Genomic DNA, 55,846 nt, shown 5'->3' on the forward strand with positions numbered 1-55,846 from the left:
CTTCACCATCAAGACCGCGCCGGTGTCGAGCGTGCTGTCGCAGACCCCGACCTGCACCTCGGACGAGGCCAGCTGCGACTGGGACCTGTCGTTCTTCGGCACCGCGGGCAGCTGGTACTTCCCGGCCTACCCGACCGGTGAGTCGCTGTTCCAGACCGGTGGTTCGGCGAACTTCGGCAGCTACTCGAACAAGGAGGTCGACTCCCTGATCGACGCGACCACCACCTCGACCGACGCCACCGCCGTGCAGGACTACAGCGCCGCGGTCGCGAAGGACCTGCCGGTGATCTGGCTGCCGAGCCCCGACTACCAGATCTCGGTCGTCAAGAAGGGCCTGTCCGGGTTCGACCAGGACTCGCTCGCCAACTTCCACCCGGCCCAGTGGAAGTGGACCAAGTAGGTCGCTGACGCGACCACGGCCTGGAGGCGCGGTGCGGGCCCGACCCGCACCGCGCCTCCGCCCCGGCTCACGCAAGAACCGACCATCGGAACCCGCATGACCACAGCTCTCTACCTCACCAGGCGCGTCCTGCAGGCGCTCGCGGTGATCCTCATCGTCACCGTCGTGGTGTTCTGCCTGCTGCACGCGCTGCCCGGCGGCCCCGCCCGCGGCGTGCTCGGCGTCTCCGCGACCCCCACGCAGATCGCCCAGTTCAACCAGGCGCAGGGACTCGACCAGCCGCTGCCCGTGCAGTACCTGCGGTTCCTCGGTCGCCTGCTGACCGGCGACCTCGGCACCTCGTACACGCTCAACGAGCCGGTCTCGCAGCTCATCGCCGAGCGCCTGCCGAAGACCCTCGTGCTCACCGGCATCTCCGCGGTGCTCGGACTCGTCGTCGCGATCCCGGTCGGGATGCTCCAGGCGGCCCGCCGCAACGGTGCGGTCGACTACGCCGCCACCGCCCTGGCCTTCGTCTTCTACTCGACGCCCGCGTTCTTCCTGGGCCTCGTCCTGATCATCGTCTTCAGCCAGCAGCTGCCGTGGCTGCCGTCCCAGGCACCGAGCGGCACCACCCTGGCCGAGGTGTTCCAGGACCCCGCCGGACTCGTGCTGCCCGTGGTGACCGGAGCCCTCGCGATGATCGCGGTGTTCAGTCGGTACATGCGCGCCTCGACGCTCGAGAACCTGCAGGAGGACTACGTCCGCACCGCCCGTGCCGGCGGCGCCTCGACCGCGACGATCCTGCGGCGGCACGTGTTCCGCAACTCGCTGACCCCGGTCGTCGCGATGCTCGGGTACTACCTGCCGGTGCTGTTCGGCGGCGCCCTGGTGACCGAGCAGCTGTTCAACTACCCCGGCATGGGGCTGCTGTTCTGGAACGCCGCGCAGTCCTCCGACTACCCGACGCTGCTCGGCTGCGTGCTCGTCATCTCCATCGCGACCGTCATCGGTACCCTGCTCGCCGACGTCGCACAGTCCCTCATCGATCCCAGAGTGAAGGCGAGCCGCGCATGACCGCCGTCCAGATGGCCCCCGAAGCCCCGGGCGCCCCCGTCACCGTCGCGGCCACCGGGTTCCGGCTCGCCGCCCGCCGGTTCCGGAGCAACACCCTCGCCGTGATCGGCCTCGCCCTGATCGTCGTCATCGTGCTGTTCTGCTTCGTCGGCCCGTTCGTGTACCCGACCGACCAGACCCACACGCTGCTCGAGCAGGCCAACCAGGGCCCGAGCGCCGCGCACTGGCTCGGCACCGACGCCGTCGGCCACGACGTCCTCGGCCGCCTGATGTACGGCGGCAAGGTCTCCCTGATGGTGGGCATCGCCGCCGGGGTCCTGGCCACCGTCGTCGGCACCCTGTGGGGTTCCGTCGCCGGGTATGTCGGCGGCTGGGTCGACGCCCTGATGATGCGCGTCGTCGACGCCGGCATCGCGATCCCGGCCCTGTTCATCCTGCTCGTCATCTCGGCGATCACGAACCCCGGCGTCGGCGGCCTCATCGTCATCCTCGGCCTGGTGTCGTGGCTCGTGCCGTCCCGCCTGATCCGCGCCGAGACCCTGACGCTCAAGAACCGCGACTACGTCCTGACGCTGCGCGCGATCGGCGGCTCGCACGCCCGCGCCATCGGCAAGCACCTGCTGCCGAACTCGGTGTCGACGATCGTCGTCGCGGCGACGTTCCAGGTCGCCGACGCGATCCTGCTGGTCGCCTACGTCTCGTACCTCGGGCTCGGCGTGCAGCCGCCCGCGACGGACTGGGGTGGCATGCTCTCGGCGGGACTCACCGCCGCCTACTCCGGACGCTGGTGGCTCATCGTGCCGCCGGGTCTGGCCGTGATCCTGGTCGTCTGCGCGTTCAACGCGGTGGGCGACGGACTGCGGGACGCCTTCGACGTACGGGGCCGCTGATGACCAACGAACCGATCCTGCGGACGACCGACCTCGGCGTCTCCTTCAGCACCGAGTCCGGCACCGTCGACGCCGTGCGGGGGGTGTCCCTGTCGGTCGCCCCCGGCGAGACCCTCGCCCTGGTCGGCGAGTCGGGCTCCGGCAAGTCCACCGTCGCCCTCGCCGCGATGGGGCTGCTCTCCGGCAACGCGACGGCCTCGGGCAGCGCCGTCGTCGCCGGCCACGAGATCGTCGGCGCCCCCGAACCCGCGCTGCGGGCCCTGCGCGGCTCGACCGTCTCGATGGTCTTCCAGGAGCCCGCGACCGCGCTCGACCCGCTCACCCGCGTCGGTGCCCAGATCGCCGAGGTGATCCGGAACCACCGAGACGTCTCCGCGTCCGCCGCCGCGGCCGAGGCCGTCGACCTGCTCCGTCGCGTCGGCATCCCGGACCCCGAGTCCCGGACCCGTTCGTTCCCGTTCCAGCTGTCGGGTGGGCAGCGCCAGCGCGTGGTCATCGCGATGGCGATCGCGAACGCCCCGAAGCTGCTCATCGCGGACGAGCCGACCACCGCCCTCGACGTCACCGTGCAGGCCGAGATCCTCGAGCTGCTCCGCGCGCTCGCCGTCGAGACCGGCACCGGCGTGCTGCTCGTCACGCACAACATGGGGGTCGTCGCGGACTTCGCCGACCGGGTCGCGGTGATGCTCCAGGGCGAGATCGTCGAGACCGGCGGGGTCGAGGACGTCCTGCTCCGTCCCGAGCACGAGTACACCAGGCGGCTCCTCGCCGCGGTGCCGCGGCTCGACGTGGCGGGGGACCGTCCGTCGGCTCCCGTCACCGACGCGGAGACCGAGCCGGCCGGGAGGCCCGGTGCGGCCCCGGTGGTCGACCTGCGGGACGTCTCGGTGACGTTCGGGCGCGGGGCGCGCGCCGTCCACGCGCTCGCGGGCATCGACATCGCGGTGCACGCCGGTGAGACCGTCGGCCTGGTCGGCGAGTCCGGCTCCGGCAAGTCGACCGCGGCCCGGGTGGCGCTCGGGCTCATCAAGCCGACGTCCGGCACGGTGTCGCTGTTCGGGCAGGACCTGCGGACCGCGAAGGGCCGTGACCGTCGTGCACTCCGCTCCGGCATCGGCGTCGTGCTGCAGGACCCGGTGGCGTCCCTCGACGCCCGGATGTCGGTGGCCGAGTGCATCGCTGAGCCCCTCGCCGTGCACCGTCGCGGGATGTCGTCGGCCGATCGTCGTCGCCGCATCGACGAGGTGCTCGACGCCGTCCGGCTGCCGCGGACCCTGGCGTCCCGTGCCCCGCGCGAGCTCTCCGGCGGGCAGCGCCAGCGGGTCTCGCTCGCCCGGGCGCTGGTGCTCGAACCGCGGTTGCTCGTCGCCGACGAACCGACCTCGGCGCTCGATGTCAGCGTGCAGGAGACCGTGCTCGAGGTCCTCGGCGAGCTGCAGGACGACCTGGGCTTCGCGTGCCTGTTCGTCTCGCACGACCTGGCCGTCGTGCAGCACTTCGCCGAGCGCGTCGTGGTGATGCGCCAGGGCGTCGTCGAGGAGCAGGGCACCACCGGCACGACGCTGCTGCACCCCACCACCGACTACACCCGTCGCCTGCTCGCCGCGGTACCGGTGCCCGACCCCGTGCTGCAACGGCAGCGTCGGACGGAGCGCCTCGCCTCGCTCGCGGCGGTGACCGCGTGACCCGGGTCCTGGCCGGGGTCGACGTCGGCGGCACCAACACGAAGGTCGTCCTGACCACGCCCGACCTCGAGGTCATCGACCGCCTCGACCTGCCGACGCCCGCCCACGCGGGTGGGGCGGCGATCGTGACGGCGGCACTCGGGGCCGTGACGGGTCTGCTCGACACGCACCGGGCCTCCTTGGCGGGTGTCGGGGTGGGCGCGGCCGGCGTCGTCGACCGGACCACGGGGACCGTCCTGGTCACCGGCAACTCGTTCACCGGTTGGGCCGGGTACGGCGTGACCCGGGCGGTGACGGGCGCCCTCGGCGTCCCCGCGACCCTCGACAACGACGTGAACGCGTTCCTGCTCGGCGAGATCGCCACCGGCGCGGTCGTGGGGGAGTCCGACGTGCTCGGGATGACCCTCGGCACCGGCGTCGGCGGCGCGCTCGTGCTCGACGGACGGCTCTTCGCCGGCCCGCGCGGTGCCGCCGGTGAGATCGGCCACGTCCCCGGCTTCGGCGATGCCCGGTGCACCTGCGGGCAGACCGGACACCTGGAGACCATCGCGGGCGCGCGCGGCATCGCCGACCGCTACGCCGAACGCTCCGGGCGGATGCTCTCGGCACGGGACGTCGCCGTCGCCGCACGCGGCGGGGACGCCGACGCGGCCGCCGTCTTCGCCACCGCGGGGTGGGGCCTGGCGCGGGCCGCACTGCTGACCGCGGGGATCCTCGACGTCACCACCGTCCTGATCGGCGGCGGGATCGCACGGTCCTGGGACCTGCTCGAACCGGCCATCTCGGCGGCGATCGCCGCGGAACCACCCGTCAGCGGGGCGACGATCCGGCTCGCGCAGTCGACGCTCGGGTCCGACGCCGTGGCACTCGGCGCAGCGGCGCAGGTGCGAGCGCGCGTGCTGGAGCCGGAGACCGCGTAGCGGGGGAGCGCCCGGTCAGGGCACCCAGACGACGATGCCGCGCAGGTCGTGGAGCACGGCGGCGAGGCCGGCGCGCAGGCCACGGGCCGCGCGGTCCTCGGTGAAGGTCTCCGGGTCGTAGTGGCTCGACGGACCGAGGCCCTCGCCGCGGAACCCGCCGCCCGTCCAGTCCGCCGCCGTGACGTTCGACGTCGGCTCCGCGATCTCGGCGCCGACGACCAGGAACTGCTGGTGGAGCGCGGTCGGTGAGACCGCCGCGAGCGGGTCGACCATGTGGTTGCCGACGGTGATGACCAGGTCGGGCTCGGCGTCGACGGCGCGCAGGACCGCGGCGATCCGGTCGTCGGGGCCCTTCGCAGAGACGGGGGTGACGGTGACGTCCTCGTCTGCGGCCCACGACTCGACGGCGTCGAGCAGGGTCCGCGTCGGAGCGTCGGCGGCGTCACCCGCGTCGGAGAGCAGCACGACGTCGTAGCCGGCGGGGGCGTGCACCCCGGACCAGGAACCGGGCTCCGGGTGGATGGTGGCCTCGGGTGCCGGCGGCTGGTCGGGGTCGGAGAACCCGGTGCCCAGGACCCCGGCCGAGGCGTGCGCCGACGCGGTCGCCGTCGGGCCGGTGCCGCCGGTGGCGCCGTCCGACGTCCTGGAGCAGCCGGCCAGCAGAGCGGTGCCGGCCGCGGCGAGGGCGACGGCGGTACACAGGACGGTCGTCCGGGTGGCGGGGCGGATCACGGCACCATGCAAGCACGCCCGACGGCCGCGCCGGGCCGGTCTGGGGACCTGTCCGACCGCCGTCCCGTTGCTGGTCACCGGTTGTTCACCTGCAGGTCGTCTGCGGGCCGGATCGTCTGCGCGTGCCCTCCGGAACCACCGCCGCGCTCCTGCGCGCCCGCCCTGCCCGCTCCTTCCCCCTGTTCGCGCTCGTCGCACGCGTCGTCGCCGCGCTCGTGCTGCTCGGGGTGGTCGTGATCGGCGTGCTCGCGGGGGCGTCACCGGCGTCGGCGCACGGCTTCAGCTCGGTGGTCTACGCCGACGTCACGTCCACGAAGCCGACCGTCGTGCAGGCGAAGCTCGGGCTCGAGTACGACCTGATGCTCGTCTCGGTGGCCACGAGCGAGCACGACGACGCGCTGCACGAGCAGGGGCAGCGGGCCTGGGACGACGGGGACTTCCCGGGGATGGTGACGGCTGCCGAGGCGCACACCGACGCGATCGGGAAGTACGTGTTCGACCGGTTCCGGGTGACCGGAGCCGGCGGGCAGGCCTGCACGGGCACGCTCGACGACACCGTCACGGTCGACCTGCAGGACGAGGTGCCGTACGCCCACGTGACCGCGGACTTCGCCTGCCCGGAACCGTCGGAGACGCAGTCCGGGCACGTGGTGTCGTCGGAGCTCTTCCCCGACGACGAGACCTTCGTGCGTGACACCAAGACGATCGTCACCTACGACGTCGACGACCGGACGGGTTCGGCCACCCTCGACGCCTCGCAGCGCACGTTCTCGACCGAGCAGTCGGCGGGTGAGCGCTTCTGGGAGTTCTTCCGGCTCGGCGCCGAGCACCTGCTGACCGGGATCGACCACATCCTGTTCCTCGTGGCGCTCATCGCGGGGTCGCGTCGCCTGCGCGAGGTCGTCTACACGGCGTCCGCGTTCACGATCGCCCACTCGATCACGTTCATCCTCGCCGCCCTCGGTGTGGTCAGCCCGCCCGCGATCGTCGTCGAGCCGCTCATCGCCCTGTCCATCGCCGCCGTCGCCGGCTGGTACCTGTGGCGGCTCTGGCGTCGTCGATCGCGGGCCGACGAACTGGTGGTCGGCGAGCACGGACACTTCTCGCTCGACCGCGCCGGATGGACCCGCCTGGCCGTCGTCTTCGCCTTCGGGCTCATCCACGGGCTCGGGTTCGCCGGGGCCCTCGGCATCCACGAGGCGTTCTCGTGGCAGCTGCTCGTCTCGCTCCTCATCTTCAACGTCGGCATCGAAGCCGTGCAGCTCGCGATCATCGTCATCGTGTTCCCGCCGCTCTCGCTGCTGCGGCGGAAGGCGCACCGGGTGTCGCTCTGGGTGACGGGCGCCGTGACCGCCGGTGTGTTCGTGATGGGGATGATCTGGTTCGTCGAGCGGCTCGCGGCGGGCTGACGCTCGCCTCGGACCCGCTGACGAGTCGCGTTCGTTCCTGAACAGCGACGAACCGTCACTCAGCGTTTACCAAGACGTTTTGCAGTGCATGCAGAGTCTTCCGTGCTGCACCATCCCACGTCTGAGAAACGGACCAACATGAGTCTCCTGTCCGGCGCCACTACCCGGCGCAGAACCACCACCCTCCGCGTCTGCGGAGCCGTCCTCGGGGCCGCGCTCATCGCCGGTGCCTCGATGGTCGGCACGAACGCCGCCACCGCCGCGACGAACACCCCCACCACCAACATCTCGACCGGTGGCCCGATCCACATCCTGCTCGGTGTCGGCGCGACCGAGAGCCAGCGCATCGCCTCGTGGTACTTCCCCACGAACGTCGCGCAGTCGCTCGAGATCCAGAAGACCGCGTCCATGACGGACGGCGTCTTCACGGACGCCAAGCAGACGGTCGCCGCCTCGGAGGCCGCGAACACCGCAGCCGACTCGAGCGCGACCGACTCGAACACCAAGAGCATCCCGGGCATCGCCGCCGAGTCGGGCTACATCAACGCGCACGCGACGATCTCGGCCCTCGAGCCGAACACCTCGTACACGTACCACGTCGGTGCGGCGGACGGCTCGGCCTGGTCCGCGTCGTACACCTTCACCACGAAGAGCTTCTCCGGCGACTTCGACTTCCTGTTCTTCGGTGACCCGCAGATCGGTTCGTCCGGCTTCACGGACGACGACGGTGCCGGCTGGGCGGACACGCTCAAGTACGCCACGTCGACCGAGCCGGACGCCGAGCTCCTGGTCTCCGGTGGCGACCAGGTCGAGCACGCCAACAACGAGTACGAGTGGGGCGCGTTCGCGGACAGCAGCGACGTGCTGAAGCGCTACCCGTGGGCCTCGACCATCGGCAACCACGACGTGGGCGGCAAGGCCTACGAGCAGCACAACCAGGTGCCGAACTCCCTCAAGGTGCCGGACTTCTACCCGGGCGGCAACACGACCGCGAACTCGGGTGGCGACTACTGGTACATGTACAAGGGCGTCCTGTTCATCGACATCAACTCGAACGCCTACGCGGCCGGTTCGGACGCTGCCCACGTGAACTACGTGCGCGACGTCATCAACCGCTACGGCGACGACGCGAAGTGGACGACGCTGGTCTACCACCACTCGATCTACTCCCCGGCCGACCACGCGAACGACAAGGACAACCAGCAGCGCCGGTTCGACTTCACGCGGTCGTTCTCGGACATGGGTGTCGACCTGGTCCTGCAGGGCCACGACCACTCCTACTCGCGCAGCTACGCGATCAAGAACGGCAAGAAGGCCAACGTCAACGAGCAGCCCGCTGCTCCCGAGGTCTTCTCCGGCCCCGGCGGCGTCATCTACATGACGGCGAACTCGGCCTCCGGCTCGAAGTACTACGACCTCACCACCCCGGACGCCACGCAGAGCGGCTACGGCGCGGACCCGCTGGACCCCAAGGGTGAGCGTCACTGGGCCAACTCGGTCGAGAACCAGGAGCACGTCCGCACCTTCGTGAAGGTCTCGGTCACCGACGACAAGCTCGCCGTCGAGAACATCCGTGCCAGCGACTGCACCACGCTCAACTCGGCGGTGCAGCACGGCAAGGTCGACAGCTGCGGCGTGACGCTCCAGCCGACGGCCACGGCCGACCCGGCTGCGATCGGTTCGACGGTCGACAAGTTCAACCTGCACGCCACGCTGCCGACGACCACCACCACGCTCACCGCGTCGGCCGCCGAGCAGACCTACGGCACCGCCAAGCCGGCCACGGTCACCGCGACCATCGCCGGTGGCATCGGCACCCAGCAGGGCACCGTGACGTTCAAGGACGGCAGCAAGGTCCTCGGCACCGCCCCGGTCAAGGACGGCGCGGCCAGCATGACGCTGCCGAAGACGCTCGCCATCGGCAAGCACGCGGTCACGGCCTCGTTCGTCAACGCGGACCCGGTGTACTCGGGAACGGACTCGAAGACGGCGAAGGCCATGACGGTCACCGTCGAGAAGGCCCCGTCCCGCACCGCCATCAAGTACAGCGGCGGCAAGGCGACCGTCCAGGTGAAGGCCACCGGCTTCAGCGTCGACGGCACCGCCCGGATCTACCAGGGGTCGAAGCGCCTCGCCACCGTCACGGTGGAGAACGGCGTGGTCACCTCGAAGCTCCCGCTGAAGAAGGGCACGCACAACCTGCACGCCGTCTTCGCCGGGACCTCGGAGCTCACCACGAGCACCAGCCCGACCATCAAGGTCGTCATCAAGTAGCACCCGGCACCAGCAAGGGCCCCGCGATCTCGATCGCGGGGCCCTTCGCCGTGTGTCCGGGGGTGGGCGACCGGTCCTACCCGGGACCGGCGCCGCACCGGCTGACGGGAGACCCGAACTCCCAACCCGGCCGCTGGTGAGAGCGTCCGGTCAACCTGTGGTGATCATGCGCCAGCGTCCCCCGATCCAGCTGGGATCCAGGCCGATTGTCAGGCTTTGACCGGATGTGCAGACATTCCTAGGTCCTGGCTGTGCGGAAGCGCATACTTCGAGTCTCCGAGAATGCGCGCTCGTCGCCGACGACCCCTCGCCTCTCCTGCAGGCAGAGGCTGGCCGTGCACACTCACCAATCCCGACGAGGCTCGATCCTCGTCATCTCGGCGGCTGCCGTCGCCGCACTGATCACCCTCGGGACCGGGGGCGGAGCATCCGCCGCCACGGTCATCGACGGTCCGGTCAACCTCGGCACCGCATCGACCTACGGCGTCCTCGGCGCGAGCGCGGTCACGAACACCGGCCCCTCCGTGATCAACGGCGACCTCGGGTTGTCGCCGGGCACGTCCATCACCGGCTTCGGCGGCGCACCGAACGGCGTCGTCAACGGCACCACGCACCAGACCGACGCCGCGGCCGCACAGGCCCAGCGCGACACCACCACCGCCTACAACGTCGCCGCGTCGCTCTCCCCGACCCAGACCGGTCTCACCGAGCTGAACGGCCTCTCGCTCTCACCCGGCGTGTACTCCGGCGGCGCCCTCGCCCTGGCGAACAACGGTGCGCTGACCCTGGCCGGCAGCGCGAACTCCGTGTGGGTGTTCCAGGCCGCGTCGACCCTGACCATCGGGTCCGCCAGCCAGATCGTGATCACCGGCGGCGCCAGCTCGTGCAACGTGTTCTGGCAGGTCGGCAGCTCCGCCACCGTCGGCACCGGCGCCCAGTTCCAGGGCACCGTCCTGGCGCAGCAGTCCGTGACCGCCACCACCGGCGCGACCGTGCAGGGCCGCCTGCTGGCCCGCACCGGCGCCGTCACCCTCGACACCAACACGATCACGGCCTCCAACGGCTGCCCCGCACCGGGCACGCCGTCCGAGTCGCCGACCATCACCTCGGGCACCCCGTCCGACGGCACCGTGGATGTGCCCTACTCGTCCACCGTCACCGCGACCGGTACCCCGAACCCGACCTTCACCGCCACGGGCCTGCCCGACGGCCTGACGATCGACAGCACCACCGGCGTCATCTCCGGCACCCCGACCACCCCGGGCACCTCGACCGTGACGATCACCGCATCGAACGGCACCACCCCGGACGACACCCAGACGGTCACCATCACGGTCCGCGCCCCGGCACCGGTGCCCACCGCGACACCCACCCCGACGGCACCTGCAGTGGTGCCCACCGCAACCCCGAGCGGCCCAGCAGGCGCCGGCGGTAGCGGTGGCGGCGGAACCGACCAGCCCACCGGTGAGCTCGCGTTCACCGGCTCGGACCCGACCGTCCCGCTGAGCATCGCCGCCGCACTGCTCGCCGCGGGTGCAACCCTCATGGTCCTGCTGCGTCGTCGTCGCCGCACAGTCGGCCGAATCTGATCCACTCGCACCACAGATGGCCCCGCGACCTTGGTCGCGGGGCCATCTGCATGCCGTCACCGGCCTTGCGGTCGGTCCACGTGCCCGATTGCATGGGGGCATGCGGACCGACTGTGTCTTCGACGACGTGCCACGGGCCTCCCGGCTCGTTGAGGACGACCTGGTCGTCGCGCTGCTGGACGTGAACCCGGTCTCGCCCGGGCACAGCCTGGTCGTCCCGAAGCGCCACGTGGTGTCGTGGTTCGACGCCACCGCGGACGAGGTCGCCGCGATGACGCGGCTCGTCCGCGCACTCAAGCTGGTGCTCGACGACCGGTACCGACCCGACGGGTACAACGTCGGGTTCAACGACCGCGCGGCAGCCGGGCAGACGGTGTTCCACGCCCACCTGCACGTGATCCCGCGGTACGGCGGCGACGTGCCGGACCCGGCCGGCGGCATCCGGCACACGGTGCCGGGCCGGGGGTACTACTCGCCCGGCACCCGGCCGTCACTCCCGTGAGGACCCTCAGGGACTGAGCCGCCACCTCATCCTCCAGGACGATCCGCGGTGAGCAGCGCGCTCCCTACTGTTGGCGACGGAGCGTGCGGTGGCGCATGCCCGTCGCACCAGGGGAGATCCGACGTGAACCGTTCGCCGAGACGCCGTTCCACCATCGCGCTGCAGATCGCGTGTTCGACACTCATCGCCGGGGCGCTCGCCGTCTCCGGCACGATCGCGGCATTGCCGGCCACGGCCGCACCGGGCGACGGGTCCACCGCCGCGACGGGGACGACCACGATCACGACGCCGGGCACGCCAGTCGCGCAGGGTGACGACTGGACGGTCACGCCGACCGACGGCGGGTACACCGTCGTCCTGACCCTCGCCGTCCCCCTGCCGCTCCGGGCGGCGGCCCCCGTCCTGCTCGTGGACGGAACCGACATCGGCGTCGCGCAGACGAGCCTCGACCAGCGGCAGCTGACGGTCACCACGACCGATCCCGCGGTCGCCGATGCCCGCAGCGTCGAGCTCGGGTGGACGGGCGAGACCGACCTGCAGGGCAACCGGCAGGCCGCCACCGCGCCGCAGACGGTCGCGCCGAGCGAAGCCCCGGCACCCCTGACCGACGACCCGGCGTCCGCAGGCCAGTACGCGGTCACCCGGGCCGACTACGACCTGGGCAACGAAGCCGAGACGATCAAGGGCTTCGGGCGCAAGGGCGAGATGCGTGCCGCCGTCTTCGTGCCGAAGGACGCCCCGGGCAAGCGCCCGGTCGTGGTGTTCCTGCACGGCCGCCACGAGGCCTGCTACGGCGGCACGTACAACCCGAAGGCGTGGCCGTGCGGGAAGGGACAGACCGACATCCCGAGCTACCTCGGCTACAACGCGGCGGCGACCGCGCTGGCCAGCCACGGCAACGTCGTCGTGTCGATCTCCGCGAACGCGATCAACGCCCTCGACGGCAGCTACTCGGACGACGGCGGGGCGGTGGCCCGCGGGCAGCTCGTCCTCGACCACCTCAGCCTGCTGCAGCGGGCGGACGCCGGGCAGGAGCCCCGGCTCTCGCCGCTGCTCACCGGCAAGCTCGACCTGCAGGACGTCGGCCTCATGGGCCACTCACGCGGCGGTGACGGCGTGGTCCGCGCGGCCCTGCTCAACACGCAGCGCACGAACCCCTTCGGCATCCGTGCCGTCCTGCCCCTGGCACCGACCGACTTCGGGCGCATGACCCTGCCGGACACCAACACGGCGGTCGTCCTGCCGTACTGCGACGGCGACGTGTCCGACCTGCAGGGACAGCACTTCTACGACGACTCCCGCACTGCCTTCGGGGACGACGTGCTGCGCTCCTCGGTGCTGGTGATGGGTGCGAACCACAACTTCTTCAACACGACGTGGACGCCGGGCAAGTACGCGAAGGCGTCGTCGGACGACTGGTACGACGAGTCCGACGCGGTCTGCGGTGCGAAGGCGAAACACACCACGCGGCTGTCGTCCGACCGGCAGTACGCCATCGGCACGAGCCTGATCAGCGGCTTCTTCCGCCTGACGCTCGACGGTGAGCAGCAGTTCCTGCCGATGTTCGACGGCACCAACCGCCAGCCCGCCGCCCTGGGCACGGCCGACATCCGGGTGAGCGCTTCCCAGCCCGGCGCGAGCCGGCGCGACCTCGCCCTGTTCGACACCGCGAACCCGGCGATCACCACGACCGGTGCCCTGACGGCGAAGACCTGCGCGAGCACCGACAACCTGCCCGCGAAGCAGATCCTGCCGGCGTGCGTCTCGATTTCGTCCAACGCCCCGGACTACACCCCGGCCTACCTGGCGTCGTCGGTGCCGGCCACCCCCGCCCTGCACGTCTCGCCCACCAAGGCGGCGACCGGCGGCCAGGTGCACGTCCCGGTGGCTCCGGCGGCCGGTGACTTCACGGGGTTCCAGGCGCTGTCGCTCCGCCTGACCCCGGACGACACCGCGACGACGAACGCGAACGTCTCGATCACCCTCCGCGACGCGACCGGTGCCGTGGCGACCCGCCGCCTGTCCGACACCAGCCGTGCCGGACAGCTGCTCCCCGGTACCCGGATGGCCCCGCGCAAGACGATCCTGCAGCAGGCGCGCATCCCCCTCGACACGTTCACCGGCATCGACCTGACGTCGGTGCGCGAGGTGACGATCGACGTCCCGCAGAAGAACAGCGGGGTCCTGCTGAGCGACCTGTCGCTCGTGCCCGCTGCGACCCTCGGCACCCCGGCGGTCACGAAGCGTCCCGCCGCACGCATCGCGGACCGGTTCGTCGACGAGGGTCGCACCCGCACGGTGGTCCGGGCAGCGGTCGTGCTCTCCCGACCGGCCGAGCAGGCCACGACGGTGTCCTTCGACCTCGACCAGGCGTACGACGGGCGCATCCGCCCGGCGGTGCAGCCCGTCACGTTCCAACCCGGCGAGGTCTGCCGCACGGTCGCGGTCTCGGTGAACGGTGACCGTACCCCGTCGTTCTCGCGGACGTCGGACTACGCGATGACCCTCAGCAACACCCAGGGCGGTTCGGTGATCGGTGACTCGGTCGGCACGATGCGCATCCGCGAGGACGACGGCGTGCGCAGCGTGAACGGACGGCCGACCGCGTCCGCTCCGGCGGTCGGGACCCCGGGTGACGCGTGCGCCGAGGCGCAGGCGTCCAGCACGGCCATCGCCGTCACGCCGACGAGCAGCCGGAAGGGTGCCAAGGTCGCGATCTCGGCGACGGGGTTCCGTGCCGGGGAGTCGGTCACCGTCAGCATCGACGGCGGTCGGGCCACCCGCACGACGGCCAACGCCGACGGCAAGGTCCGCCTGAAGATCACGAAGGCCGTGGCGGCGCTGGCGCCGGGCACGCACGTGGTGCACGCCCGTGGCTACGGTTCGGACCAGCGGGCCCGGGGCACCTTCACGACGACGAAGTAGCCGTGCGCGGGCCGGAGCGTCCCGAGCGAACCCTCAGGACGCTCCGGCCCCGATCAGGTCAGCGAGCGGGACGTCGTCGCGCGCCACGGCGGCGGCGACCTGGCTCAGCGAGCGCTGGGTGGCACGTGCGTAGCGACGGATCATGCCGAAGGCCTCCTCGACGTCGACCCCGGCCGCACGTGCGAGGTACCCCTTGGCCTGCTCGATGGCCACGCGGCTGTCGAGCGCACGCTGGAGCTGCTCCGCGGTGAGGGTCGCGTGCTCGAGGGTCCGTTGCTGCAACAGGCTGATCGTTGCCACGTCGGCGAGGGCCTGCGCGGCTCGGGCATCGGCTCCGTTCAGCGCCCCCTCGGTCTCGCGGAACAGGTTCAGCGACCCGACCGTGGTGTCCCGCAGCCGGAGCGGGATGGCGTGGACCCCCGCGTAGCCGCGAGCCCGCGATGCCTCGGCGAACCGCGGCCAGTGCTGCCGCAGGTCGTCCGCGTTCTCCGAGGTCACCAACCGGCCGGTGGTCACGGCGGTGATGCAGGGCCCCTCGCCGGCGTTGAGCTGGAGCAGACCGATGAAGCTGCTGCGCTCGCTCGTCGAGGCGACGACCCGCAGCTCGTCGTGCTTGTCGAGCAGGTGGATGGCGCCCGCGGCGGCGTCGAACAGCTCGACGGCCCGGTCGACCAGCGTCTGCAGGACGTCGACCACGTCGTAGTCCGCCACCAGGCTGTCGGTGAGGGTCACGAACGTCTCGACCAGTCGTGCTTCGCGTACCTCGGTCATGTGGGGAGCGGTCCTTCCGTCGAGCAGGCGGGACAACCGTAGTCGAGCAGCAGACACGCGGACCTGTGGCTTGCACCGAGGAGCGCGGCGGCTCTAGCGTTGGACCAGCAGCCCCAGACCCCGGCCGCCGGAACGTTCCTCCATTCCGATGACGACCAGGGAATCCATGACCACGCAGCACGCCGGTACCAGCCCGCAGCGGGAGACCAGCTCGAAACCCCTCACCGGCGGCTACCGGAAGACCGGCTCCCCGGCCGGGCCGCGGACCGGCGGCACCTCGTCGTACTCCGCACTGCTGGCGCAGGTGAAGGAAGCCGGGCTGCTCGAGCGCCGTCGGGGGTTCTACTGGGCGCTGTTCTCCGCGCTCGTCGTGGCGACGGCCGCCTGCTGGGTCGCGTTCGCGTTCCTGGGGGACTCGTGGTTCCAGCTGATCGTGGCCGGTGCGCTGGGTGTGCTGTTCACGCAGTTCGCGTTCCTGTCGCACGAGGCCGCGCACCGTCAGGTGTTCGCGTCCCAGAAGTGGAACGACCGTGCTGGCCGCTGGGTCGGGACGTTCCTGGTGGGCCTGAGCTACTCGTGGTGGATGAACAAGCACACGCGTCACCACGGCAACCCGAACACCGTCGGCAAGGACCCGGACATCGCCCCGGACGTGATCCGGTTCCTGCCCGAGGACGCCGCCGCCGTCAAGAACGGGCCGCTCCGGGTGTTCGTGCAGTACCAGGGCTGGTTGTTCTTCCCGTTGCTCACGCTCGAGGGCATCAACCTGCACCGGGCCGCCGTCATGTCGGTGCTCCGCGGGACGGGTGGGCGCAGTGACGTCCGGGGGCGGATCCTCGAGGGCGTCCTGCTCGTTGCCCGTTTTGCGATCTACCTGACGGTGGTGTTCTGGTTCCTGCCGTTCGGGATGGCGTGTGCGTTCCTCGGCGTGCAGCTGGCCGTGTTCGGCGTGATGATGGGTGCCTCGTTCGCCCCGAACCACAAGGGCATGCCGACCATCGCGCACGACGCGAAGGTCGACTTCTTCTCCCGCCAGGTGCGCACCTCGCGCAACATCCGTGGCGGCTGGTGGGTCTCGTTCCTGATGGGCGGCCTGAACTACCAGGTCGAGCACCACCTGTTCCCGTCGATGCCGCGTCCGGCGCTGAAGCAGGCCCGCCTGCTGGTGCGTGACCACTGCGACACCCTCGACGTGCCCTACACCGAGACCACGCTGCTGCGCTCCTACGGCATCGTCGTCCGGTACCTCAACCGCGTCGGCCTCGCCGCCCGCGACCCCTTCGTCTGCCCGATGGTGACCGAGCTCCGGATCCACTGACACGCCCACCCCGCCCGACCCCACCCCGCAGGCACCACACCCCACCGAAGGAACCACCACCGTGAAGACCGTCATCGTCCTCGTCGTCCTCTGGGCAGTCCTGTCCATCGTCGGCTTCGCCCTGCAGGGCCTGCTCTGGCTCGGCATCATCGGCATCGTCCTGCTGCTCGGCACGATCGTCTTCGGCGCCGTCCGCCGCAGCGGCAACAAGGCCCGCAACGCCGGCCGGACCAACTAGTCCGCCACTGGCGAAGCGCACCACCAGCAGGAATCCCCACACCGACCGCATGCCGACGTCCCCGAACGAACCCGGCCCGCCGCGCGCCGCCGTGGTCGTGAACCCGACCAAGATCGACCAGGCCCGCCTCCGAGCGGTCCTCGGCGCCGAGGAGCGCGCGCACGGATGGGTCGAGTCGCTCTGGTTCGAGACGAGCGCTGACGACGACGGACGGGCGGCTGCCCGGGACGCGCGCGACGCCCACCCGAGCGTCGTCCTCGTCGCCGGTGGTGACGGCACGCTCCGGGTCGTCGCCGCGGAACTCCGCGGCACCGGGATCCCGGTGGCGCTCCTCCCCAGCGGCACCGGGAACCTGTTCGCGCGGAACCTCGGTCTGCCCCTCGGCGACCTGGTGCGATCGGTTCGAGCGGGCTTCAGCGGGACGGACCGCCCGATCGACGTCGGGCTGGCCGACCTGACCGACCCGGCGGGCACCACGACGTCGCACGCGTTCCTGGTGATGACCGGCATCGGGCTCGATGCGAGCATGGCCGCGGACACGAACGCGTGGGTGAAGAAGCGGTTCGGATGGGTCGCCTACTCGGATCCCATCGCCCGGTCCGTGATCGGCAACCGGCAGATCCCGGTGCACTACGGGATCGACGACGGCCCACTCCGCAGCATGAGCGCCCACACGATCATCGTCGGGAACTGCGGCACCCTGACCGCGGGCATCCTGCTGCTGCCCGCGGCCCGACCGGACGACGGCATCCTCGACGCCGTGGCGTTCCGGCCGGCCGGGTGGTTCGGCTGGACCAAGGTCGGGTACGCCCTGACGCTCAACCGCTTCTTCGCGCGCACCCGGTTCGGGCGACTCCTGGCGCGGGTGCTGCCGACCTCGCGTGCGCTCCGGTATACGCGGGCGAGGACGCTGCGGCTGACCGTCGACACCCCGGAGCGTGTGCAGCTCGACGGCGACGCGTTCGGCGAGGTGGTCGCGGTGACGCTCACCACCGACCACCACGGCCTGGTGCTGCGGACGGAGCCGGACGGGCCGCGGACCCGACGGGCCTAGCCGGTGCTGCCGAGGTCGGCGCCCCGGTGCACGACGTCCTCCGCCATGGCCCGGATCCCGCGGCCCGCACCGGCAGCAGCACGTCGCAGGATCTGGAACGCCTCGTCCATCCGGATGCCCCGTCGGTACGCGAGTGCACCCTTGGCCTGTTCGAGGAGTTCCCGGGCCTCGAGCGCGTCCTCGACCTGTTCCTCGATCGTGGTCGACACCCCGCGGTCACGCTGCCGGACGAGGGCAGCCGAAGCCGCGTCGGCGAGCAGCTGCATCAGCACGACGTCCTGGTCACTGTGCCCGCGGGTGTGGTCGGCGAAGACGCACAGCGAGCCGATGGTCCGGTCCCGCAGGCGGATCGGCTCGGCGAACGTGCCGTGCAGCCCGTTTTCGCGCATCGTCTCCGAGAACGCCGGCCACTCCGCATGATGGGTCGACACGTCGGGCACGTCGATGGTCTTCCCGGTCCGGTAGCAGTCGAGACACGAGCCCTCGTCCGTCCCGAGCTGCGCTTCCTCGGCCTCGCTGCTGCGCTCGCTCGTCGAGGCGACGACCTGCAGCACGCCGGACCGGTCCGCGAGCACGACCCCGGCTTCCGTCGCCGAGGTCCCCTCCACGCACGCCGCGATGACCCGGTCCATGGCGTCGAGCACCTCGAGGTCTGGGTCCAGAGCCGGCACCAACCGATCCGGCAGGCTGATCGCGTCACTGGTCGTCATGCTTCGACGCTACGACCAGACCGATGGCGCACGGCCCAGCCAGTTCGCGTAGCGGACGACCGCCAGCAAGCCCGCGACGGCCCTTCCGGGAGCCGCGTCCGTCGAAGTGCGGACTGGTGCGACCCCTGGCCAGGGGGTCAGGATGACGCATCAGTTGCACAAAGCAACTGGCAGGTGCTTCACCGACAGAGGAGTCGTCATGAAGAAGTCCATCGCAGCCGCGTTCGCCGCGGTCGCCGTCATCACCGCCGGCGTGTTCGCCGCTTCGCCCGCGTCCGCGCTGCCCGTCAGCACGAAGGTCGTCGGCGGCCAGAAGGCCCCCACCACCTCGTGGGCGGTGCAGCTCGAAGCCTCCGGCGGGAGCATCCCCTCGGGCTACGTCAGCAACTGCACCGGCGAGCAGCTCAACGCCTCGTGGATTCTCACCGCCCGGCACTGCATCGACGGCATCGGTGCGATGAACGTCTACCACTCCAACTCCACCGTCAACCGCGGCACGGCCGTCGCCGTCGACCGCGTCAGCGCCTCGCCGGCGGGTGACATCGCGCTCGTGCACCTGCGGACCGCCTACTCGCTGTCCACCTACGCACCCCTCGACCTCACCGCGACGGCCAAGTCGAGCGGCACCGGCACCATCCAGGGCTACGGCCTGCGTGCCAACGCGACCCAGTCCGACGGCCTGTACCAGGCCACGGTCTCGCTCACCGGCGCGAGCACCGACGCCTTCAACGGTCGTGCCCAGCACCTCACCGGCGTGACCGGTGCCTCGAACCACGGCGACTCGGGCGGCCCGCTGCTCGTCAACGGCAAGGTCGTCGCCGTCTGCTCCACCGGCGACAGCGCCGACCCCGGCGCGAACACCAAGGCCGGCTCGAACTACGCCCTGCTGTCGCAGGCCTCGTCCTGGATCCGGACCACGGCCGGCGTCTGAACCACCTGACGGACGGGAGGCGCGGTGCCAGCTGGCACCGCGCCTCCAGTCCGTCACCACCCGTCTCCAGAACCGGGACCGCCTGCTCGGCGTCCGTCACCCACCAGCTGAGCGCCCGTGCGGGCGCCGCGACGACAGTGGGGCCATGAGCCAGTACGAGAAGCGCGATCCGAACACCCTCTACCCGGCACCGCCGTACCCGAAGCAGGAGCAGTCGCTGCCGGGCGCCGCGTGGCAGATGGACCCGAAGCCCGACCACGGCGAGGAGAGCTACACAGGGCTCGGACGGCTGAAGGGGTACCGCGGCATCGTCACCGGTGCTGATTCCGGCATCGGCCGTGCCGCCGCCATCGCCCTGTCGCGCGAAGGCGCGGACCTGGTGCTCTCGTACCTGCCGGACGAGCAGGAGGACGCGGAACAGGTCCGCGACCTGCTCGAGTCCGAGGGTCGTCGGGCCGTGCTGTTCCCCGGCGACATCTCCGACGAGCAGTACTGCACGGACCTGGTGCAGAAGGGCGTCGACGAGTTCGGCGGCCTCGACACCCTGGTCATGGTCGCGGGGCGCATGGAGAGCAACGAGGACATCCTCACGCTCGACACCTCGATGTTCGACTCCACCTTCAAGACGAACATCTACTCGCTGTTCTGGCTGACCAAGGCCGCCGTGCCGCACCTCGAGCCCGGTTCGACCATCGTGACGACCGGTTCGATCCAGGCGTCCACGCCCTCGCCGGACAAGATCGACTACGCCGTGTCGAAGGGCGCGATCAAGCTCTTCACCGAGGCCGTCGCGCAGCAGCTCGCGCCGAAGGGCATCCGTGTGAACTCCGTCGCGCCGGGGCCGGTGTGGACGCCGCTGCAGCCGGGCTCCGACGACGCCGAGACGGTGTCGCACTTCGGCGAGAGCTCGCCGTTCGGCCGTCCCGGTCAGCCCGCCGAGCTCGGTGCCGCCTACGTGCACCTGGTCAGCCCGGAGTCGAGCTACCAGTCCGGGTCGACGATCACGATCGCGGGCGGGACGCCGGCGTTCTGATCTGCCGTTCTGGGCTTTTGGCGTTTTCGCGTTCTTGCGTTCGAGGAAGGGGACCACGTGTCCGGAGTGACGCACACCGTGCTGGTCGAGTGGGACGGGGAGGACCGGTCGTCCGAGGCCACGGCCTTGTCGCGCGACCACCTGCCACGGGTCGAGGGGGTCGAGTCGGTGCAGGCCGGCACGAGCGTGAGCACCGAGGGGTTGGAGGGCGGGTTCCACTGGATGCTCGTCGTCCGGTTCCGCGACCGTGCCGCGCTCGCCGGGTACCTGCCGCACCCGGAGCACCGGCCGGTGGCCGAGGTCATCGGTGCGGCGAGTGCGCGGGTCGTCGTGTTCGACATCGAGGACGCCGACTGATCGCTGCGCCGGAAGCTGTGTAACGCTCTGGTTGCGATGGGGGACGAGGGGTTCCGTTCCTCGTGGAGGCTCGACGTACGGTGGATCGGCCATCGCAACGGCGCGGGGGTCATCGGCCGGCGCTGCGGCTCTCCGGAGCGCGCGCCGGTCGGGTCCCCGCCTGCGGGCGGGGACCCTTCGACATCCGCCGACGGAGGGAAACAGACGATGCCCGGCAACCCGAACCCGTTCGTCCACGACGGCGCGAAGATCCTGCTCGGCGAGGCGGGAGCGGCGCACTGCGACGAATGCGGTGACGCCGTCCGGCTCGACCCGCGGATCGGCAGCTGGAGGACCGTGCAGCAACCCGGCCCCCAGCTCCCGCCTGACCGGCAGCGGCGCAGTGCGGCGGGGGCAGCGTGAACGGCACCGCCCGGACGGCCCGGACCGCCGGGATGGCCCTCGGGCTCATCGCAGCGATGGCGCTGACCGCCTGTTCCGGCTCACCGGCCGCGACGCCGACCCGGACCGTGACCGCGACTGCCACCGCGACCCCGGAGGTGCCGGCTGACCCCGACACTCCGACCCCGGCTGCGACCCCGACCGCGACGGACACGGCCTTCAGCCTGTCGGACCCCGCGACGTGGACCATCTCGACCGACGAGGTCGGACCGATCGCCCTCGGTGGTCCGGTGCAGGGCGAGATCGACGACCTGGCAGCCGCCTACTCCCGGAGTACGGATGCGTGCCCGGCCAGCCCGGAGACGACGTTCTGGGAGCGGTCCGACACCCCCGGTCTCATCGTCATCCCCCGCGACGGCAAGGTCGCCGGGGTGACCATCGGTGGGGTGGGGTCGGACCCGGTGACGACGAACTCGCCCGAGACCGACGCCGGGATCGGCATCGGAGCGCCCCTGACCGAGGTGCGCTCCGCGTACCCGGACCTCCAGTACACCGGCACCTACGGTGAGGACCAGGGGCCGTACTCGATGTGGAGCGTGCAGGCCGACGGGCGCTACATGACGTTCCAGCTCGGGACGGACGGCACCACCGTGGGGGCGATCTGGGTGGGCTCGGTCGCGAAGTTGCCGTACGAGTACTGCGCCTGACGCCGCCGAGGGTCGAACGTCGCTGCTGGCAGGATGACCGGTATGGCCAGCGCTGTCCGTCTCATCCGGTCCGACGTCCTGAGCGATGCAGCGCAGTACGCGTACGCATCGACCGTGCCGGCCGGGACCCGGCTCGTGTTCCTCGCCGGGGCCTGCCCGCTCGAACCGGATGGGTCCACGGCGGCGGTGGGGGACTACGCGGGCCAGGCTGCCCGGTGCATCGAGACGATGCAGGAGGCGCTGCGTGCCGCAGGTGCGTCCATCGAGGACGTCGTGAGCACCCGGGTGCTCGTGGCGTCCTCGCGGCAGGCCGACCTCGTCACCGCATGGCAGGTGGTGCGCGATGCCTTCGGCGCGCACGACGTGCCGAGCACCCTGCTCGGCGTCACGGTGCTCGGCTACGACGACCAACTGGTCGAGATCGAAGCCGTCGCGGCCGTCGCCGAGGGTGAGCCCACCTGACGACGCGAGGTGTCGAGGTTCCCGCGCTCGCGCGCTCCCGCGCTCGCTCGCCTCAGAAGCCCGGACCCGCTTTGACCAGCGCGATGCCGACACCGACGAGCGCGAGGACGAGGCCGGCCACGAACGTCCGCGGGGACGGGTTCTCCCCGCGGAGCCTGGCCACGACGGGCCCGAGGAGGGCGAGCCGGACCACGAGGTACGCGATCGCGATGATCTCGGCCGCGAGCCCGGACGTGCCGGTCAGCCAGGCGTAGGCGAGGACGGCAGCCGGCAGGAGACCGGAGGTGAGGATGGGCAGCGAATCTCGCAGCTCGTCGCGGACGGTCTCCCCGGTGAGGCGGTGGTCGCTCCGCGCACGTCGACCGACCGACTCGGCGAAGGTGTGTGCGAGGAAGGTCGAGAACGCGGTGGCGAGGACGTACCAGAGCCCCCGACCGCTCTCGGCGGTGTCCGGGACCATGGGTGCGATCGTGCCGAGGATCACGATGTTGCCGTACACGAACGCGGTGATGCGGCTCGAGGCGTCCTCACGCGACAGGCGGCTCCGGCCCACGGAAGTCCTCTCGTGCGGGCTCAGTAGTACTCACCCTGCCGGTAGTCCCAGCTCGTGAACGTGTCCGCGAGCAGCCCCATGATCCGGTCGACGTCGAGCCCCTTGCGGATCAGCGTCGGTGCGGGGACGACCGATCGGCGTCCGTCCTGCAGCGGGATCAGGGCTCCGGTGCTGTCGACCATCGACACCATGACGCCCTGCTCGTAGCGGGTCTCGGCGCTCTGCTCCGGCTGGATGGACGCGACGTAGTCGTCCGCCTCGACGATCACGTCGGCACGCTCGGCGATGCGCTCGCCGATGCCGTCGACCACGCCACGGTTGCCGGTACCGGACGGGTTGGCCGAGCTCGCGAAGGCGAACTTGCCGTGCTCGGTCCAGAGTTCGCGGGCGGCGAGCTCACCGGGGACGCCGAACTTGATGACGAAGCAGGACGTTCCGCGGGTGTCCATCATGAGTTCGTCGGAGCCGTCCGCCGGCAGTGCCGCTCGACCCGCGTCACTCCAGGGCAGGATGCACCCGAGCAGGACGTCCTCGTCCCAGCACCGCTGGTACAGGGCGTCGATCTCGGGGGTGAGCTGCGCGATGCTCCGGAGCATCTCGAGCGAGCTCACGAGCACGACGCCCGGCTTGTTGCGGTTGCGTTCCTTCGCGTCGAACTTCCGCTCCAGACCCGCGCGGTCCGAGGTCATCAGGATGTAGCCGACCTTGGTCGGGACCACCGCCAGCCCCCCGTCGTGCAGCAGCGCGTCCACCGCACTGCGCGGCACGCCACCGTCCCAGTGCACCCGGTTCATGCTGACCTGCGTGTCGTCGTTCATGCCCGTCCTCGTCCCGTTCTGGAGTCAGACGATCGTCTGACAGCGGGAGCCTATGGACGGCGTCTGAGCCGGACAAGGGCGAAGGGCGCGACCTGTGGGCCTTCTCCGAAGGGTTCAGGCGGGCTCGCAGCGAACGACCGAGGGGCCCAGCATGCTGGGCCCCTCGGTCGTTCATCAGTGGCGAGTCAGGATCGCTTCCGACGACGGGCCTGCAGGGCGATCACGCCGACGCCGGTCAGCGCGAGTCCCGCAGCCCACGGCAGCAGGTGCATCGCGTCGCTCCCGGTGTAGGCCAGCTGGCCGGACGGGACGGCGGCGGAGACGGCGCTCGTCGGAGTGACAGGGGTCGCCACCGTCGAAGCGGTCGGACGGACGTCCACCGTGAACGCCGTCGCGAAGCTGCTCGACGCGACGGTCAGGGCATGGGTGGACGCGTGCGGGAACGTCACTTCGGCACCTGCCCACGGGTCGGTGTTCGGGACGATGACGTCGGAGGTGTGGTCGGACGTCACCGTGAACGGTGCCGGGTCGCCGTCGGCGCCGTCGACCTCGTTGCCGAAGCGGTCGACGAGGCTCCCGCCGGCCAGGAGCGTGCCGCCCTGGTCGATGGTCGGCTGCCCACCCTCGAAGCCCACGCCCATGGAGCTGTAACCGCCGTCGGGCTCGGGGGTGGTCTCGTTCTGGAAGGTCCAGACGGTGCCGTCGCGCTCGATGACCCAGCTCGTGGAGTGCGCGGTGAGGAAGGTGTCCTTGTCCTCGGCCGTGACCCGCACGCCGAGCGGTGTCGAGGCGTCCGTCGTGAGGTTCACGTACTGCGAAGCGGTCGTCGTGCCGCTGGTCGCGACGATGCGGAAGGCGTACGTGCCCGAGTAGTCAGAGGTGCCGGACAGCACCCCGGTGGAGTGGTCGAGCGACAGGCCGTAGGGGAGGTAACTGGATTCGTCTTGATCGGTCTCGTCGGCGTACGGGTCGTCGAGCGAGATGTACTCCACCGAGTACGTCGGCTTCGGGAACCCGTCCGCGGCGAACGTGTGGGTGAACCGCTTCCCGGCCGTCGTGGACAGCATGACCGGCTCGTCTTCGGTGGTCACCTCGGGGAACGAGGCGGCCTGTGTCACTGCAGCGGTCGACGCCGTTGCTGTCTGGTCGTCATCGCCCGTGATCGTGACGGCGATGACCTTGCCGGCGTCCGAGGGGAGGACGAGGTAGGACTCGGTCGTGACGGGGAGCGTGGTGCCGTCGCCTGTCCACACGTAGGAGAGCGTGCCGGTGAAGCCCGTCCCCGTCGCGGTGAGGGTGCTGCCCACGGTCGCATCCCCGGCGATGGTCGCGGTGGGGTCGGTGACGGCGGGAGCAGACGTCGCCGGGGCGGCCGGAGCGCTGCTGGGCGCGGTGGTCTCGTCCGCGGGCACCTCCGTGTCCTCGGCGGCAGCCGGAACCGGGATGACAGCAGTCGTCGCGTCGGGCGACGCTGCTGCGGTCTCCTCATCGGTGCCGGTGCCGGTGCCGGTGCCGGTGCCGGTGCCGGGGTCCGTGCCGGTCCCGGGCGCGGTGTCCTCGGTGGGGGCCGCGGTCGAACTTGCCGACGTGCTCGCCGGTGCTGCTTCCGGCAGTTCTGCCGCCGAGGCAGACGGCGCCCCGAAGCCGGTGCTCAGGCCGATGACGGCGATCGTCGCGCCGATCGCGCATGCGCGTCGGAGTGTTGCGGTGCTGTGTGGCACGGGTTGTCCCCTCGGGTGTGCCGTCCGACAACGGCCGGACGAGTGCGATCGCCGGAAGCCGGCGCCCTCGGATCGTAGCCAACCTGTGAGGCGTCTTTGAGCCCCAGGGCGGGCATCACCCGCGAAGTGGGGGAGCGGCATCGCGTCGCCCCCGTTGCAGCGCTCATCTGGAGAGGTGGAAATATTCCCAGTTCGGGCATATGGTCTCACCGTGCGAACAGCAGAGTTGCGAGAGCCGGCGTTCTGGGTCATGACCACCCTCGCCCGGGGACGGCTCCACGGGTACGGCATCATCCAGGCCGTCACCGAGCTCACGGAGGGCGACGTCAGCCTGCCGGTGACGACGCTGTACAAGACACTGGAACGTCTCGAACAGGACGGACTGGTGACCGGTGCCGGAGACGAAGTCGTTGGGGGGCGTCTCCGGCGCTACTTCGCCCTCACCAACCAGGGCGAACAGCGGCTGGCGCTGGAGACCGAGCGACTGGAGGTCAGGCTGCGCGCGGTGCGAGCCCGTCTGCCGCGCACGTCGAGCATCTCCAGCAAGGTGGCCCGAGCATGAGCGCCGAACTCGAAGCTCGGTACCGGCGACTGCTCGCCTGGTACCCGGCTGCGTGGCGGTCCGCGAACGCCGACGCGCTCGTCGGGACACTCCTCGACGTCGCCGAGGGCGAAGGCCGAGAGCGTCCGACCCGCCAGGAACGTCGGGCCATCGCTGAGCACGGCGTGGGCCTGCGGCTCGACGGGCTCGTGGTGGCCGATGTGCGGAACCCCGCGAGCACGGCGGCCCTGACCCTCGGCACCGGGCTTGCTCTCGCCGAGTTCCTGTTCTCGAGTTGGGCTCCGTGGATCACCGGCAATCCGGCTCCGGGATCGATGGTGCAGGCCGGACCCTTCCGCGACACTGGCTTCGTGTTCGCGGCGCTCTGGGTGATCGCCCTCGTCGCTGCGCTCTCCGGCCGGTGGAACGTCGGGCGCGTCGTCCTCCTGGTGTCCGTGCTGCTCGGGACCGTGTCGCCGTACCTCCTGAACCGGTACCCGGGCGTCTGGAGTGTCGACCGGGCGACCTTGCTCCTGCTCAGCGCGTGTGCGGTCGTCGCGGTCCTCGGGCGCCCGCACCGCTCCCAGCACACCGCGGCAGCAGCCGTCGGGTGGTTCCTGCTCGGCGCCCTCAGCTACTGCAGCGTCAGCGATCCCGGACAGTGGCAGTACAGCCGGTCCCTGTGGGACGGGAACCTCTACGCCTGGTACGGGACGGCAGTGCTCGAGATCAGCGCCGTCGTTCTCGCGATCATGCGGTGGTGGCGGACAGCGTTCACGATCGTCCTGAGTCTCGTCCCGTACGTCGGGGCGCTCGCGGTGAACGAAGTCCGCGCGATGGACGTCGGGAGCGGGTCCGTCGAGTTGGTGGCACTCCCGGTGGCCCTCGGGCTGGTCCTGCTCGTCCTCCACAGTCGTGGTTCCCTTGCGCTCCCACCGCGGAGACCTGTGTGGCCCGCTCGCTAGTCCGGCCGCGTCGGAGTCGGGGCACACCGAAATCGAACCCCCGCCTCACTCCACCAACGACTGCGTCCCCACCACGATCGCCAGGGCCAGCCGCTCCGCGTCCACCGATCCGGGCTGGGCCGTGTACGCCAGGATCCGCAGGTCCTCCGGCCCGACGACCAGGGTGTCGCAGTCGAGCGTGATCAGCCCGACGTCCGGGTGGTCGATCACCTTCCGGCGGGCGGTTTCGCCGAGCGCGGTCGCGCCTGAGTCCCACAGCTCGACGAACCGCGGGCTCGCCGCCCGAAGGTCCCGCACGAGCTGCTGCAGCTGGCGGTCGAGCGGGTAGCGCGCCGCGGTCATCCGGAGCCCCGCCACCAGGTTCGCCTCGAACGCCGCCTGCTCCTCCGGCGTGTGCACGGCTCGGCTGCCGGACCCGACCAGGTGCCGCCACGCGGTGTTCCGGTCGTTCCCGCGCAGCGCGCCGATCGGCCCCATCAGTGCGTCGTACGGGGCGTTGGCGACGAGCAGGTTCCCCGCGGCGTCGAGCACCGCGACGGGGGTGTCCGCCAGCCGGTCGAGCAGTCGCTGCACGCTCGGCGGGATCCGCGACGGCACCACGTCGGCGCCGGGGACCGCGTGGCCGGCGAGCCGGTAGAGCAGCTCGCGGTCGGCATCGGCGACCCGCAGCGCCCGCGCGAGTGCCTCGACGACCTGGGCGGACGGCGAGGTCGCCCGTCCCTGCTCGAGCCGGGTCAGGTAGTCGGCGGAGATCCCCGCCAGCCCGGCCAGCTCCTCGCGGCGCAGACCGGTCGCACGCCGACGCGACCCGACGACCACGCCCGCCGCCTCGGGGGAGACGTGGTCGCGCAGCCGCCGCAGGGTGTGCCCGAAGTCCGTGTCCGCCATGTCCCCAGTCTGCGCGCGACGGTCGACCGGGTCCTGGCCCTGCCGGTCCTACGACAACCGGTCGACTCCCTGCGGTCGCCGCCGAGCACGACGCTGGACCCATGACAACGACACTCATCACCGGGGCCACCCGCGGCCTCGGTAAGGAAACCGCCCGCCAGCTCGTCGAGGCGGGCCACACCGTCTGGATCGGCGCCCGCGACGCCGACCAGGGCGCCGCGGTCGCCGCCGAGATCGGCGCCCGCTCCGTCCAGCTCGAGGTCCGCGACGACGACTCGGTCGCCGCCGCCTTCGCCCACGTCAACGCGAACGGCGGACTCGACGTGCTGGTCAACAACGCCGGCATCGCCGTCTGGGGGCAGAGCGGGCCCGAGGCGCTCGCCGTCTTCGACACGAACGCCGTCGGCACGATCCGCGCGACCGAGGCCGCGCTGCCGCTCCTGCGTCGCTCCGCGAACCCGATCGTGGTGAACCTGTCGAGTGCGCTCGGCTCCTTCGCCGCGACCCACGACCCGTCGAAGCCCGCGTTCACCGTGCCGGCCGTGGTCTACGGCGCGTCCAAGGCCGCCGTCTCGATGCTGACGGTGCAGTACGCACGCGTCGTGCCCGAGGTGCACTTCGTCGCGATCGAGCCCGGCTACACGGCCACCGAGTTCGGTGGCATGCCGAATCCGCACGGTCGCCCCGTCGAGGTCAGCGCCGCGACGATCGCGGCCGCCGCGAGCGCGGGCCCGGAGGGCCCCACCGGCGTGTTCCTGGAGGACGGCCAGACGCTCGGGTGGTGACGAAGAGACGGCCTGGAGGCGCGGTGCCAGCTGGCACCGCGCCTCCAGGCCGTCGTCCGCTCGCGTCTACAGCAGCTGCCGCGCGTTGGTGGACGCGAGGTCCAGCAGCTCGTCGCCGCGACCCGACAGCACCGTGCGGATGGCGTAGAGCGTGAAGCCCTTCGCCTGCTCGAGCGTGACCGCCGGGGGCATGGAGAGCTCCTGGCGGTTCGCGCGGACCGACACGAGTGCGGGGCCGTCGTGCGCGAGCGCGGCGGCCATCGCGTCCTCGAAGTCGTCGGACACGTCGACGTGGAAGCCCTTGATGCCGATCGCCTCGGCGACGGCGGCGAAGTCCGGGTTCTGCAGCTCGGTGCCGTAGTTCACGAAGCCGGCGGCCTTCATCTCGAGCTCGACGAAGTTGAGCGACGAGTTGTCGAACACGACGATCTTCACCGGCAGCTTGTTCTGCACGATCGTGATGAGCTCACCGAGGAGCATCGTCAGCCCGCCGTCACCGGCCAGGGCGATCACCTGCCGGTCCGGGAACGCCGTCTGCGCACCGATCGCCTGCGGGACGGCGTTCGCCATCGTGCCGTGCACGAACGAGCCGATCAGCCGGCGCTTGCCGTTCATCGTGAGGTAGCGCGAGGCCCAGACAACGGGGGAGCCGACGTCGGGGATGAAGACGGCGTCCTCGGCGGCGAGCTGGTCGAGCACCCGGGCGACGTACTGCGGGTGCAGGGGCTTCTTCTTCCCGGCGGGGACCGCCAGGTCGTCGAGCTTCTCGCGGGTCTTCCGGTAGTGCTTGAGCGAGTCCTCGAGGTGCTTCGTCGGGTGCGAGCCGGTCAGCAGCGGGATGAGCGCGAGGGCGGTGTCCTTGACGGTGCCGACCAGCCCGATGTCGACGGGGTGCCGCCGGCCGAGCTGCGAGCCGCGGATGTCGACCTGCACGTGCTTCGCCTTGGCCGGGAAGAACTGCTGGTACGGGAAGTCCGTGCCGAGCATGAGCACCACGTCGGCGTCCTCCATCGCGCGGTACCCGGAGGCGAAGCCGAGCAGCCCCGTCATGCCGACGTCGTACGGGTTGTCGTACTCGATGTACTCCTTGCCGCGCAGTGCGTGCACGATCGGGGCCTGCAGCCGCTCGGCCAGGGCGACGACCTCGTCGTGGGCGTCCGCGACGCCGGCTCCGGCCAGGATCGTGATCCGGTCGGCACCGTTCAGCAGGTCGGCGGTGCGCTGCAGCTCGGCCTCGCTCGGCACGATGCGCGGGGTGGCCCGCTCGATGCGGGTGGCACGGTCGTCCTTCGCCTCGGCGAGCAGCACGTCGCCCGGGATCACGAGCACGGCGACGCCGCGCTTCTCGATCGCCTCGCGCATCGCGATCTCGAGCAGGCGGGGCATCTGGACGGGGTCGGCGACGTACTCGACGTAGACGGAGCACTCGCGGAACAGCTCCTGCGGGTGCGTCTCCTGGAAGTAGCCGGAGCCGATCTCGGCCGTGGGGATGTGGGCGGCGATCGCCAGCACCGGCACCCGCGAACGGTTCGCGTCGTACAGGCCGTTGATCAGGTGCAGGTTGCCGGGCCCGCAGCTGCCGGCGCAGACGGTCAGGTCACCGGTCAGGGCGGCCTCGGCAGAGGCGGCGAACGCGGCCGCCTCCTCGTGACGGACGTGCTCCCACCGCATCGTGCCGTCCTTGCGCAGGGCGTCGGTGAAGCCGTTCAGGGAGTCCCCGGGCAGGCCGTAGACCCGGTGGATGTCGTTGGCGCGGAGGGTGGCGACGATGTTCTCGGCAACGGTTGGCATGCGTCCTGTCTACTCCCGACCGCCGCGCTGAACGCTTTCGGAGTTTTGTGAGGCTCACTCGCCCTGGGATGCCGGGGTCGGACTGCGACGATGGCGGGATGACCGACGACGCGCCGCTCCTCCGTCCCCGCCGACGGGAGCCCGCCGCGTACGGGATCCTCGAGCGCTCGCCGTACCCGCTCGTGTCGGTGGCGATCGCCGTCATCGCGGTCGTCGTCATCACCATCGTCGGGTTCACCCTCGGCACCGTGGACCTGGGGCTGTCCAAGGCCCTCAACGCGCTGCACACCGGGTTCATCGGGGCGTTCAGCACGGCGGTCTACCACGTGATCAGTCCGGCGCCGGCGATCGGGATCACGGTCGTCGTCGTCGCCGTGATCTGGTGGCGCACGCGAGACCTGCGACCGGCCCTGGCGTTCGGCGGCACCATCGCGATCACCTGGGTTCCGTCCGCGATCGTGAAGGAGATCGTGCACCGCGCCCGGCCCGACGTCGCCGTGCTGCCGCACCCGTTCCCCGTGCAGCCCGACCCCGGGTACCCCAGCGGACACACGGTCTACATCACGGCGTTCGTCATCGCCCTGATCTGGCTGCTCCGCGAGACCCGGTGGCACCGACTGGCGCTGACGCTCGGGGTCGTGGCCATCGTGATCGTGTTCTTCGCGGTGTCGATCGACGCGGTGCACTACCCGACCGACGCCGCTGCCTCGATCCTGTGGGCGCTCGCCGTGGCGCCGGGGGTGCGGGTGGTGTGGGTCGACTGGCTCATGCCGCGGGTGCCGTTCCTGCGGCCGGGGCGGGGCTGACGCCGGGCTGGTCGGGCCGGGGCTGGGGCGGTCGCAGGTGGTCTGGTCGACGCGGAACGACACTGTCGATGTCGTACGACGTCGACAGTGTCGTTCCGGGTCAGCGGGCGGTGCCGTTCCGGGTCAGCTGAGCGTGCTGGTCCGGCCGCGCGCCGCGAGCAGCGCCACGACGGCCACCACGGCGGCGGCGAGCATCACGATCGCCAGCGGCGCCGCGGTGTCCGAGCCGCCGATGCTGACGAGCGGGGACACGAGCGCCGCGAGCCCGAACTGCAGGGCACCGAGCACGGCCGAGGCGCTACCGGCGGCCGAGGGCACGGCACCGAGGGCGAGTGCCGTGGCGTTGCCGAGCACCAGACCGAGCGAGCCCACCGCGGTGAACAGCGGCACGGCGAGCCAGATGACCGGCGCCCCGGAGACGACGAGCAGCGCGAACGCCACGGTCGAGGCGAGCACCAGCACGATGCCGAGCGACAGCACGCCCGTGACCGAACGGGTCGCGGTGAGCTTGGCGGACAGGATGCTGACGCCCATCAGTGCCAGGGCGTTCAGCCCGAAGGCCAGGCCGTAGCCGACCGTGCCGAAGCCGATCATGTCCTGGTAGAGGAACGGCGACGCGGAGATGTAGGCCATCATCACGGCGAACGCGAAGCCGAACACGGCGGTGTACCCGAGGAACGTGCGGGAGCGCAGGGCACGCAGTGCCGAGCCGGAGCCACGGCGTTCCTCGCGCAGGGCGTCGCGGTGTTCCTTCAGGTGGGTCTCGCGGATCACGGCGAGGACCGCGATGAGCATGACGACCGACAGGCCGAGCACGATCGAGAGCAGGCCGCGCCAGCCGATCGGACCGGTGAGCAGGCCGCCGAGCAGCGGTGCGACGACCGGGGCGACCCCGCCGACGATCATCATGAGCGAGAACGCACGGGCGGCGGACTTGCCGGTCGCCAGGTCGGAGATGACCGCACGGCTGATCACCATGCCGGCCGCACCGCCGAGGCCCTGCAGCAGGCGGGCCGCGATGAGCACGCCGATGTTCGGCGCGAGCACCGCGGCGATGCTCGCGAGCACGCACACCGCGGCACCGGCGATGAGCGGCGGCACGCGGCCGAACCGGTCGGACAGCGGACCGAACACGAGCTGGCCCGCGGTCACGCCCACCAGGAACGCGGTGAGGGTGAGCTGGACGGCGGTGGCGCTCGCCCCGAGCTCGGTGGTCATCTGCGGGAACGCCGGCAGGTAGAGGTCGGTGGCGAAGGGGGCGACGGCACTGAGCAGGCCGAGCACCAGGAGCAGCGCGGTCGTAATGCCCTGCTGCTTGGTCGTGGGTGTCGCGATCGTCGCGCGGATGGTTCCGGTGTCCGTGGTCATTGTTATGAAAGCATAACTCATCGCCGGAGATCGGTACAGTACGGTCATGCACTCCGCCGTGTCCGACCACGTCCTCGCCGAGTTCGCGGACGTCCTGCTCCGGATCGCGCGTGACATCGACCCGCACGGCTCGGAGACCCTCGACATCGTGCCGCTGACCGGCACCGAGGCGCTCGTGATGCGGTGGATCAACCGCAACCCCGGCACCTCGCCCAGTGCCACCGCCGAGGCGACCGCCCTGCAGCGCAGCAACCTCAGCGTCGCGCTCCGGTCGCTCGTGGCGAAGGGCATGGTCGAGCGGCGCCAGGACCCGGCGGACGCCCGGACCGTGCAGCTGCACTCGACCGCCCTGGCCCAGGAGAGCGTCGACCGGCTCTACCGGCACTGGTCCGGCAAGCTCCGCACGGCCCTCGGTGGCGACGAGCGGGGTGCGGTCGAGGCGCTGGAGCTGCTGCAGCGGATCGACGACGGACTGCGCGCGGGCTAGGCGACAGCGTCCTCGGCGGCGGCGGCGGCGGCGTGGTCGTCGGCGCGGTCGGCAGCGGTGTCGGCATCGTCGGCCGCATCGTCCTGGATCGGCAGCAGGCGACGCGCACCGTGCCCCTCGTCGCCCAGGGTGTCGCCCGGGTTCACGACCGAGCAGGCCCCGAGCGAGACGCACCCGCAGCCGATGCACTGCGTCATCTCCTGCTGCAGGCGCTTGAGCTCGAGCTGGCGGGCCCGCAGCCGTGCGCGCCACCGTTCGTTCAACCGGTTCCAGTCGCGCAGCGAGGGCATGCGGTCGGCGGGCAGGGCCTCGAACTGCTCGGCGACCTCGCTGAGCGGGATGCCGAGGCGTTTGGCCACCTGGATGATCGCGATCCGCCGTTCGACGTGCCGCGGGTACATCCGTGTGCCGCCGTCAGTGCGCTCCGGGTGGATCAGGCCCTTGCGCTCGTAGAAGTGCAGGGCCGAGGCTGCGACGCCGGTGCGGCGGACGATCTCGCCGATGGGCAGCAGGTCGGTCGGCCGCGGCGCCGGGATCTCGACCATGGTGGAGATCCTACTGCTGGAACGACTCCCAGAGCAGGAACCCGGTGAACAGCACGAACGGCGTGCAGGCGACCACGTTGAGCCAGCGGTGCTCGACGATCACCGCAGCGAACTCCCGCAGGAACGCACTCGGGACGTAGTACGCCGCCGTGCGGGCGCCGACGACCTGAGCGGGCAGATCGAGGCGGCGGGCCAGGGTCGCCGCCCGCAGCACGTGGTAGTTGTTCGTGACCACGACCATCTGGCCGTCCCGGCCGGCGGCCGTCTGCACGTCCCGCGAGAACCGCAGGTTCTCGCGGGTGTTCCGCGACGCGGTCTCCGCGACGACGTCGTCCGCGTCGGCACCGTGCGCCACCAGGTACTCGGCCATCGCGGTCCCCTCGGGGCGGGGTTCGTCGTCGCCCTGTCCGCCGGACGGCACGAGGAGCGGTCGGCGTCCGGCTGCCCGTTCGGCCCGGTAGACGCCGAGCGCCCGGTCGAGCCGGCTCTGCAGCAGGGGTGGGACCTCGCCGTGCACGAGCCCGGAGCCGAGGACCACGATCGTGTCGGGGACGATGCCGTGCCGCGTCCGCCCGTAGACCACGGAGTACAGGGCGAACGCGACCAGCGACAGCGCGAAGTACCCGCAGACGAACACCATCAGGACGGCGACCGCGATCTTCGTGCCGTCCCACAGTGTGAAGCCCTCGCCGCTGCCGGAGACGAGCAGGGCGATGGCGATCGCCGGCAGCACGAACACCGCCACGCCGGCGGCGAGCGACAGCAGGTTGCCGACGCTGCGGCCCTCGGCCCGGAGCATCTGCAGGCCGTTCGCGACCAGGGCGACGCCGAGCACCACCACGGCCAGCGGCACGAGCAGCAGCACCACGGCGACGAGCAGGCTGAACCCGGGGACCACCCTGGTCAGCACGGCCACGACCGTCCCGAGCCCGAACAGCACGGCCGCCGTCAGGAACACCCCGTTGCGGAGCATCCGCGGGTCCCGTCGCCGCCCCAGGACGTACAGCACCAGGAACAGCAGGGCGAAGACGGGAGCGGCGCCCAGCCCGAGCACCGTCAGCCGACCGCGCGACGGATCAGGTCGGCCACCCGTGCCTCGTCGGCCTCGGAGAACTCGGGGCTGATCGCCCACGACGTCGGCCAGAACGTGCCGTCGTCGAGCGCGGCCGAGTCCTGGAACCCGAGCGTCGCGTAGCGGGCCTTGAACTTCGCGGCGTCCTGGAAGAAGAACACCGCCTTGCCGTCCCGCGCGTAGGCGGGCATGCCGTACCAGAGCTTCGGCGCGAGCTCGGGTGCGACCTCGAGCGCGATGCGGTGGATGCGCTCTGCCAGACCGCGGTCCGGCTGGGGCATCTCGGCGATCTTCGCCTCGACCGCAGCGGCGTCGGCCGCTGCCTTCTCGGCCTTGGTGCCCTTCGTGCCGCGAGCACGCTTGACCTCGGCGGCGTGCTCCTGCATCGCCGCGCGCTCCTCGTCGGTGAAGGTGGTCTCGGTCTTCGTCGTCCGTGCCATCGTCGTCTCCTCGTGGTCTCGTGCACCCATCATGGGTCCGCGAAGCGAAGCATGCGAGGCCCGGGCCCGATCGAGTGCCAGGCTCGTCCCATGACCTACATCGCCAGTGACGACCGCTACGACTCGATGACGTACCGCCGGACCGGCCGCTCGGGCCTCGACCTGCCGCTGCTCTCCCTGGGGTACTGGCACAACTTCGGGGACGACATGCCCTTCGAGAACCAGCGTGCCATCAGCCGCCGGGCGTTCGACCTCGGGATCACCCACCACGACCTCGCGAACAACTACGGCCCGCCGTACGGTGCCGCCGAGGTGAACTTCGGCCGCCTGATGCGCGAGGACTTCGGGCCCTACCGCGACGAGATGGTCATCTCGACGAAGGCCGGCTGGGACATGTGGCCGGGGCCGTACGGGCAGGGCGGCGGCTCGCGCAAGTACGTGCTCGCCTCGCTCGACCAGTCGCTGCAGCGCACGGGCCTGGACTACGTCGACGTCTTCTACTCGCACCGTCTCGACGCCTCGACCCCGCTCGAGGAGACGATGGGCGCCCTGCACACCGCGGTCCAGCAGGGCAAGGCGCTGTACGTCGGCATCTCGTCGTACGACGCCGAGCGCAGCCGGCAGGCAGCGGAGATCCTCCGCGACCTCGGCACCCCGCTCCTGATCCACCAGCCCTCGTACTCGATGCTCAACCGCTGGATCGAGACCGAGGGGCTGCTCGACGCCGCCGGTGAGCTCGGCTTCGGCGTGATCGGCTTCACCGCGCTGGCGCAGGGGCTCCTGACCGGCAAGTACCTGAACGGCGTGCCCGAGGACTCCCGCGCGGCAGCGGGCAAGTCCCTCGACGCGTCGAGCATCACGCCCGAGGTCGTCGAGCACCTCCGCGCCCTGAACGACGTCGCGGCCGCCCGCGGACAGTCCCTCGCGCAGCTCGCCCTCGCGTGGGCGCTCCGCGACGAGCGGGTGACCTCACTCGTCATCGGTGCGTCCCGGGTGTCGCAGCTCGAGGACAACGTCGCCGCGCTGTCGAACACGTCGTTCACCGACGAGGAGCTCCGCGTCATCGACGAGCACTCCGTCGGCATCACGGACGTCGACCTGTGGGCGGGAGCCCGCGCGGGCGAGGTCTCCTGACCCGAGCCCCACGCCGCAGGCGACGGTCTGCGACCGCACCGCGGACGGCCGACGGGGTGTCCTGACCGGTGCGGGGCCCTGGGCGTGCGGCACGGCGGACGGGAGGCGCGGGGCCCTCCGCCACGCGCCTCCCGTCCGTCGTCCGGTCGCGTTTCGTCGCGCGGCCGGTCCGCGGGGGCCGGTCACGACTCGTCGCGGGTCGCGCGCCGACCGGTCACGACCTGTCGGCTGGCGGCGCCGCAGGCGACGGTCTGTGACCGCACCGCGGCTGACCGCCGGGACGGCGCCCGGAGCGAACTCCTCCGGGGCGCGGCGGCCGGTTGGTACCATCGACAGCGTTCGACAACACGCAGTGTGTATCTACCGGCCGCCGGCATCCCGGCGGACAACGGCGGCACCCGATGGGTCCGCCGCCACCGAACCGGGCGGGCCGAGAAGGCACAACCCCGATGCTCCAGACCCGCTCAACCGACGCCCCGCCCGCTCCGGACCGCTCACTCGTCTCCCTCGCCGGCCGCTGGTACTTCCCCGTGGCGTTCATCGCCCGGCTCCCGTTCGCGATGATGGTGGTCGGCGTCCTGACCCTCGTCGTCGCCGCCCGTGACTCCGTCGCCCTCGGCGGCATCAACTCCGCCGCCGTCGGCATCGGCTCCGCGATCTTCGGCCCGATGGTCGGCGCCGCGGCCGACCGCTACGGCCAGCGTGCGGTGCTCGTCCCCGTCGGCCTGGTGAACGCGGCGCTGCTCGGGTTCTTCCCGTTCGTCGTCAGCGGCACCGCGCCCGACCTCGCCGTCCTCGCGGTCGCGTTCTGCATCGGCGCCTCGGCCCCGCAGGTCGCCCCGATGTCCCGCACGCGGCTCGTCGCGATCATCCGGCAGCGGATGGCCCCGCCGCGGCGCGAGAAGACCCTCAGCGGCACCATGGCCTACGAGTCCGCCGCCGACGAGACCGTGTTCATCATCGGCCCGTTCCTGGTCGGCATCCTCGCCAGCGCGATCGCCCCGTGGGTGGCCGTCGCCGGCGCCTCGGTCCTGACGTTCGTGTTCGTGACGGCGTTCGCGCTGCACCCGACCGGCAAGCTCGTGGTCGGCCAGCACGCGGAGTCGACGCAGGCACCCGCACGGCAGCTCCTGCGTCCGCGGCTCGTCGTCGTGGTCGTCGGCATCCTCGGCATCGGGCTGTTCTTCGGCTCGACGCTCACCTCGCTGACGGCGTTCATGGAGACCCACGGCGAAGCCTCGCAGGCCGGCCTGCTCTACGGCCTGATGGGCATCGGTTCCGCCGGGTTGGCGCTCGGGTCGGCAGCGTTCCCGCGGGCCTTCGGCCTTGGCTGGCGCTGGCTCGTGTTCGGCGTCGTGCTCCTCGCCGGTGCGATCGCGTTCGCCAGCGCCGACTCCGTCGTCGCCGCGGGCGTCATCCTCGCGATCATGGGCATCGGGATCGGGCCGACCCTGGTCGCCCAGTACAGCCTCGGTTCCGACCGCTCACCGGTCGGCCGGTCCGCCACCACCATGACGATCCTCGGGTCCGCCGTCATCGTCGGCCAGTCGATCGCCTCCGCGATCACAGGTGACGTCGCCGAGCACCACGGCACCGCCGCCGCGATGCTGCTGCCGGCGGTCTCCGCCGCGATCGTCGTGGTCGCCGCGGTCGGCAACCTGCTGCTCCCGCGCCGGGTCGTGACCGCCTGACCGCGAACGTGACCACCTGACGGACGGGAGGCCCGTGGCGACGCCGCCACGGGCCTCCGGTCCGTCAGATCGGTGCGTCAGGACTCCGTGTCGTCGACGAGCAGGTCCTCGTGCCGGTAGTCGTCGGCGCGCAGGCCGGCGCGGGCGATCATGTGCGTCGACACGGGCACCAGGAACAGCTGGAACACCATGATCGGCAGCACGACCCAGAACGCCGTCCACGTCCACACCGCGACCACGATGGCGGCCAGGGCGAGTGCGAGCCCGAGCACCTGCGGCTTCGCCATGGCGTGCAGACGGACGAGCGGGTCCGGGAACCGGACGATGCCGACCCCGGCGCCGAGCGACAGCAGCGACCCGACGAGCAGCAGCCCGATGGCGATCCAGGCGCGGATGCCGGCGTCGTCGACGAACGACTCGATGATCTCGATCACGACTGGTCCTCCTCGGCGCGCTCGGGGGTGGTGACGGTCAGTCCCTCGTCGGACGGGTCAGCCGAGGGCGTGACGGCCCGGGCGACGGCGACCGTGGCGAACACACTCGTCGCCGAGATCACCACGAGCACGGGGATGCCGGTCAGGTCCTGGCGGATGACCATCGCGGCGGCGATCACCACGAGCACCGTGGTCAGCACCATGTCGGAGCCGATCATGCGGTCGAGGATGGTCGGGCCGCGCACGATGCGGAACACCGCGAGGGCGAACGTCGCCCCGAGGAGCGCGAGCACGAGCGCGACGGCGATGCCCATCACGACGACGGCGGGGCTCATCGGGTCACCTCCGGCAGGGGCTCGGACAGCTCGGAGACGTCCTGCTTGGATCCCAGTGCGCGGATGACCATGGCCTCGATCCGGAGTGCGACGCGGCGTTCGTCCTCGACCTGCTCCAGGCGCTCGGTGTCGAGTACGTGGAGCAGCAGGCGACGGCGCCGCAGGTCCACGTCGGCGACGTACGAGCCGGGCACGAGCGAGATCGCGAGGGTGGCCAGCGTGAAGGTCATCTCGGAGGTCGAGTGCAGCTGCACGAGCGTGATCGAACTCCGCCGCACACCGCGGGGACGGAACGCGACCCAGGCGACCCGGAAGGACGCCACGACGACGAGCCCGGACCACACCACCAGGAACCGCAGCACGTGGACGATCGAGAACCGTGCGGACAGGGGGACCGGCGGGAGCGGCAGCGCCTGGGTGACGAGGAGCGCCACGACGATGCCGCACAGCAGCGTCAGCGGGGTCCACGATCCCCAGAGCAGCGCCCAGAGCACGGTGAGTCCCGCGACGAGGGGCACGTCGTAGCGCCACGCCAGCGCGATCCGCCTGGCGTTCGAGATGCGGCGGACGTCGGTCATCGCTCACCTCCGAGCACGGCCTGCACGTAGCGGTCGGGCGACTCCAGCGACTCCGCTGCGCGGGTCGCGTAGCCGTAGAGCGGGCCGGCGACGACGGTCAGGGCGACGGACCCGAGCACCGCGACGGTCGTCACGCCGACGAGCATGCGCGGCAGGCGCACCTTCTCGGGAGCCTCGCCGACCGCCTCGGTCGCGCCGGTGGTCGGACTGGAGGCACGGGTCGCGTGCGGTGCGTCGGTGACCGTCACCGAGCCTCCCGGGTGGTACGCCTCGCCCGTCTCCTCGGAGACGGTGAGCGGCGCCGGTTCCGGCGACCGCAGGTGGGCGTGCGGTTCGGCACTCGTCGCGTGCGGGGCGGCGGCCTCGGCCGCCGGCTTCGGCCGCCAGAAGGCGGCGTCCCAGACCCGCATGAGCGCGTACAGGGTGAGCAGCGATGTGACGACGCCGGCGCCGATGGTGACGTACGCCATCGGGGAGCCGTCCTCGGCGGCGGCGCGGAACAGGCCGAGCTTGCCGATGAAGCCGGAGAACGGCGGGATCCCGCCCAGGTTGAACGCGGGGATCAGGTACAGGGCGGCCAGCAGCGGTGCGGCCTTCAGCAGTCCACCGAGCGACCGGGTCGAGGTCGTCCCGCCGACACGTTCCATCAGGCCCGACACCAGGAACAGCGTGGTCTGCACGACGATGTGGTGCACCGTGTAGAACACCGCGGCCGCCGTCCCCGCGACGGTGCCGAGGCCGACGCCCATCACCATGAAGCCGATGTGGCTGATCAGCGTGAAGGACAGCAGCCGTTTCACGTCGGTCTGCGACACCGCGCCGAGCACCCCGACCACCATCGTCAGTGCGGCGACGACGAGCAGCACCTCGTTGAGTTGTGGTCGCGGGAAGATCACCGTCTCGAGCCGGATGATCGCGTAGATGCCGACCTTCGTCAGCAGGCCCGCGAAGACCGCGGTGACCGGCGCCGGGGCCGTCGGGTACGAGTCCGGCAGCCAGAACGCCAGCGGGAACACCGCCGCCTTGATGCCGAACCCGATCAGCAGCATCGTGTGCAGGAGCAGCTGGACGTGCTCCGGCAGGTCGGCGACGCGCTCGCTGATCTGGGCGATGTTCACCGTGCCGGTGGCGCCGTAGACCAGCCCGATGGCGGCGAGGAAGATCGCCGACGCGATCAGGCTCGTGACGATGTACGTCGTGCCGGCCCGGACGCGCTGTTCGCTGCCGCCCAGCGTGATGAGCACGTAGCTCGCCACCAGCAGCATCTCGAACGCGACGTACAGGTTGAACAGGTCGCCCGCGATGAACGAGTCGAGCACACCGGCGGCGAGCACCAGGTACGTCGGGTAGAAGATCGTGACCGGGGCGTCCTCGTCGTCGGCGGCCAGGCCCTGCCCGATCGAGAACAGCAGGACGAGCAGCAGGACGCTCGCACTGACGGTGAGCAGCAGTGCGCTGAGCCGGTCGACGACGAGTGAGATGCCGTAGGGGGCGTCCCACCCGCCGACCTGCACCACGATCGTGCCGTGCCGGTCGACCAGGACCATGAGCGTGGCGGCGACGGCCAGCGCCACGACGAGCACCACGACGGTGATCGCACGCTGGAGCTTCTGGTGGCGGAGGAGTCCGAGCGCGACCGCGGCACCGAGCAGCGGGACGAGGACGAGGAGCGGGACGAGCCAGGTCATCGGGTCGCCTCCTGTTCTGCGTCGGTGGTGGTCTCCGGGTCCTCGTCGGCCGCCTCGTCGCGGTCGCGGCCGATGGCGGCGTCGGCCTCGTCGACCTCGACCTCGTCGGCGCGGGACAGCTGCCACGACCGGTGGATCAGGGCCAGCAGGAACGCGCTCACGGCGAAGGTGATCACGATCGCGGTCAGGGCGAACGCCTGGGGGAGCGGGTCGGTGATGCCCTCGGCGCTCTTGCCGATCGGCGGGTCGCCCGCGGCGCCGGACATCACCAGCAGCAGCAGGTTGAGCGAGTTGCCGAGCAGCAGGAAGCCGAGGAGCATCCGGGTCAGGGAGCGTTCGAGCAGCAGGTAGACGCCGCACGAGAACAGCACCGCCATGGCGATCACGAGGACGAGGGTGACGGTCACGTGGCGCTCCCTTCCGGGGTGGGGGCATCGAGGGCGTCGCTGACGGACCCCTCGGTGGTGTCGCGGGTCGGGGTCGAGGCGTCCTCGAGGCGCTGCCGGTCGACCTCGGCACCGAGGCTGCGGAGGACGTCGAGCACCAGGCCGACGACGACCAGGTACACGCCGATGTCGAAGAACGTGGCGGTGACGAACTCGACGTGTCCGAGGACCGGGACGGTGGCCTCGAAGAACTCGGAGTACAGGGCTTCGCGACCGAAGAACAGCGGCACGATCGCGGTGATCGCTGCCGTCGCGACCCCCAGGCCGAGCAGGCGACCGGCACGCACCGGGGCTGCTGCACCGAGTTCTGCCGGGCCGCCGGCCAGGTAGCGGGCCGCGAGTGCGATGCCGGCGACCAGGCCACCGGCGAACCCGCCACCGGCCGAGTTGTGCCCGGCGAACAGCAGGTACACCGACAGCACGATGAGGCCGTGGAACAGCAGGCGGACGACCACGTCGAGCAGTGCCGAACGGCCGGTCGGGATCGCGGCGCTCGTCGGCAGCCAGGCGCGGGGCTCGCCGTCGGTGCGCTCGCCGTTCGCGGTCAGGGTCTCGGGCAGGTCGCGCAGGCGGGGCAGGGTGTCCTCGCGCGAGTTCACGAAGATCAGGCTCGCGACGCCGGTGGCCGCGGCGACCACGACGGTGAGCTCACCGAGCGTGTCCCAGCCGCGCAGGTCGACGAGGGCGACGTTCACGACGTTCAGACCGTGCCCGAACGAGCTCGTCAGTGCGGGCAGGTCGGGCCAGAGGGGGCGTGCCGTTCGGGCCGAGGCAGCAACGACGACGACGATCGCCAGCGTCAGCCCCGCCAGCCCGGCGAAGAGCGCCCGCACGACCCGGAACCGCGACGGGTTGGTCGTGGCGATGCGCGGGGGCAGTCGTCGGAGCACCAGGACGAAGGCGATCAGGGTGACCGTCTCGACCACGAGCTGCGTCAGGGCGAGGTCGACGGCGCCGTGCAGGACGAACAGCACCGAGAGGCCGTAGCCGGTCACGCCGACCAGGACCGCGGCGGCGAACCGGGTCTTCGCCGTGAGCACCGCGATGCCCGCGATCGACATCACGATCATCACCGGGATCTGGCCCCACGAGTCGGCGAACCGGACGTGGAACTCCCACGGTCCGCCGAGCACCAGGTTGGCGAGCGCCCCGGCGACGAAGACCGACAGGATCACCGTCAGGTAGTAGGGGAGCGAGCCGCGCTGCAGGCTCGCGGTGAGTCCGGTCGCTCCGCGGTCGAGCAGTCGCATGCCGTGCCGGTACGTGCCCGCGGCGCTCGGGAACCCCGCGAACCGGTGCTGGAGCGCTTCGACCGGACGGCGCAGGGCGAACAGTGCGAGGCCGCCGACCAGGGTGATCGCGGACAGGCCGAGTGCGGGTTCGAGGCCGTGCCAGAGCGCGAGGTGCGGGACTTCCTCGCCGGGGAGCGAGGCCACCGTCGCCGCGGGCTCGATGCCGTGCGCGACGACCGGGGTGAGCAGGCCGAGTGCGAGCCCGGCCAGCGCGAGCACCGAGGGCACGACGGCGAGGCCGTGCAGGGCGTGTGGCTCGGTGGTCGCGACGCCGGGCTTGCGGGCGAAGGCACCCCACAGGAACCGCAGCGAGTAGGCCACGGTGAGCACCGATCCGACGGTCACACCGATCAGGGCGAACCAGGCCCAGCCGGCGTCGGGGCCGTGCAGGGACTCGGTGAAGCCGGTCAGCACGGCTTCCTTCGCGACGAACCCGATCGTCGGCGGGATCCCGGCCATCGACAGCAGCGCGAGCACCGCGACGACCGCCAGCCACGGGCGGGCACGGCCGAGTCCGCTGAGCCGACCGAGGTCACGCGTGCCGGTGACGTGGTCGATCGCGCCGACGACCAGGAAGAGCGTCGACTTGAAGGCGGCGTGGGCCACGAGGAGCGCGACCCCGCCGAGGGCGACCGCGGGGGCACCCCAGCCGGCGGCGAGCACGAGGAACCCGAGCTGGGCCACGGTGCCGTAGGCGAGCAGGAGCTTGAGGTCGGTCTGCCGCAGGGCGCGGTACCCGCCGACGAGCATCCCGGCGACGCCGAGCAGCGTGATCGTCTCGCGCCAGCCGTCGAGCAGCGCGAACGCGGGGGCGAGCCGGGCCACCAGGTAGATGCCGGCCTTCACCATCGCCGCGGCGTGCAGGTACGCGCTGACCGGTGTGGGTGCGGCCATCGCGGCGGGGAGCCAGAAGTGGAAGGGCACGATCGCCGACTTCGTGAGCGCCCCGAGCAGCACGAGGACCACCGACACCGAGACGACCGTGCCGCTCGGGGGATCGGCGACGATCGCGGACAGCGAGGTCGTGCCCGCCGAGACCGAGAGCATCACGAGGCCCGCGAGCATCGCCAGACCACCCGCGGTGGTGACCACGAGCGCCTGCATGGCGGCGGCACGACTGGCACGCTTCGCGGCGTCGTGCCCGATGAGCAGGTAGGAGAAGACCGTCGTGGCTTCCCACAGGACGAACAGCACGATGACGTCGTCGGCGATCACGAGTCCGTACATCGAGCCGGCGAAGGCGGTCAGTACCCCGGCGAACCGACCGAGCCCGGGTTCGTCCCGCTCGAAGTACGAGGCGCAGTAGACCAGCACCAACGCGCCGACGATCGACACCACGAGGGCGAGCACCCACGACAGGGCGTCCATCCGCAGCGTGACGTCGAGGTCGAGCTGAGGGACCCACTGGTGCCGTTCGACGACGCTGCCGTGCAGGGCGGCGTCGGTCTGGGCGATCGTCAGCACCGCCGCCGCGGCGGGGGCGAGGGCCGCCACGTAGAACGCGCGGCGGCCGAGGACGGGGGTCAGAGCGGGGACGATCAGGGCGACGATCGCGAACGCGACGAGGACGAGGACCATCGGGCACCTCCTCGGGGTCGGGCGGCAGTCCGGCTCACTGGGCTTTCACAGCCTACGGAGAGGGCGATGTGGAGAACCTGTGCGGCCGGACAGCAGTCCGCTCAGGTCCGGCCGTGCGCGCGAGCGGGGATCTGGGTTGCGAACTTGCCGCCGGAGACGTCGAGCAGGGTCCCGGTGATGTACCCGGAAGCGTCGCTCGCCACGAAGACGAGCAGGTCGGCGACGTCGTCCGGCGTCTCCCACCGGCGGAGCGACAGCGTGTCGAGCAGGCGGTCCTGCGCCTCGGCCGGCATCGTCGCGAAGCCGTTCATCGCCGTCGGGACCATGCCCGGCGCGTAGGCGTTGACAGTGATGCCCCACGGTCCGAGCTCCGATGCGAGCACCCGGGTGAACGAGACGACCGCGGCCTTCGACGCCGCGTAGGCCGCGCTCCCGACGCTGGGCACGATCGCCGCGAACGAGGCGGCGTTGATGATCCGACCGCGCCCGGCCGCCTGCATCACCGGAGCCACGGCCTGGCTCATCAGGAACGTGCCGCCGAGGTTGACGTCCATGCAGCGGCGCCAGGCGTCCCACTCGAGTTCGGCGACCGTGCCCGTGACGTTGATGCCGGCGTTGTTCACCAGCACGTCGATCGTGCCGTGCCGCCGGACGACCTCGTCCACGGCCTCGCGCACCGACTGCGGGTCGGCGACGTTGCACACGACGTGGTCGAGCGGGAAGTCCGGCTCGAAGGCGAGGTCGAGCGCGACGACGCGACACCCTTCGCTGAGGAAGCGGTCGGCGAGCGTGCGCCCGATCCCGCGTGCTGCGCCGGTCACGACCACCACGCGGTCGGTCAGGTCGAGGTGCATCGTTGCTCCCGTCGTCGGTGCCTTGAATAGGCATACTATTCGAGCATGACGGATCAGCGTGTGCTCTGGGTCACGGGTGGGGGCAGCGGCATGGGGGCCGCGAGCGCCGAGGCAGCGGCGCGGGACGGCTGGACCGTGGTCCTCAGCGGGCGCCGTGCCGAGCGGCTCGAGCAGGTCGCACGCACCGTCCGCGGCGCCGGGGGAACCGCGGACGTCCTGCCCCTCGACGCGAACGACCCCGACGCCGTCGCAGCCGCGCGGGACACCGTGCTCGAGCGGCACGGGCGGCTCGACGGGCTCGTGCTGGCGGCTGGGCTGAACGCCCCGAGGCGCCGGTGGGACGACCAGTCGCTCACCGACTTCCGCGCGATCGTGGACACGAACCTCACCGCGGTCGTCACCGTCGTGGATGCCGCACTGCCGGCACTCCGGTCGTCCGGCGGCGTCGTGGTCGTCGTGTCGTCGTACGCCGGGTGGTCCTTCCAGCCGGGGGCGGGTGTCGCGTACTCGGCGAGCAAGTCCGCGCTGGCCTCGGTCGTCCGGACGCTCAACCAGCAGGAGGCCGAGCACGGCGTCCGTGCCACGCACCTGTGCCCGGGTGACGTCGCGACCGACTTCCTCGACCAGCGGCCCGAGGTCCCCGACGCGGCCGCGCGGCAGCGCATGCTCCAACCGGAGGACATCGGGCGGACGGTCGCCTTCGTGCTCGGGTCGCCGGCGCACGTGCGCATCGACGAGCTCGTGCTGTCGCCGGTCTCGCAGCGGTGACGAGCACCTTCGAACGGGTCCTCGACCAGGTCGGTGCCGCCGTCGTCTCCGGTGCGGTCGCCGTGGGCAGCCGCCGGAGCGTCGACGACCTGGTGACCTGGACGGGCGCCAGTCGCAGCATCGTCCGCGAGGCCGTCCGCGTCCTCGTCGCGCTCGGCCTGCTCAGCGCGCGGCGCCGGGTCGGCGTGACCGTCCTCGGCGTGCGGGAGTGGGACGTCCTGGACCCGCGCGTGGTGCGGTGGCGTCTGCGGGGCCCCGACGGTGACCGCGTGGCGGTCGAGCTCCGCGAGCTGCGCGCGGCGGTCGAACCCGCCGCCGCTGCCGCTGCGGCCCGGCGGGCAGCGCTCGACGAGTGCGCGGACCGACGGGAGGCCCTCCGCGCCACCGCGGACGAGCTCGCCGCCGCCGCGACCCGCGACGACCGCCTCGACTTCGTGGCCGCGGACGTGCGGTTCCACGCGCTCGTGCTCGACCTGTCCGGCAACGCCCTGTACCGACGACTGCACCAGGTGGTCGGCCAGGTGCTGCGCGAACGCGGGAGCATCCGCCCGGACCGGCACGACGTCGGCCTCCACCTCGCGCTCGCCGACGCCGTCCTCGACGGCCGGCCGGACGACGCGGCGTCGACCATGCGGGCGATCGTCGACCGCACGTGAGCGGAGCGCGCCGGACCTGCGAGGATGGACCCCGGTGCGCCCCTCCGGTGCCCGTGGAGGGTGAGTCGTGGACGCAGCACAGGACCTGGTCGTCCAGCTCGTCGGCACCCCGTGGGCGTTCTTCGTGGTCGGCCTCGTGCTCGCCGTGGGCAGCGTCGCGGTCTTCCTGCCCAGCCAAGCACTCGTCGTCGCGATCGGCACCCTCCTGGTGGGCGGTGACGGCGGTCTCCTGCCGGTCCTCTTCCTCGTCGTCGCGGCGTCGATCGGGATGGTCCTCGGCGACCTCGGGCTCTACCACCTGGCGCGGTCGGTCGACCTCGGCTCGAGGTCGTGGTTCGCGCGTCCGAAGGTCCGCGCGGCCCGGGATGCCATCGACGGCCGCTACCGTGCCGCTCCCGGGCGCATCGCGGTGCTCGGACGCTTCATCCCGATGGGCCGGTTGACGACGAACCTGGTCGGCGCGGACAGCGGGCTCGACCTCCGGCGGTTCCTGCTCAGCTGTGTGCTCGCCGACGTCGTGTGGGCCGCGTACTGCGTCGGCATCGCCTCGGCCACCGGGCGCTGGAGCCGAGAGCAGCCCTTCCTCGTCACGACCCTCGCGGTCGTGGCGTCGATCCTGCTCGGCCTCGCGATCTCCGCGATCGAGAAGGCCGTGCGACGCCGGAGCGAGGCTGCGGCCGCGGCCTGACGAACGTAGGCTGGGCAGCCCGTTCGAAGGAGAACCCGTGCTGCTCGACGACCTCGTACCGGACCCCGACGCGCTCGAGCGCATCGCCATGGGCAGCACCTGGGCCGAGGGGCCCTGCTGGATCCCGTCGACCCGCACCCTGCGGTGGTCGGACATCCCCGGCGACCGGATCCTGCAGTGGCACGCGGACTCGGGGGAGACCTCGGTGTACGCGGACGGTGTCGAGTTCACCAACGGCCGCACGCTCGACCGGGACGGCAGCGTCGTGCAGTGCTCGCACGGGCTGCGTCGGGTCGAGCGGGACCGCGACGGCGTCGTCACGCCGATCGTCGACACGTGGGACGGGGGCCGGTTCAACTCCCCGAACGACGTGGTGGTCGCGCGGGACGGCGGCGTCTGGTTCACCGACCCCGCCTACGGCATCACCCAGCCGCGTGAGGGACACCCGGGCGTGCGTGAGTACGGCGACCACTGGGTGTTCCGGTGCGGCCCGGCGGGCGAGGACCTGCGACCAGTGGCGACCGACCTGGACGAGCCGAACGGCCTGGCCTTCGACCCGGACGAGCGGGTGCTGTACATCGCGAGCTCGTCGGGTGACGAGCCGGTCATCCGCGCCTACGACCGCCGAGGCGACCTGCTGAAGAACGGCCGGGTGTTCGCTCGGCTCGAGCCCGGAGAGGGTGCGCCGGACGGCATCCGGGTCGACGAGCACGGCAACGTCTGGTCGTCCTCGCACCGCGGCGTCGTCGTGTTCGACCCGACGGGTGCCCGGATCGGTGCGGTCGCCGTGCCGGAGGTCACGTCGAACCTGTGCTTCGGCGGCGACGACGGTACGACGCTGTTCCTGACCGCGACGACCTCGGTGTACCGGATCGCCACGACGACGCGGGACGCTGCCGTATCCTGACTCGGCCATGCAGTGCGACTACTTCGACCGCGGGGTGTGCCGGTCGTGCACGCTCATGGGCCAGCCCTACGCCGACCAGGTCCTCGACAAGGAACTCCGAACGCGCGAGCTTCTACAGGACGCGGTCGAGGCCGCCGGGGGCCCCGGAGCGGTCTCCTGGTCGCCCGCGATCACGAGCCCGGAGTCGGGGTACCGGAACAAGGCGAAGATGGTCGTGGGCGGGACCGTCCAGCACCCCACCGTCGGCATCCTCGACCACCGGCAGCGCGGGGTGGACCTGCGGCACTGCGGGATCTGCACGCCCGGCATCCGGCACGCGTTGCCCGTGCTGGCCGAGTTCGTCTCGACCGCCGGGCTGATCCCGTACGACGTCGCCGCGCGCCGGGGTGAGCTCAAGTACGTCCTGGTCACCGAGTCGCCCGACGGCGAGTTGATGATCCGGTTCGTGCTGCGCTCCGAGGGGCAGATCCCGCGACTCCGCCAGCGCCTCGACGCCCTGCGTGCCGCACTGCCGGACGCGGTCGTGGTGACCGCCAACCTGCTGCCCGAGCACAAGGCCGTCACCGAGGGCGCCCGCGAGATCGTGCTGACCGAGCAGGAGACCCTGCCGATGCGGCTCGGCGGGATCACGATGCACCTGCGGCCGCAGAGCTTCTTCCAGACGAACACCGGTGTCGCGACCGAGCTGTACGCGCAGGCGACGGCCTGGATCGACGAGCTCGACCCGGCGTCGATGTGGGACCTGTACTGCGGCGTCGGCGGGTTCGCGCTGCACGCTGCCCGTCCCGGCCGCGTGGTGACCGGCATCGAGTCGAGCGCCGAGGCGATCCGCTCCGCGAAGCAGTCCGCTCGTGAGGCCGGCCTCGAGGGCCTCCGGTTCGCCGCCGACGACGCGACCGAGCACGCCCTCCGGGCCCGTCCGGACGCGGTCCCCGAGCTCGTCGTCGTGAACCCTCCGCGTCGCGGGATCGGGGAGCGGTTGTCGACCTGGCTCGAGGAGTCGGACGTCCAGCACGTCGTCTACTCGAGCTGCAACCCGGTGACCCTGGCGAAGGACCTGGCACGCATGCCGTCGTTCCGGCTGCGGCGGGCCAGGGTGCTCGACATGTTCCCGCAGACCGGTCACCTCGAGGCCGTGACCCTGCTCACGCGCGCCTGATCCCGACCGCCGATCGGCATTGCCAGGGAATTGCCAAGGACACGTACCCGGGTACGCCTCGATCACCATGGCCATGGGCATCGAGCCGTTCAGGTTCTGGGGCGGGGTACATAGCATGCATGGGTAGAACCGTTTGTCTCGGTTTGATAACGGTCAAGAGTTTCCTATGGTTGCCGACCGAGGTGCCGCCGGCCCGATGACCACTGCCCCCGGTGGCGCACCCCCACAACTGACCGCGATCGGTCGGGGTGGGCAGTGGATTCCGCAACACATGCGGCTCGTGACCCCGGTGGAGCAATCACATGAAGAAGCTTTCCCGTACCCGCACCATCGTCGGTGGCCTGGCGTTCGCCGGCATCGCCGCGACCGGTGTCGGCCTCGCGGCAGCCCCCGCGAACGCAGCGTCCGGTTCGACCTGGGACGCCCTCGCGCAGTGCGAGTCCGGCGGTAACTGGGCCATCAACACCGGCAACGGCTACTACGGCGGCCTGCAGTTCAACCTCGGTACCTGGCAGGCCAACGGTGGCGCGGGCAACCCCGCCTCCGCCAGCCGCGAGGCCCAGATCGCCGTCGCCGAGCGCGTCCTCGCCTCGCAGGGCTGGGGCGCATGGCCCGCCTGCTCCGCCCAGCTCGGACTGAGCGGCACCAGCGGTGCAGCGCCCGCCGCGGCGGCTCCGGCTCCCGCACCGGCTCCGGCGCCCGCACAGCAGGCTGCCCCGCAGCCCGCCGCACCGGCTCCCGCCGAGCAGGCCGCCCCGCAGCCGGCCGCGCCGAGCACGACCGAGTCGACGCCCGCCCCGGCAGCGACGACGCCGAGCAAGCCCGCCCCGGTCAAGACGAGCGGCAAGACGTACACGATCGCCTCGGGCGACACGCTCGACACGATCGCGACGAAGCTCGGGATCGACGGCGGCTGGAAGCAGCTCTGGGCCGCGAACACGTCGACCATCGACGACGCGAACCTGATCTACGCCGGCCAGGAGCTCCAGCTCCCCGCCTGATCTCTCCGCAGACCGAACACGACGACGCCCCACGACTTCGAGTCGTGGGGCGTCGTCGTGCGTGCGGAGCCGGGCTACTGCGGGTTGTCCGCGAGCCAGCCGGCGACGTCGTCGGACCGGAGCGCCTGGGACAGGGACCCGACCGCGAGCTGGTTCAGCGTCACGATCGACTGGCCGTCCGGTGACGTCCCGGAGCCCGCCGTCGGCACCGTGAAGGTCACGAGGTCGTCGGCCCGGACCGCGCGGAGCGACCACCCGAGTTCCGCCATCCGAGCGAACGTGAACCCCGCGTCGACCGACAGGTGCTCACTGGTCGCGGCGACGAAGTCCTGGATGCGCCCGGGGTTGGTGACGGTGCCGCGGGACAGCAGCCCGTCCACGACGCCGCGCATGAACGCCTGCTGGTTGCGGACCCGGGTGTGGTCGGCGTCGGCGAACGCGTGACGCTCCCGCACGAAGGCGAGTGCGTCGGTGCCGTCGAGGCGGTTCGTCCCCGCCACGAAGTCGTGGTGGGTGGTCGAGAAGGCCTGCGGGGAGGACACGGTCACGCCGCCGAGGGCATCGGTCATGTCCTCGAACCCGGTGAAGTCGATCTCGGCGACGTGGTCGACCCGGACGTCCAGGAGCTGCTCGACGGTCCGCACGGTCAGGGGTACCCCGCCCCAGGCGTACGCGGCGTTCATCTTGGCGCGCCCGTGCCCGGGGACCTCGACCCAGGAGTCCCGCATGATCGACATCAGGTAGACGTGCTGACGATCGGCGGGCACGTGCGCAAGCATCAGGGTGTCCGAACGCCCGCCGGATGTCGAAGGGCCACCATCGGGGTTGCCCTGCGCCCGGGAGTCGGAACCGATGAGCAGGACGTTCTCACCTGACGTCGGCGTCGGTCGGGTGCCGCTCGGGAACGGGTTCGTGATCGTCTCGCGCCCGGCGTCGAAGCTCCGAGCGAGTCCGCCGACGAACACACTCGCCACGACGGCGACGACCAGGGCGACGCCGACGAGCGAGCCGAGCGTCGTGATCAGGGCGACCAGGAACGGCCGACGCCGTCTGTTGCGGCTGGCGGTGCGGTGAGCGTGTGCAACGGCCGCGCGGGCGGCTCGGCGTTCGGACATGCGGGCTCCTGTGGTCAGGTCGGCACGGACCGACCACGGGATCTTATCGCATGTGGTATTTCAGGAACAGTGTTTCACTCGGACTGCGCCTTGCCGAGCAAATCGCCCAGCGCCGATCGGAGCGCCGGGTCCTCCGGCAGGACCTCGCGCTCGATGTGCCGCGCGGTCTCCCACGCTGACCGGCCGGCGGGCGTCACGCTCACGACGCGGCGCCGACGATCGGCAGGGTGCGGGGCGCGCTCGACCAGACCGTCCCGCTCCATCCGCTCGAGCGTGCGGGACATCGTCTGCGGCTGGACCCGGGCCGTCCGGGCGATGGTGTCCGCGCCGGTCGGACCGGTCCGGATGAGGATGTCGATCGCGACGACCGCGGCGTGCGAGAGCCCGATGGCGCGGAGTCGCTCGTCCCAGTCCCGCTCGACGGACCGTGCAGCCGCGGACAGCAGGCGCCCGAGGGGCCACTGCTCGCTCGTGTCCTGCATGCCGTGATTCTATGGTCGTCAGGAGCGCTCGACCGTCAAGTAATCAGCATGCTGACGATCGGTGTACGCTCACCGACGTGTCCCGCTTCCTCCGCATCGTCCTCCCCGCGCTCGTCATCGTGGTCTGGCTCGGCATCGCCTCGGTCGGCGGTCCCTTCTTCGGCAAGATCTCCGAGGTCTCCACCAACGACCAGACCTCGTTCCTGCCCGCCTCGGCCGACGCCACGAAGGTGCAGGAACGGTCCTCCGAGTTCCGCGACGAGTCGGGGGCGCCCGCGATCATCGTCCTCGAGCGCGACGGCGGCCTGACGTCGACCGACCTCGCCGACGCGAAGACACTCGCCACGACGCTGTCCGACCGCGACGACGTCGATGCCGTCAGCCCGGTGATCCCGAGCGAGGACGGCGACGCGGTCGAGATCGTCGCCACGCTCACGCAGGACGCCGAGACCGGAGATGCGGTCGAGGCCATCCGGGCCGACGTCGACGACGCACTGCCGTCCGGTGTCAGCGGCTACGTCACCGGTCCCGCCGGGTTCACCGCGGACCTGACCGAGGCCTTCGCCGGCATCGACGGGCTGCTGCTCGGGGTGGCGCTCGCCGCGGTGTTCGTGATCCTGATCATCGTCTACCGATCACCCCTGCTGCCCGTCCTCGTGCTCGGGACCGCCACGTTCGCCCTGTGCGCCTCGATCCTCGTGGTCTGGTGGCTCGCCAAGGCCGACATCGTGACGGTCAACGGGCAGGTGCAGGGCATCCTGTCGATCCTGGTGATCGGCGCGGCGACGGACTACGCGCTCCTGTACACCTCGCGCTTCCGGGAGGCGCTGCGCGACCACCGCACCGGCTGGGACGCGACGAAGGCCGCCCTGCGGGGGAGCCTCGAGCCGATCCTGGCCTCGGGCGGCACGGTGATCGTCGGGGTGCTCTGCCTGCTGCTCTCCGACCTCAACTCGAACAAGGCGCTCGGCCCCGTCGCGGCCATCGGCATCGCGTTCAGCCTGCTCGCCGCCCTGACACTCCTGCCCGCGCTGCTGCTCGCGTTCCGCCGCGCGGCGTTCTGGCCGCTGCGCCCCGCGTTCGGCAGCGCCCACCCCGTGCTCACCGGTCCGGACGCCCGCGGTATCTGGGCGCGCGTCGGCCGGCTCGTCGCCCGGCGGTCGCGGGTGGTGTGGATCGTCTGCACCGTCGGCCTGCTCGCGATGGGTGCCGGCCTGTTCGGACTCAAGGCGGACGGGGTGCCGCAGAGCGACCTGATCATCGGGTCGTCGCAGGCCCGTGACGGACAGGACGTGCTGGCCGACCACTTCCCGGGCGGCTCCGGCAGCCCCGCGCAGGTCATCGGCGCGGAGCGCGACCTCGACCAGCTCGTCGACGCGATCACCGCGGTGGACGGGGTCGACGGTGTCGTCGCCGCGGCGAAGGACAGCCCCGCCGGGACCGTCCCGGTGACCGGGGACGCCGCCGGCAGCGGCACGCCGACCGTCTCCCGCGGTGACGTCCTGCTCGAGGCGACGCTGTCCGATGCCGCCGACTCGGACGCCGCCGAGCAGACCGTCCGCGACCTCCGCACCGCCGTCGAACGGGTCGACCCGGGAGCGATCGTCGGTGGCGTCACTGCGACAGCGGTCGACACGAACGACACCGGCATCCGTGACCGCACGCTGATCATCCCCGTGGTGCTCGTCGTGATCCTGCTGATCCTGATGCTCCTGCTCCGCAGCATCGTCGCGCCGCTCGTGCTGATCGGCAGCGTGATCGTGTCCTTCGCGGCGGCCCTCGGTGTCGGAGCGCTCGTCTTCGACCACGTGTTCCACTTCCCGGGCGCGGACCCGAGCGTGCCGCTGTACTCGTTCGTGTTCCTGGTGGCACTCGGCGTCGACTACAACATCTTCCTCATGACACGAGTGCGCGAGGAGGCGCTGCGGCGCGGTCCACGCGAGGGCGTCCTGCGCGGACTCGGCGTGACCGGCGGGGTGATCACCTCGGCGGGCGTCGTGCTCGCCGCCACGTTCGCCGCCCTCGGCGTGATCCCGATCCTGTTCCTCGTGCAGATCGCGTTCGTCGTCGCGTTCGGCGTCCTGCTCGACACGATCGTGGTCCGCTCGCTGCTCGTCCCGGCGCTGGCCTACGACCTCGGGCACCGCGCCTGGTGGCCGTCGCGCCTCTCGCGCACGAACCCTGACATGTGACACGCTGGGTCCATGCCAGTTCCCTCCACGCAGCCCGCTGCCGAGCGCAAGCTCCTCCGTGACACGGTGCAGGACAAGATCCGCGACGCCATCATGGACGGCACGCTCGAGCCCGGGGAACGGCTCAACGACGACGACCTGATCGCCTGGCTCGGTGTGTCCCGGACGCCGATCCGCGAAGCCCTCGCCGAGCTCGCCCGGGCTGGCCTCATCGAGATGGCGCCGAACCGCTACACCCGGGTTGCGGCCCCGACGAAGGGGGAACTCCTCGACGCGTACCGCACCCTCGGCGTGATCTACGGCGGCGTCGTGCGGCTCGCGGTGCCCCGGTTCACGGACGCGCAGCGCAAGAAGATCGTGAAGATGCTCGACGACGTGCACGCGCGGGTGAGCGCCGACGAGCAGGACCAGGTGGCGCGCGACGGAGCCGGCATCTACGCCATGTGGGCGGATGCGTGCGGCAACCCGTCGCTCGTGCAGCTCTGCAACTCGACGACGGACGGGCTCTCGTTCAAGCTCCGCGTGCCGGAGCTCGCCGAGCTCCTGCCGGCCGACGTGATCCTGCCCGAGCTGACGAAGCTCAAGGACGCCGTCGTCGCGAAGGACCCCATCGCTGCCGAACTCGCCATGGAGGCGATCCACCTGCTCCCGTCGCGCGACTAGCGCGCCGAGCGCGACCATGAGACGGACTGGAGGCCCGTGGCGACCCCGCCACGGGCCTCCAGTCCGTCACGGGGTGACGGCGAGTACGGGGTGACCTTCCAGGCGCATCCCATGTCCGTTCCCCGCGTGGCGGTTATGGTTTCCCGGTGAGCAACGAACCCGAGCAGACGACCGAGCCCGCACACCGCGGTGCTGCGACGCCGCGCCACGGGCGCCAGAAGCGACGCGCAGGCGTCGTGTTCCCGGCCGTCGCGGGGGTGCTCACGATGGCCCTCCTGCTGGGCGTCGGGTACGCGGGGTACGCGTACAACCAGCTGTCCGACGGCGTCACGATCGTCAACGCGATCACCGGCAAGAAGGACACGAAGGACGACGTCGACGGCAAGGCGCAGAACATCCTGCTCGTCGGCGACGACCACCGGCCGGAGAACGCCACCCCCGAGCAGATGGCGGAACTCAGCACGACGTCGGACGGTGGTGCGACGAACACCGACACGATGATCGTGCTGCACATCAACGCTGACGGCAGCCAGGCGACGATGATCTCGTTCCCCCGTGACTCGTACGTCGACATCCCGGACGTCGGCAAGGGCAAGCTCAACAGCGCCTTCTACTACGGCACGCTCAACGGCGGTGGCGACACCGGCGGTGCGAAGATGCTCATCAAGACGATCGAGAACCTGAGCGGCCTGCAGATCGACCACTACGTCCGCGTCTCGCTGCTCGGCTTCTACCAGGTCGTCAAGGAACTCGGCCCGGTGCAGGTCTGCCTCAACCAGGCGACCAGCGACCCGTACTCCGGCGTCGACCTGCCGGCGGGCAAGTCCTCGCTCAACGCGAAGGAGGCGCTGTCCTTCGTGCGACAGCGCCACGGCCTGCCGAACGGCGACCTCGACCGCAACGTCCGCCAGCAGTACTTCCTGTCGCAGGAGGCCCGGAAGGTCACTTCGGCGGGGACGCTGCTCAACCCGGTGAAGATGGGGAACATCCTCAAGGCCGTCGGCGGATCGATCCAGACCGACACCGACCTCATCGACCTGGCGTCACAGATGCGCAACCTG

Annotated in this window: 56 protein-coding genes (2 of these 56 running past the window's edge); 35 read left to right on the forward strand and 21 right to left on the reverse strand. The window is 71.4% G+C overall.

Features of this window, described 5'->3' with window-relative positions; genetic code table 11:
* The 5 genes from DEI96_RS01435 to DEI96_RS01455 all read left to right on the forward strand — a co-directional run.
* Window positions 1-400, forward strand: the 3' end of a protein-coding gene (locus DEI96_RS01435) for a peptide ABC transporter substrate-binding protein (RefSeq protein ID WP_111024067.1). Its footprint begins 1,394 nt before the window's first position; only the last 400 of its 1,794 coding nucleotides appear in the window; the start codon falls outside the window, past its left edge; it ends in the stop codon at window positions 398-400.
* Window positions 401-496: 96 nt separating this feature from the next.
* Window positions 497-1,456 carry an ABC transporter permease gene (locus tag DEI96_RS01440; RefSeq protein ID WP_027467218.1) on the forward strand — a complete coding sequence of 320 codons (960 nt, stop codon included), beginning with the start codon at window positions 497-499 and terminating at the stop codon, window positions 1,454-1,456.
* Window positions 1,453-2,346 (forward strand): ABC transporter permease, encoded by an 894-nt coding sequence (locus DEI96_RS01445; protein ID WP_111024068.1) that lies wholly within the window; start codon window positions 1,453-1,455, stop codon window positions 2,344-2,346. The genes DEI96_RS01440 and DEI96_RS01445 overlap by 4 nt, the downstream gene beginning before the upstream one ends.
* Entirely contained in the window at window positions 2,346-4,031 is a 1,686-nt protein-coding gene (locus DEI96_RS01450; protein WP_111024069.1) for a dipeptide ABC transporter ATP-binding protein, read from the forward strand. Before DEI96_RS01445 ends, DEI96_RS01450 begins: the two co-directional genes overlap by 1 nt.
* Window positions 4,028-4,951 carry an ROK family protein gene (locus tag DEI96_RS01455; RefSeq protein ID WP_111024070.1) on the forward strand — a complete coding sequence of 308 codons (924 nt, stop codon included), beginning with the start codon at window positions 4,028-4,030 and terminating at the stop codon, window positions 4,949-4,951. Before DEI96_RS01450 ends, DEI96_RS01455 begins: the two co-directional genes overlap by 4 nt.
* Before the next feature lie 15 nt (window positions 4,952-4,966).
* Here the strand turns inward: DEI96_RS01455 and DEI96_RS01460 are convergent, their stop codons facing one another.
* On the reverse strand, window positions 4,967-5,683 hold the full coding sequence (locus DEI96_RS01460) for a type 1 periplasmic-binding domain-containing protein (protein WP_111024071.1): 717 nt from the start codon (window positions 5,681-5,683) through the stop codon (window positions 4,967-4,969).
* 122 nt (window positions 5,684-5,805) lie between these two features.
* Between DEI96_RS01460 and DEI96_RS01465 the strand changes: the two genes are divergently transcribed.
* From DEI96_RS01465 to DEI96_RS01485, 5 genes are all read left to right on the forward strand, one after another.
* On the forward strand, window positions 5,806-7,092 hold the full coding sequence (locus DEI96_RS01465; RefSeq protein ID WP_111024072.1) for a HupE/UreJ family protein: 1,287 nt from the start codon (window positions 5,806-5,808) through the stop codon (window positions 7,090-7,092).
* A gap of 138 nt (window positions 7,093-7,230) precedes the next feature.
* Entirely contained in the window at window positions 7,231-9,366 is a 2,136-nt protein-coding gene (locus DEI96_RS01470; protein ID WP_111024073.1) for an Ig-like domain repeat protein, read from the forward strand.
* 335 nt (window positions 9,367-9,701) lie between these two features.
* Window positions 9,702-10,955, forward strand: coding sequence for an ice-binding family protein (locus DEI96_RS01475; protein ID WP_146246928.1), 1,254 nt, complete (start codon window positions 9,702-9,704; stop codon window positions 10,953-10,955).
* Window positions 10,956-11,055: 100 nt separating this feature from the next.
* The gene (locus DEI96_RS01480) at window positions 11,056-11,457 is read left to right on the forward strand and encodes an HIT family protein (RefSeq protein WP_111024075.1); all 402 of its coding nucleotides are present in this window, start codon (window positions 11,056-11,058) and stop codon (window positions 11,455-11,457) included.
* Window positions 11,458-11,580: 123 nt separating this feature from the next.
* Entirely contained in the window at window positions 11,581-14,382 is a 2,802-nt protein-coding gene (locus DEI96_RS01485; RefSeq protein ID WP_111024076.1) for an alpha/beta hydrolase, read from the forward strand.
* Window positions 14,383-14,415: 33 nt separating this feature from the next.
* Here the strand turns inward: DEI96_RS01485 and DEI96_RS01490 are convergent, their stop codons facing one another.
* The gene (locus DEI96_RS01490) at window positions 14,416-15,153 is read right to left on the reverse strand and encodes a GAF and ANTAR domain-containing protein (protein ID WP_111024077.1); all 738 of its coding nucleotides are present in this window, start codon (window positions 15,151-15,153) and stop codon (window positions 14,416-14,418) included.
* Between the two features lie 166 nt (window positions 15,154-15,319).
* Between DEI96_RS01490 and DEI96_RS01495 the strand changes: the two genes are divergently transcribed.
* The 3 genes from DEI96_RS01495 to DEI96_RS01505 all read left to right on the forward strand — a co-directional run bounded on the left by DEI96_RS01495 (window position 15,320) and on the right by DEI96_RS01505 (window position 17,763).
* Entirely contained in the window at window positions 15,320-16,471 is a 1,152-nt protein-coding gene (locus DEI96_RS01495) for a fatty acid desaturase family protein (protein WP_111024078.1), read from the forward strand.
* Between the two features lie 61 nt (window positions 16,472-16,532).
* On the forward strand, window positions 16,533-16,709 hold the full coding sequence (locus tag DEI96_RS01500) for a hypothetical protein (protein WP_181243008.1): 177 nt from the start codon (window positions 16,533-16,535) through the stop codon (window positions 16,707-16,709).
* Between the two features lie 49 nt (window positions 16,710-16,758).
* Complete coding sequence (locus DEI96_RS01505; RefSeq protein WP_111024555.1) at window positions 16,759-17,763, forward strand: diacylglycerol/lipid kinase family protein; 1,005 nt, start codon at window positions 16,759-16,761, stop codon at window positions 17,761-17,763.
* Here DEI96_RS01505 and DEI96_RS01510 read toward each other — a convergent pair.
* On the reverse strand, window positions 17,760-18,473 hold the full coding sequence (locus tag DEI96_RS01510) for a GAF and ANTAR domain-containing protein (RefSeq protein WP_111024556.1): 714 nt from the start codon (window positions 18,471-18,473) through the stop codon (window positions 17,760-17,762). The genes DEI96_RS01505 and DEI96_RS01510 overlap by 4 nt on opposite strands.
* 199 nt (window positions 18,474-18,672) lie before the next feature.
* On the opposite strand from DEI96_RS01510, the gene DEI96_RS01515 reads away from it, so the two are divergent.
* From DEI96_RS01515 to DEI96_RS01540, 6 genes are all read left to right on the forward strand, one after another.
* Window positions 18,673-19,404, forward strand: a complete 732-nt coding sequence (locus DEI96_RS01515) for a S1 family peptidase (protein ID WP_111024557.1) — start codon at window positions 18,673-18,675, stop codon at window positions 19,402-19,404.
* Window positions 19,405-19,549: 145 nt separating this feature from the next.
* The gene (locus tag DEI96_RS01520) at window positions 19,550-20,437 is read left to right on the forward strand and encodes an SDR family oxidoreductase (protein WP_111024558.1); all 888 of its coding nucleotides are present in this window, start codon (window positions 19,550-19,552) and stop codon (window positions 20,435-20,437) included.
* Window positions 20,438-20,494: 57 nt separating this feature from the next.
* Window positions 20,495-20,794, forward strand: coding sequence for a Dabb family protein (locus DEI96_RS01525; protein WP_181440582.1), 300 nt, complete (start codon window positions 20,495-20,497; stop codon window positions 20,792-20,794).
* A gap of 207 nt (window positions 20,795-21,001) precedes the next feature.
* Window positions 21,002-21,196, forward strand: a complete 195-nt coding sequence (locus tag DEI96_RS01530; RefSeq protein WP_071404793.1) for a hypothetical protein — start codon at window positions 21,002-21,004, stop codon at window positions 21,194-21,196.
* Window positions 21,193-21,882, forward strand: coding sequence for a hypothetical protein (locus DEI96_RS01535; RefSeq protein WP_111024560.1), 690 nt, complete (start codon window positions 21,193-21,195; stop codon window positions 21,880-21,882). The genes DEI96_RS01530 and DEI96_RS01535 overlap by 4 nt, the downstream gene beginning before the upstream one ends.
* A gap of 42 nt (window positions 21,883-21,924) precedes the next feature.
* Complete coding sequence (locus DEI96_RS01540) at window positions 21,925-22,344, forward strand: Rid family hydrolase (RefSeq protein WP_111024561.1); 420 nt, start codon at window positions 21,925-21,927, stop codon at window positions 22,342-22,344.
* A gap of 52 nt (window positions 22,345-22,396) precedes the next feature.
* On the opposite strand, the gene DEI96_RS01545 is transcribed toward DEI96_RS01540, so the two are convergent.
* The 3 genes from DEI96_RS01545 to DEI96_RS01555 form a co-directional block, all read right to left on the reverse strand.
* Window positions 22,397-22,897: a hypothetical protein gene (locus tag DEI96_RS01545; RefSeq protein WP_258372952.1), complete on the reverse strand. Its 501-nt coding sequence runs from the start codon at window positions 22,895-22,897 to the stop codon at window positions 22,397-22,399.
* Between the two features lie 20 nt (window positions 22,898-22,917).
* Window positions 22,918-23,715 carry an L-threonylcarbamoyladenylate synthase gene (locus DEI96_RS01550; protein ID WP_111024562.1) on the reverse strand — a complete coding sequence of 266 codons (798 nt, stop codon included), beginning with the start codon at window positions 23,713-23,715 and terminating at the stop codon, window positions 22,918-22,920.
* 185 nt (window positions 23,716-23,900) lie between these two features.
* Window positions 23,901-25,436 (reverse strand): putative Ig domain-containing protein, encoded by a 1,536-nt coding sequence (locus DEI96_RS01555; RefSeq protein WP_111024563.1) that lies wholly within the window; start codon window positions 25,434-25,436, stop codon window positions 23,901-23,903.
* A 211-nt stretch (window positions 25,437-25,647) separates the two neighbouring features.
* Here DEI96_RS01555 and DEI96_RS01560 point away from each other — a divergent pair, with 211 nt between their 5' ends.
* Window positions 25,648-25,998: a PadR family transcriptional regulator gene (locus tag DEI96_RS01560; RefSeq protein WP_220039141.1), complete on the forward strand. Its 351-nt coding sequence runs from the start codon at window positions 25,648-25,650 to the stop codon at window positions 25,996-25,998.
* Window positions 25,995-26,942 carry a hypothetical protein gene (locus DEI96_RS01565; protein ID WP_111024564.1) on the forward strand — a complete coding sequence of 316 codons (948 nt, stop codon included), beginning with the start codon at window positions 25,995-25,997 and terminating at the stop codon, window positions 26,940-26,942. Before DEI96_RS01560 ends, DEI96_RS01565 begins: the two co-directional genes overlap by 4 nt.
* A 45-nt stretch (window positions 26,943-26,987) precedes the next feature.
* On the opposite strand, the gene DEI96_RS01570 is transcribed toward DEI96_RS01565, so the two are convergent.
* On the reverse strand, window positions 26,988-27,830 hold the full coding sequence (locus DEI96_RS01570) for a helix-turn-helix transcriptional regulator (RefSeq protein WP_111024565.1): 843 nt from the start codon (window positions 27,828-27,830) through the stop codon (window positions 26,988-26,990).
* A gap of 101 nt (window positions 27,831-27,931) precedes the next feature.
* Between DEI96_RS01570 and DEI96_RS01575 the strand changes: the two genes are divergently transcribed.
* Window positions 27,932-28,615, forward strand: a complete 684-nt coding sequence (locus tag DEI96_RS01575; RefSeq protein ID WP_111024566.1) for an SDR family NAD(P)-dependent oxidoreductase — start codon at window positions 27,932-27,934, stop codon at window positions 28,613-28,615.
* Window positions 28,616-28,681: 66 nt separating this feature from the next.
* Here DEI96_RS01575 and poxB read toward each other — a convergent pair whose 3' ends face one another.
* The gene (gene poxB / locus DEI96_RS01580) at window positions 28,682-30,406 is read right to left on the reverse strand and encodes a ubiquinone-dependent pyruvate dehydrogenase (protein WP_111024567.1); all 1,725 of its coding nucleotides are present in this window, start codon (window positions 30,404-30,406) and stop codon (window positions 28,682-28,684) included.
* A 98-nt stretch (window positions 30,407-30,504) separates the two neighbouring features.
* Here poxB and DEI96_RS01585 point away from each other — a divergent pair, with 98 nt between their 5' ends.
* Window positions 30,505-31,212 (forward strand): phosphatase PAP2 family protein, encoded by a 708-nt coding sequence (locus tag DEI96_RS01585; protein ID WP_071404807.1) that lies wholly within the window; start codon window positions 30,505-30,507, stop codon window positions 31,210-31,212.
* 123 nt (window positions 31,213-31,335) lie between these two features.
* On the opposite strand, the gene DEI96_RS01590 is transcribed toward DEI96_RS01585, so the two are convergent.
* Entirely contained in the window at window positions 31,336-32,580 is a 1,245-nt protein-coding gene (locus tag DEI96_RS01590) for a multidrug effflux MFS transporter (RefSeq protein WP_111024569.1), read from the reverse strand.
* Window positions 32,581-32,626: 46 nt separating this feature from the next.
* On the opposite strand from DEI96_RS01590, the gene DEI96_RS01595 reads away from it, so the two are divergent.
* Window positions 32,627-33,067 (forward strand): MarR family winged helix-turn-helix transcriptional regulator, encoded by a 441-nt coding sequence (locus tag DEI96_RS01595; protein ID WP_216852147.1) that lies wholly within the window; start codon window positions 32,627-32,629, stop codon window positions 33,065-33,067.
* Here the strand turns inward: DEI96_RS01595 and soxR are convergent.
* The 3 genes from soxR to DEI96_RS01610 are packed head-to-tail and all read right to left on the reverse strand — an operon-like array spanning window position 33,064 to window position 35,124.
* Window positions 33,064-33,612 carry a redox-sensitive transcriptional activator SoxR gene (gene soxR / locus DEI96_RS01600; RefSeq protein WP_258372954.1) on the reverse strand — a complete coding sequence of 183 codons (549 nt, stop codon included), beginning with the start codon at window positions 33,610-33,612 and terminating at the stop codon, window positions 33,064-33,066. The genes DEI96_RS01595 and soxR overlap by 4 nt on opposite strands.
* Before the next feature lie 10 nt (window positions 33,613-33,622).
* Window positions 33,623-34,666 (reverse strand): YdcF family protein, encoded by a 1,044-nt coding sequence (locus DEI96_RS01605; protein ID WP_258372955.1) that lies wholly within the window; start codon window positions 34,664-34,666, stop codon window positions 33,623-33,625.
* A gap of 2 nt (window positions 34,667-34,668) precedes the next feature.
* Complete coding sequence (locus DEI96_RS01610) at window positions 34,669-35,124, reverse strand: iron chaperone (RefSeq protein ID WP_196783353.1); 456 nt, start codon at window positions 35,122-35,124, stop codon at window positions 34,669-34,671.
* A 90-nt stretch (window positions 35,125-35,214) separates the two neighbouring features.
* Here DEI96_RS01610 and mgrA point away from each other — a divergent pair, with 90 nt between their 5' ends.
* Together mgrA and DEI96_RS01620 are read left to right on the forward strand one after the other, a co-directional pair.
* A complete protein-coding gene (mgrA, locus tag DEI96_RS01615; RefSeq protein ID WP_111024570.1) occupies window positions 35,215-36,258 on the forward strand; it encodes an L-glyceraldehyde 3-phosphate reductase in 1,044 nt (347 codons plus the stop codon).
* Between the two features lie 449 nt (window positions 36,259-36,707).
* A complete protein-coding gene (locus DEI96_RS01620; RefSeq protein ID WP_111024571.1) occupies window positions 36,708-37,949 on the forward strand; it encodes an MFS transporter in 1,242 nt (413 codons plus the stop codon).
* A 77-nt stretch (window positions 37,950-38,026) separates the two neighbouring features.
* Here the strand turns inward: DEI96_RS01620 and mnhG are convergent, their stop codons facing one another.
* The 7 genes from mnhG to DEI96_RS01655 all read right to left on the reverse strand — a co-directional run bounded on the left by mnhG (window position 38,027) and on the right by DEI96_RS01655 (window position 45,154).
* Complete coding sequence (mnhG, locus tag DEI96_RS01625) at window positions 38,027-38,383, reverse strand: monovalent cation/H(+) antiporter subunit G (protein WP_071245814.1); 357 nt, start codon at window positions 38,381-38,383, stop codon at window positions 38,027-38,029.
* Window positions 38,380-38,718: an MrpF/PhaF family protein gene (locus DEI96_RS01630; protein ID WP_051597118.1), complete on the reverse strand. Its 339-nt coding sequence runs from the start codon at window positions 38,716-38,718 to the stop codon at window positions 38,380-38,382. Before DEI96_RS01630 ends, mnhG begins: the two co-directional genes overlap by 4 nt.
* Complete coding sequence (locus DEI96_RS01635; RefSeq protein WP_111024572.1) at window positions 38,715-39,296, reverse strand: Na+/H+ antiporter subunit E; 582 nt, start codon at window positions 39,294-39,296, stop codon at window positions 38,715-38,717. The genes DEI96_RS01630 and DEI96_RS01635 overlap by 4 nt, the downstream gene beginning before the upstream one ends.
* Window positions 39,293-40,984: a Na+/H+ antiporter subunit D gene (locus tag DEI96_RS01640; RefSeq protein ID WP_111024573.1), complete on the reverse strand. Its 1,692-nt coding sequence runs from the start codon at window positions 40,982-40,984 to the stop codon at window positions 39,293-39,295. The genes DEI96_RS01635 and DEI96_RS01640 overlap by 4 nt, the downstream gene beginning before the upstream one ends.
* Window positions 40,981-41,391: a Na(+)/H(+) antiporter subunit C gene (locus DEI96_RS01645; protein ID WP_110865552.1), complete on the reverse strand. Its 411-nt coding sequence runs from the start codon at window positions 41,389-41,391 to the stop codon at window positions 40,981-40,983. The genes DEI96_RS01640 and DEI96_RS01645 overlap by 4 nt, the downstream gene beginning before the upstream one ends.
* The gene (locus DEI96_RS01650; protein ID WP_111024574.1) at window positions 41,388-44,300 is read right to left on the reverse strand and encodes a Na+/H+ antiporter subunit A; all 2,913 of its coding nucleotides are present in this window, start codon (window positions 44,298-44,300) and stop codon (window positions 41,388-41,390) included. The genes DEI96_RS01645 and DEI96_RS01650 overlap by 4 nt, the downstream gene beginning before the upstream one ends.
* 101 nt (window positions 44,301-44,401) lie before the next feature.
* The gene (locus DEI96_RS01655; RefSeq protein ID WP_111024575.1) at window positions 44,402-45,154 is read right to left on the reverse strand and encodes an SDR family NAD(P)-dependent oxidoreductase; all 753 of its coding nucleotides are present in this window, start codon (window positions 45,152-45,154) and stop codon (window positions 44,402-44,404) included.
* 45 nt (window positions 45,155-45,199) lie between these two features.
* Between DEI96_RS01655 and DEI96_RS01660 the strand changes: the two genes are divergently transcribed.
* From DEI96_RS01660 to DEI96_RS01685, 6 genes are all read left to right on the forward strand, one after another.
* The gene (locus DEI96_RS01660) at window positions 45,200-45,922 is read left to right on the forward strand and encodes an SDR family oxidoreductase (protein ID WP_181440583.1); all 723 of its coding nucleotides are present in this window, start codon (window positions 45,200-45,202) and stop codon (window positions 45,920-45,922) included.
* A complete protein-coding gene (locus DEI96_RS01665; protein WP_111024577.1) occupies window positions 45,919-46,578 on the forward strand; it encodes a FadR/GntR family transcriptional regulator in 660 nt (219 codons plus the stop codon). Before DEI96_RS01660 ends, DEI96_RS01665 begins: the two co-directional genes overlap by 4 nt.
* Window positions 46,579-46,645: 67 nt before the next feature.
* Entirely contained in the window at window positions 46,646-47,266 is a 621-nt protein-coding gene (locus DEI96_RS01670) for a DedA family protein (protein WP_071404822.1), read from the forward strand.
* Window positions 47,267-47,276: 10 nt separating this feature from the next.
* Window positions 47,277-48,173 (forward strand): SMP-30/gluconolactonase/LRE family protein, encoded by an 897-nt coding sequence (locus DEI96_RS01675; protein ID WP_111024601.1) that lies wholly within the window; start codon window positions 47,277-47,279, stop codon window positions 48,171-48,173.
* Between the two features lie 7 nt (window positions 48,174-48,180).
* Window positions 48,181-49,332: a 23S rRNA (uracil(747)-C(5))-methyltransferase RlmC gene (rlmC, locus tag DEI96_RS01680; RefSeq protein WP_111024578.1), complete on the forward strand. Its 1,152-nt coding sequence runs from the start codon at window positions 48,181-48,183 to the stop codon at window positions 49,330-49,332.
* Between the two features lie 302 nt (window positions 49,333-49,634).
* A complete protein-coding gene (locus DEI96_RS01685; RefSeq protein ID WP_111024579.1) occupies window positions 49,635-50,333 on the forward strand; it encodes a LysM peptidoglycan-binding domain-containing protein in 699 nt (232 codons plus the stop codon).
* Window positions 50,334-50,407: 74 nt separating this feature from the next.
* On the opposite strand, the gene DEI96_RS01690 is transcribed toward DEI96_RS01685, so the two are convergent.
* Together DEI96_RS01690 and DEI96_RS01695 are read right to left on the reverse strand one after the other, a co-directional pair.
* Window positions 50,408-51,448: an LCP family protein gene (locus tag DEI96_RS01690; protein WP_111024580.1), complete on the reverse strand. Its 1,041-nt coding sequence runs from the start codon at window positions 51,446-51,448 to the stop codon at window positions 50,408-50,410.
* 74 nt (window positions 51,449-51,522) lie between these two features.
* Window positions 51,523-51,930 carry a MarR family winged helix-turn-helix transcriptional regulator gene (locus DEI96_RS01695; protein ID WP_111024581.1) on the reverse strand — a complete coding sequence of 136 codons (408 nt, stop codon included), beginning with the start codon at window positions 51,928-51,930 and terminating at the stop codon, window positions 51,523-51,525.
* Window positions 51,931-52,007: 77 nt separating this feature from the next.
* Between DEI96_RS01695 and DEI96_RS01700 the strand changes: the two genes are divergently transcribed.
* From DEI96_RS01700 to DEI96_RS01710, 3 genes are all read left to right on the forward strand, one after another.
* Complete coding sequence (locus DEI96_RS01700; protein ID WP_111024582.1) at window positions 52,008-54,122, forward strand: MMPL family transporter; 2,115 nt, start codon at window positions 52,008-52,010, stop codon at window positions 54,120-54,122.
* Between the two features lie 12 nt (window positions 54,123-54,134).
* Window positions 54,135-54,785, forward strand: coding sequence for a GntR family transcriptional regulator (locus tag DEI96_RS01705; RefSeq protein WP_111024583.1), 651 nt, complete (start codon window positions 54,135-54,137; stop codon window positions 54,783-54,785).
* A 146-nt stretch (window positions 54,786-54,931) separates the two neighbouring features.
* A protein-coding gene (locus DEI96_RS01710; protein WP_111024584.1) for an LCP family protein crosses the window boundary here: on the forward strand, window positions 54,932-55,846 show its 5' portion. It continues 588 nt past the right edge of the window; the window shows 915 of its 1,503 coding nt (coding positions 1-915); its start codon is at window positions 54,932-54,934; its stop codon lies beyond the right edge, outside the window.

This window comes from Curtobacterium sp. MCLR17_031 (genome assembly GCF_003234775.2).
GTDB lineage: Bacteria > Actinomycetota > Actinomycetes > Actinomycetales > Microbacteriaceae > Curtobacterium > Curtobacterium flaccumfaciens.

Excerpts from the sequence above, each read along its gene's own strand:
- DEI96_RS01635 (WP_111024572.1), bottom strand. The coding sequence starts at position 39,296 with ATGACCGACGTCCGCCGCATCTCGAACGCCAGGCGGATCGCGCTGGCG.
- DEI96_RS01610 (WP_196783353.1), bottom strand. The coding sequence starts at position 35,124 with ATGGCACGGACGACGAAGACCGAGACCACCTTCACCGACGAGGAGCGC.
- DEI96_RS01595 (WP_216852147.1), top strand. The coding sequence starts at position 32,627 with ATGCACTCCGCCGTGTCCGACCACGTCCTCGCCGAGTTCGCGGACGTC.
- DEI96_RS01690 (WP_111024580.1), bottom strand. The coding sequence starts at position 51,448 with ATGTCCGAACGCCGAGCCGCCCGCGCGGCCGTTGCACACGCTCACCGC.
- DEI96_RS01470 (WP_111024073.1), top strand. The coding sequence starts at position 7,231 with ATGAGTCTCCTGTCCGGCGCCACTACCCGGCGCAGAACCACCACCCTC.
- poxB (WP_111024567.1), bottom strand. The coding sequence starts at position 30,406 with ATGCCAACCGTTGCCGAGAACATCGTCGCCACCCTCCGCGCCAACGAC.
- soxR (WP_258372954.1), bottom strand. The coding sequence starts at position 33,612 with ATGGTCGAGATCCCGGCGCCGCGGCCGACCGACCTGCTGCCCATCGGC.
- DEI96_RS01570 (WP_111024565.1), bottom strand. The coding sequence starts at position 27,830 with ATGGCGGACACGGACTTCGGGCACACCCTGCGGCGGCTGCGCGACCAC.
- DEI96_RS01705 (WP_111024583.1), top strand. The coding sequence starts at position 54,135 with ATGCCAGTTCCCTCCACGCAGCCCGCTGCCGAGCGCAAGCTCCTCCGT.
- DEI96_RS01640 (WP_111024573.1), bottom strand. The coding sequence starts at position 40,984 with ATGACCTGGCTCGTCCCGCTCCTCGTCCTCGTCCCGCTGCTCGGTGCC.
- DEI96_RS01550 (WP_111024562.1), bottom strand. The coding sequence starts at position 23,715 with ATGAACGACGACACGCAGGTCAGCATGAACCGGGTGCACTGGGACGGT.
- DEI96_RS01630 (WP_051597118.1), bottom strand. The coding sequence starts at position 38,718 with ATGAGCCCCGCCGTCGTCGTGATGGGCATCGCCGTCGCGCTCGTGCTC.
- DEI96_RS01450 (WP_111024069.1), top strand. The coding sequence starts at position 2,346 with ATGACCAACGAACCGATCCTGCGGACGACCGACCTCGGCGTCTCCTTC.
- DEI96_RS01515 (WP_111024557.1), top strand. The coding sequence starts at position 18,673 with ATGAAGAAGTCCATCGCAGCCGCGTTCGCCGCGGTCGCCGTCATCACC.
- DEI96_RS01695 (WP_111024581.1), bottom strand. The coding sequence starts at position 51,930 with ATGCAGGACACGAGCGAGCAGTGGCCCCTCGGGCGCCTGCTGTCCGCG.
- DEI96_RS01575 (WP_111024566.1), top strand. The coding sequence starts at position 27,932 with ATGACAACGACACTCATCACCGGGGCCACCCGCGGCCTCGGTAAGGAA.
- rlmC (WP_111024578.1), top strand. The coding sequence starts at position 48,181 with ATGCAGTGCGACTACTTCGACCGCGGGGTGTGCCGGTCGTGCACGCTC.
- DEI96_RS01440 (WP_027467218.1), top strand. The coding sequence starts at position 497 with ATGACCACAGCTCTCTACCTCACCAGGCGCGTCCTGCAGGCGCTCGCG.
- DEI96_RS01480 (WP_111024075.1), top strand. The coding sequence starts at position 11,056 with ATGCGGACCGACTGTGTCTTCGACGACGTGCCACGGGCCTCCCGGCTC.
- DEI96_RS01540 (WP_111024561.1), top strand. The coding sequence starts at position 21,925 with ATGGCCAGCGCTGTCCGTCTCATCCGGTCCGACGTCCTGAGCGATGCA.
- mgrA (WP_111024570.1), top strand. The coding sequence starts at position 35,215 with ATGACCTACATCGCCAGTGACGACCGCTACGACTCGATGACGTACCGC.
- DEI96_RS01660 (WP_181440583.1), top strand. The coding sequence starts at position 45,200 with ATGACGGATCAGCGTGTGCTCTGGGTCACGGGTGGGGGCAGCGGCATG.
- DEI96_RS01510 (WP_111024556.1), bottom strand. The coding sequence starts at position 18,473 with ATGACGACCAGTGACGCGATCAGCCTGCCGGATCGGTTGGTGCCGGCT.
- DEI96_RS01495 (WP_111024078.1), top strand. The coding sequence starts at position 15,320 with ATGACCACGCAGCACGCCGGTACCAGCCCGCAGCGGGAGACCAGCTCG.
- DEI96_RS01685 (WP_111024579.1), top strand. The coding sequence starts at position 49,635 with ATGAAGAAGCTTTCCCGTACCCGCACCATCGTCGGTGGCCTGGCGTTC.
- DEI96_RS01620 (WP_111024571.1), top strand. The coding sequence starts at position 36,708 with ATGCTCCAGACCCGCTCAACCGACGCCCCGCCCGCTCCGGACCGCTCA.
- DEI96_RS01590 (WP_111024569.1), bottom strand. The coding sequence starts at position 32,580 with ATGACCACGGACACCGGAACCATCCGCGCGACGATCGCGACACCCACG.
- DEI96_RS01530 (WP_071404793.1), top strand. The coding sequence starts at position 21,002 with ATGCCCGGCAACCCGAACCCGTTCGTCCACGACGGCGCGAAGATCCTG.
- DEI96_RS01565 (WP_111024564.1), top strand. The coding sequence starts at position 25,995 with ATGAGCGCCGAACTCGAAGCTCGGTACCGGCGACTGCTCGCCTGGTAC.
- DEI96_RS01490 (WP_111024077.1), bottom strand. The coding sequence starts at position 15,153 with ATGACCGAGGTACGCGAAGCACGACTGGTCGAGACGTTCGTGACCCTC.
- DEI96_RS01655 (WP_111024575.1), bottom strand. The coding sequence starts at position 45,154 with ATGCACCTCGACCTGACCGACCGCGTGGTGGTCGTGACCGGCGCAGCA.
- DEI96_RS01445 (WP_111024068.1), top strand. The coding sequence starts at position 1,453 with ATGACCGCCGTCCAGATGGCCCCCGAAGCCCCGGGCGCCCCCGTCACC.
- DEI96_RS01650 (WP_111024574.1), bottom strand. The coding sequence starts at position 44,300 with ATGGTCCTCGTCCTCGTCGCGTTCGCGATCGTCGCCCTGATCGTCCCC.
- DEI96_RS01585 (WP_071404807.1), top strand. The coding sequence starts at position 30,505 with ATGACCGACGACGCGCCGCTCCTCCGTCCCCGCCGACGGGAGCCCGCC.
- DEI96_RS01505 (WP_111024555.1), top strand. The coding sequence starts at position 16,759 with ATGCCGACGTCCCCGAACGAACCCGGCCCGCCGCGCGCCGCCGTGGTC.
- DEI96_RS01520 (WP_111024558.1), top strand. The coding sequence starts at position 19,550 with ATGAGCCAGTACGAGAAGCGCGATCCGAACACCCTCTACCCGGCACCG.